Origin of the sequence: Vibrio sp. H11 (assembly GCF_004804295.1) — a bacterium.
In the GTDB taxonomy this organism is placed as follows: domain Bacteria; phylum Pseudomonadota; class Gammaproteobacteria; order Enterobacterales; family Vibrionaceae; genus Vibrio; species Vibrio ostreae.
The window spans coordinates 57,672-115,342 of the sequence record NZ_SSHN01000002.1 but is presented as its reverse complement, the minus strand read 5'-3'; the positions used below and the strand labels follow the sequence as shown (position 1 = coordinate 115,342).

The 57,671-nt window shown below is 48.3% G+C and carries 47 protein-coding genes (2 of these 47 cut by a window edge); 25 read left to right on the top strand and 22 right to left on the bottom strand.

Annotation, left to right across the window (positions count from 1 at the left end):
* Nucleotides 1–1,514 carry the 5' portion of an EAL domain-containing protein gene (locus E6C74_RS03275; RefSeq protein ID WP_136483283.1) on the bottom strand. Its footprint begins 232 nt before the window's first position, so 1,514 of the gene's 1,746 nt are visible here — the first part of the coding sequence; its start codon is at nt 1,512–1,514; the stop codon falls past the left edge of the window.
* Nucleotides 1,515–2,510: 996 nt separating this feature from the next.
* Here E6C74_RS03275 and E6C74_RS03270 point away from each other — a divergent pair.
* On the top strand, nt 2,511–2,774 hold the full coding sequence (locus E6C74_RS03270) for a hypothetical protein (protein ID WP_136483282.1): 264 nt from the start codon (nt 2,511–2,513) through the stop codon (nt 2,772–2,774).
* 27 nt (nt 2,775–2,801) lie between these two features.
* Here E6C74_RS03270 and E6C74_RS03265 read toward each other — a convergent pair whose 3' ends face one another.
* Nucleotides 2,802–3,383 (bottom strand): DUF2913 family protein, encoded by a 582-nt coding sequence (locus E6C74_RS03265; RefSeq protein ID WP_136483281.1) that lies wholly within the window; start codon nt 3,381–3,383, stop codon nt 2,802–2,804.
* A 617-nt stretch (nt 3,384–4,000) separates the two neighbouring features.
* On the opposite strand from E6C74_RS03265, the gene E6C74_RS03260 reads away from it, so the two are divergent.
* Nucleotides 4,001–4,606: a LuxR C-terminal-related transcriptional regulator gene (locus E6C74_RS03260; protein ID WP_346762935.1), complete on the top strand. Its 606-nt coding sequence runs from the start codon at nt 4,001–4,003 to the stop codon at nt 4,604–4,606.
* Between the two features lie 28 nt (nt 4,607–4,634).
* On the opposite strand, the gene E6C74_RS03255 is transcribed toward E6C74_RS03260, so the two are convergent.
* On the bottom strand, nt 4,635–5,708 hold the full coding sequence (locus tag E6C74_RS03255) for a CBS domain-containing protein (protein WP_136483280.1): 1,074 nt from the start codon (nt 5,706–5,708) through the stop codon (nt 4,635–4,637).
* Nucleotides 5,709–6,789: 1,081 nt separating this feature from the next.
* Between E6C74_RS03255 and E6C74_RS03250 the strand changes: the two genes are divergently transcribed.
* The 10 genes from E6C74_RS03250 (at nt 6,790) to E6C74_RS03205 (ending at nt 13,951) form a co-directional block, all read left to right on the top strand.
* On the top strand, nt 6,790–7,032 hold the full coding sequence (locus E6C74_RS03250) for a helix-turn-helix domain-containing protein (RefSeq protein ID WP_233423468.1): 243 nt from the start codon (nt 6,790–6,792) through the stop codon (nt 7,030–7,032).
* Between the two features lies 1 nt (nt 7,033).
* The gene (locus tag E6C74_RS03245; RefSeq protein ID WP_136483279.1) at nt 7,034–7,378 is read left to right on the top strand and encodes a TraK family protein; all 345 of its coding nucleotides are present in this window, start codon (nt 7,034–7,036) and stop codon (nt 7,376–7,378) included.
* Between the two features lie 343 nt (nt 7,379–7,721).
* The gene (gene traJ, locus E6C74_RS03240) at nt 7,722–8,084 is read left to right on the top strand and encodes a conjugal transfer transcriptional regulator TraJ (RefSeq protein WP_136483278.1); all 363 of its coding nucleotides are present in this window, start codon (nt 7,722–7,724) and stop codon (nt 8,082–8,084) included.
* Between the two features lie 5 nt (nt 8,085–8,089).
* The gene (gene traI / locus E6C74_RS03235; protein WP_136483277.1) at nt 8,090–9,862 is read left to right on the top strand and encodes a TraI/MobA(P) family conjugative relaxase; all 1,773 of its coding nucleotides are present in this window, start codon (nt 8,090–8,092) and stop codon (nt 9,860–9,862) included.
* Between the two features lie 28 nt (nt 9,863–9,890).
* Nucleotides 9,891–10,667 carry a P-type conjugative transfer protein TrbJ gene (gene trbJ, locus E6C74_RS03230; RefSeq protein ID WP_136483276.1) on the top strand — a complete coding sequence of 259 codons (777 nt, stop codon included), beginning with the start codon at nt 9,891–9,893 and terminating at the stop codon, nt 10,665–10,667.
* A gap of 2 nt (nt 10,668–10,669) precedes the next feature.
* Nucleotides 10,670–10,858 carry a hypothetical protein gene (locus tag E6C74_RS03225; RefSeq protein WP_136483275.1) on the top strand — a complete coding sequence of 63 codons (189 nt, stop codon included), beginning with the start codon at nt 10,670–10,672 and terminating at the stop codon, nt 10,856–10,858.
* Nucleotides 10,859–10,860: 2 nt separating this feature from the next.
* The gene (gene trbL, locus E6C74_RS03220) at nt 10,861–11,952 is read left to right on the top strand and encodes a P-type conjugative transfer protein TrbL (protein WP_136483274.1); all 1,092 of its coding nucleotides are present in this window, start codon (nt 10,861–10,863) and stop codon (nt 11,950–11,952) included.
* Nucleotides 11,953–12,053: 101 nt separating this feature from the next.
* Nucleotides 12,054–12,299 (top strand): hypothetical protein, encoded by a 246-nt coding sequence (locus tag E6C74_RS03215; RefSeq protein ID WP_136483273.1) that lies wholly within the window; start codon nt 12,054–12,056, stop codon nt 12,297–12,299.
* 167 nt (nt 12,300–12,466) lie between these two features.
* The gene (locus E6C74_RS03210; RefSeq protein WP_136483272.1) at nt 12,467–13,129 is read left to right on the top strand and encodes a hypothetical protein; all 663 of its coding nucleotides are present in this window, start codon (nt 12,467–12,469) and stop codon (nt 13,127–13,129) included.
* Between the two features lie 546 nt (nt 13,130–13,675).
* Entirely contained in the window at nt 13,676–13,951 is a 276-nt protein-coding gene (locus E6C74_RS03205) for a hypothetical protein (RefSeq protein WP_240798123.1), read from the top strand.
* Between the two features lie 204 nt (nt 13,952–14,155).
* On the opposite strand, the gene E6C74_RS03200 is transcribed toward E6C74_RS03205, so the two are convergent.
* Nucleotides 14,156–15,022, bottom strand: a complete 867-nt coding sequence (locus E6C74_RS03200; protein WP_136483271.1) for a DNA adenine methylase — start codon at nt 15,020–15,022, stop codon at nt 14,156–14,158.
* Between the two features lie 172 nt (nt 15,023–15,194).
* Here E6C74_RS03200 and E6C74_RS03195 point away from each other — a divergent pair, with 172 nt between their 5' ends.
* The 3 genes from E6C74_RS03195 to acnA all read left to right on the top strand — a co-directional run bounded on the left by E6C74_RS03195 (nt 15,195) and on the right by acnA (nt 20,559).
* Nucleotides 15,195–16,748, top strand: coding sequence for a hypothetical protein (locus E6C74_RS03195; protein ID WP_136483270.1), 1,554 nt, complete (start codon nt 15,195–15,197; stop codon nt 16,746–16,748).
* Nucleotides 16,749–17,364: 616 nt separating this feature from the next.
* A complete protein-coding gene (locus tag E6C74_RS03190; protein WP_047460531.1) occupies nt 17,365–17,577 on the top strand; it encodes a cold-shock protein in 213 nt (70 codons plus the stop codon).
* 249 nt (nt 17,578–17,826) lie between these two features.
* Complete coding sequence (gene acnA / locus E6C74_RS03185; protein WP_136483269.1) at nt 17,827–20,559, top strand: aconitate hydratase AcnA; 2,733 nt, start codon at nt 17,827–17,829, stop codon at nt 20,557–20,559.
* A gap of 94 nt (nt 20,560–20,653) precedes the next feature.
* Here the strand turns inward: acnA and E6C74_RS03180 are convergent, their stop codons facing one another.
* Both E6C74_RS03180 and E6C74_RS03175 read right to left on the bottom strand, forming a co-directional pair.
* Nucleotides 20,654–21,871 (bottom strand): MFS transporter, encoded by a 1,218-nt coding sequence (locus tag E6C74_RS03180; protein ID WP_136483268.1) that lies wholly within the window; start codon nt 21,869–21,871, stop codon nt 20,654–20,656.
* Between the two features lie 666 nt (nt 21,872–22,537).
* Nucleotides 22,538–23,209 (bottom strand): type 1 glutamine amidotransferase domain-containing protein, encoded by a 672-nt coding sequence (locus E6C74_RS03175; protein WP_136483267.1) that lies wholly within the window; start codon nt 23,207–23,209, stop codon nt 22,538–22,540.
* 110 nt (nt 23,210–23,319) lie between these two features.
* Here E6C74_RS03175 and E6C74_RS03170 point away from each other — a divergent pair, with 110 nt between their 5' ends.
* Together E6C74_RS03170 and E6C74_RS03165 are read left to right on the top strand one after the other, a co-directional pair.
* Entirely contained in the window at nt 23,320–24,210 is an 891-nt protein-coding gene (locus E6C74_RS03170) for a LysR family transcriptional regulator (RefSeq protein WP_136483266.1), read from the top strand.
* 426 nt (nt 24,211–24,636) lie between these two features.
* Entirely contained in the window at nt 24,637–25,779 is a 1,143-nt protein-coding gene (locus E6C74_RS03165) for a GNAT family N-acetyltransferase (protein WP_136483265.1), read from the top strand.
* Between the two features lie 11 nt (nt 25,780–25,790).
* Here the strand turns inward: E6C74_RS03165 and E6C74_RS03160 are convergent, their stop codons facing one another.
* Nucleotides 25,791–26,648, bottom strand: coding sequence for a LysR family transcriptional regulator (locus E6C74_RS03160; protein ID WP_136483264.1), 858 nt, complete (start codon nt 26,646–26,648; stop codon nt 25,791–25,793).
* A 103-nt stretch (nt 26,649–26,751) separates the two neighbouring features.
* On the opposite strand from E6C74_RS03160, the gene E6C74_RS03155 reads away from it, so the two are divergent.
* Nucleotides 26,752–27,399 (top strand): glutathione S-transferase family protein, encoded by a 648-nt coding sequence (locus E6C74_RS03155; protein WP_136483263.1) that lies wholly within the window; start codon nt 26,752–26,754, stop codon nt 27,397–27,399.
* 357 nt (nt 27,400–27,756) lie between these two features.
* Here the strand turns inward: E6C74_RS03155 and E6C74_RS03150 are convergent, their stop codons facing one another.
* The 3 genes from E6C74_RS03150 to E6C74_RS03140 all read right to left on the bottom strand — a co-directional run bounded on the left by E6C74_RS03150 (nt 27,757) and on the right by E6C74_RS03140 (nt 30,296).
* Complete coding sequence (locus E6C74_RS03150; protein WP_136483262.1) at nt 27,757–28,719, bottom strand: transposase; 963 nt, start codon at nt 28,717–28,719, stop codon at nt 27,757–27,759.
* Nucleotides 28,720–28,991: 272 nt separating this feature from the next.
* A complete protein-coding gene (locus tag E6C74_RS03145; protein WP_136483261.1) occupies nt 28,992–29,906 on the bottom strand; it encodes an alpha/beta fold hydrolase in 915 nt (304 codons plus the stop codon).
* An 18-nt stretch (nt 29,907–29,924) separates the two neighbouring features.
* Nucleotides 29,925–30,296 carry a helix-turn-helix domain-containing protein gene (locus E6C74_RS03140; RefSeq protein WP_136483260.1) on the bottom strand — a complete coding sequence of 124 codons (372 nt, stop codon included), beginning with the start codon at nt 30,294–30,296 and terminating at the stop codon, nt 29,925–29,927.
* A gap of 77 nt (nt 30,297–30,373) precedes the next feature.
* On the opposite strand from E6C74_RS03140, the gene E6C74_RS03135 reads away from it, so the two are divergent.
* Nucleotides 30,374–31,126, top strand: a complete 753-nt coding sequence (locus E6C74_RS03135) for an SDR family oxidoreductase (protein ID WP_136483259.1) — start codon at nt 30,374–30,376, stop codon at nt 31,124–31,126.
* A 301-nt stretch (nt 31,127–31,427) separates the two neighbouring features.
* Here the strand turns inward: E6C74_RS03135 and E6C74_RS03130 are convergent, their stop codons facing one another.
* Nucleotides 31,428–31,961, bottom strand: coding sequence for an acyloxyacyl hydrolase (locus E6C74_RS03130; protein WP_240798122.1), 534 nt, complete (start codon nt 31,959–31,961; stop codon nt 31,428–31,430).
* Between the two features lie 209 nt (nt 31,962–32,170).
* Here E6C74_RS03130 and E6C74_RS03125 point away from each other — a divergent pair, with 209 nt between their 5' ends.
* Nucleotides 32,171–32,743, top strand: coding sequence for a YceI family protein (locus tag E6C74_RS03125; protein ID WP_136483258.1), 573 nt, complete (start codon nt 32,171–32,173; stop codon nt 32,741–32,743).
* 239 nt (nt 32,744–32,982) lie between these two features.
* Entirely contained in the window at nt 32,983–34,737 is a 1,755-nt protein-coding gene (locus tag E6C74_RS03120) for a GNAT family N-acyltransferase (protein ID WP_136483257.1), read from the top strand.
* 196 nt (nt 34,738–34,933) lie between these two features.
* On the opposite strand, the gene E6C74_RS03115 is transcribed toward E6C74_RS03120, so the two are convergent.
* The 4 genes from E6C74_RS03115 to E6C74_RS03100 form a co-directional block, all read right to left on the bottom strand.
* Nucleotides 34,934–35,884 carry an FAD:protein FMN transferase gene (locus tag E6C74_RS03115; RefSeq protein WP_136483256.1) on the bottom strand — a complete coding sequence of 317 codons (951 nt, stop codon included), beginning with the start codon at nt 35,882–35,884 and terminating at the stop codon, nt 34,934–34,936.
* 55 nt (nt 35,885–35,939) lie between these two features.
* Nucleotides 35,940–38,957, bottom strand: a complete 3,018-nt coding sequence (locus E6C74_RS03110; protein ID WP_136483255.1) for an NADH-dependent flavin oxidoreductase — start codon at nt 38,955–38,957, stop codon at nt 35,940–35,942.
* 548 nt (nt 38,958–39,505) lie between these two features.
* Nucleotides 39,506–41,239 carry a BCCT family transporter gene (locus E6C74_RS03105; protein ID WP_136483254.1) on the bottom strand — a complete coding sequence of 578 codons (1,734 nt, stop codon included), beginning with the start codon at nt 41,237–41,239 and terminating at the stop codon, nt 39,506–39,508.
* Nucleotides 41,240–41,553: 314 nt separating this feature from the next.
* Nucleotides 41,554–44,067 (bottom strand): CoA transferase, encoded by a 2,514-nt coding sequence (locus tag E6C74_RS03100; protein ID WP_136483253.1) that lies wholly within the window; start codon nt 44,065–44,067, stop codon nt 41,554–41,556.
* A 509-nt stretch (nt 44,068–44,576) separates the two neighbouring features.
* Between E6C74_RS03100 and E6C74_RS03095 the strand changes: the two genes are divergently transcribed.
* The 3 genes from E6C74_RS03095 (at nt 44,577) to gcvA (ending at nt 48,563) form a co-directional block, all read left to right on the top strand.
* Nucleotides 44,577–45,734, top strand: coding sequence for an iron-containing alcohol dehydrogenase (locus E6C74_RS03095; RefSeq protein ID WP_136483252.1), 1,158 nt, complete (start codon nt 44,577–44,579; stop codon nt 45,732–45,734).
* A 140-nt stretch (nt 45,735–45,874) separates the two neighbouring features.
* Nucleotides 45,875–47,365 (top strand): CoA-acylating methylmalonate-semialdehyde dehydrogenase, encoded by a 1,491-nt coding sequence (locus E6C74_RS03090; protein WP_136483251.1) that lies wholly within the window; start codon nt 45,875–45,877, stop codon nt 47,363–47,365.
* A 217-nt stretch (nt 47,366–47,582) separates the two neighbouring features.
* Complete coding sequence (gene gcvA / locus E6C74_RS03085; protein WP_240798121.1) at nt 47,583–48,563, top strand: transcriptional regulator GcvA; 981 nt, start codon at nt 47,583–47,585, stop codon at nt 48,561–48,563.
* Nucleotides 48,564–48,757: 194 nt separating this feature from the next.
* Here gcvA and E6C74_RS03080 read toward each other — a convergent pair whose 3' ends face one another.
* Nucleotides 48,758–49,687, bottom strand: a complete 930-nt coding sequence (locus E6C74_RS03080; RefSeq protein WP_168796945.1) for a LysR family transcriptional regulator — start codon at nt 49,685–49,687, stop codon at nt 48,758–48,760.
* A 295-nt stretch (nt 49,688–49,982) separates the two neighbouring features.
* On the opposite strand from E6C74_RS03080, the gene E6C74_RS03075 reads away from it, so the two are divergent.
* Complete coding sequence (locus E6C74_RS03075; RefSeq protein WP_136483249.1) at nt 49,983–51,482, top strand: UbiD family decarboxylase; 1,500 nt, start codon at nt 49,983–49,985, stop codon at nt 51,480–51,482.
* 116 nt (nt 51,483–51,598) lie between these two features.
* Here E6C74_RS03075 and E6C74_RS03070 read toward each other — a convergent pair whose 3' ends face one another.
* From E6C74_RS03070 to E6C74_RS03045, 6 genes are all read right to left on the bottom strand, one after another.
* Nucleotides 51,599–52,819, bottom strand: coding sequence for a hypothetical protein (locus E6C74_RS03070; RefSeq protein WP_136483248.1), 1,221 nt, complete (start codon nt 52,817–52,819; stop codon nt 51,599–51,601).
* Between the two features lie 267 nt (nt 52,820–53,086).
* Nucleotides 53,087–54,493, bottom strand: coding sequence for a sulfate adenylyltransferase subunit CysN (gene cysN / locus E6C74_RS03065; protein WP_136483247.1), 1,407 nt, complete (start codon nt 54,491–54,493; stop codon nt 53,087–53,089).
* Nucleotides 54,494–54,585: 92 nt separating this feature from the next.
* Entirely contained in the window at nt 54,586–55,548 is a 963-nt protein-coding gene (locus E6C74_RS03060) for a DHH family phosphoesterase (protein WP_136483246.1), read from the bottom strand.
* A gap of 2 nt (nt 55,549–55,550) precedes the next feature.
* Nucleotides 55,551–56,180: an adenylyl-sulfate kinase gene (gene cysC, locus E6C74_RS03055; protein WP_136483245.1), complete on the bottom strand. Its 630-nt coding sequence runs from the start codon at nt 56,178–56,180 to the stop codon at nt 55,551–55,553.
* A gap of 31 nt (nt 56,181–56,211) precedes the next feature.
* Complete coding sequence (cysD, locus tag E6C74_RS03050) at nt 56,212–57,120, bottom strand: sulfate adenylyltransferase subunit CysD (protein ID WP_206208377.1); 909 nt, start codon at nt 57,118–57,120, stop codon at nt 56,212–56,214.
* A gap of 95 nt (nt 57,121–57,215) precedes the next feature.
* A protein-coding gene (locus E6C74_RS03045) for an SLC13 family permease (RefSeq protein WP_136483243.1) crosses the window boundary here: on the bottom strand, nt 57,216–57,671 show its end. Its footprint extends 1,281 nt past the window's final position; the window shows 456 of its 1,737 coding nt (coding positions 1,282–1,737); its start codon lies beyond the right edge, outside the window; its stop codon occupies nt 57,216–57,218.

Here is a 57,671-nt window from a genome sequence, read left to right as displayed (position 1 = left end):
CCCATGGCCGGAGTCAGATGAAGATTGAGCTGAGCTTTGTCCACCAATCCGACACATTCCCCTTTGTTGATAACGGGGATCACATTAATGGCGTCGGGTTTTAAGTATTCGTTAGCCAGGATGAGCGGCTCACCGGGGTCTAAACGAGGCAGGCTTTTGCTGGCTATATGGAGTAAGGTGATGGCTTCTTCATCCGCATCCGAGCTATCCGTCAGGCCATCGGCATGCAGTTGTCGAAGTATCGTCTCAAGCTGTTTCTCTGCCTCCTGTAGGTCGCCATAATCAACCGGCTTAGCAAACAGGTAGCCCTGCATATAGTCCACCCCCAAATAAGACAGCAAACGGGCTTCGTCCGGCGTTTCGATACCTTCAGCAATCACCTCAACGTCCAGGCGGTGGCATAGTCTGACCAACAGCTTAATGACCTGGTAGTATTCCCCCCGCTCATGGCTGCGTTCAATCAGCTCGCGGCTGACTCTGAGGTACTGAAATTGCCCCTGGCTCAATAAGTCAGCCAGTCGGAATCCCTCGGACAAGTCGTCCAGCGCAAACTGTACGCCCCGCTGATGAAACTCCGGGAGTAGCGTTGAGACATCGAGCGCTGCCGCAGGGCTTTTGACTTCATTCATGTCGATGACAATGTGCCGTGGCTCGACCTGCTCCTGCTTCGCAAGCCGCACCATGCATTCCAGGACTTCGGACAAACTCTGTTGGGTATTCGGCGAAAGATTGAGATTCAGGAAACGGCCGGATTTTTTCAGCCACGGCGCGCACTGGGAAAACGCGTTTTGGTAAGTCAGTAAATCCAACTCTGAGATAAGATTTAAATCCTCAGCGAGCCCAATCAGTTCCGTGGTTGTTGCGTTAAGCGCCGCGTCCAGGTTAAAACGGCACAGCGCCTCATAGCCTGCCACCGCCCAGTCCTGACAACGTATAATAGGTTGGTACTGAACGCCTATCGCGCCTTTTTCGATGGCATCTCGTACAAGGTCCTCTAACAGCACGTAGCGCTTAATCGTCAGTTGCAAATCGGTATCGTAGAACTGAATACGGCTTTTGTGTCCGGCTTGCTGAGCCAATGTCGCCTGAGAGGCATGCACGACGGCCCTTTTCATGGAATGGGTGTCCTTTCCCAACACCGACACACCGACTTTCCCGGAAATTAAAAACCGATACATGCGCTCATCGGCCTGCTTCACTTCAGAAAAGAAATGACGAATGCTGAAATGAATCGCGCGGGCCTGGTTCTGGCTAATGCATATCGGTTCGCACACGTAGACCAACAGGAAACTCTGATTCAGATTCCCGACCACCTGCGCACTTTTCACGGTTTGCATGACTTTGTGGAAAACGTCAAACGCTCTGGGATCCAGACTGGCGGGCTTAATGGCAAGCACCAGCGAGATACTCTGATACCGTGCGGTGTGCATTTTGGACTCCGCCGCCGAGATAAAGGCAGCCTGGTCCATGGTGCGTGACGATTCGGATTGAGTTGACGTTGATACGGGGGCCATCAGTGACTCCTTCGTTCTGCTCTCAGCCGCAAACTTCCATCGCGAGCTGGTGACGTAAAATTCGGACTTGTCGCTCTGCCGAGAGTTTCAAACTCCACGCCAGTTCATACACTTCCTGAGAAACCTGACCTTGAAGATAACGGTGCTGCGTATGGTTATAGCTGGCTTAGAGCAGCGCCAGACGTTCGCAGGCAGCATGGTATCGGTCCCAACTGTCAGCATGGCTGTGCATCATGGTTCACCTCTTACATCCATGTCGGTCGTGAGTGGTTATGATTGACTGTAAACGAACGACGTTCTGTTCGTAAATCAATTTTGGAAGAATGGCGAAAGAACTGTGCGCTTAGTCATTGAAAAAGAGCCGCCAAACGGCGGCTGCTTTGAGGGTTTATCAATCGTGATACTTATAGAGGTTGAGTAGGGCCTCTATTCCCTCAATATAGGCAAACGTGCATGACACGATGAACGGAGATGCGGAAATGTGACTCATGTCCTAATGACTCTGGTGAAACAAACCGCGCGGAACATGGGTTCGTCAATTGGTTCAGCGGCGATAGTACCAACTTAAGTTGCAGTCAGGGTCAAATTGGCAGCCTTGCCATACCGCATCATATCTTTGAGTCAGTTCGCGCAACAACCGATTCGCATCGGACAGGCTAACGCTCCCGGACATCCCACAAAGCTGGCATTGTTGGATAAAGTCTCTCGTGCAAAAAGCCGCGGGATACCGAGTGTCAGGCGCAACCAACGCCTGAATAACCAACAGCGCCTCATGGTAGACTCTTTCTTTCATCTCAAATCTCTCACACATTGCATGGGCACTTTTTAAAAATCCGCCGCAACGTTGGCCGTAATACTGAGGTGGGCAATAGAGGCAGGATACCCACTTAAGGGTAGTTCGAGAGGTCCTACTTGTCAGTTTTACAATCATGGCATTGATTATTCTGCCACTTTGTTTTAGTACAGGACATTCACTGAACAACCCCAGAGAAGCGCATGATTGTTAACTTTTATGAAGTCGCGCCCGATGGCACGCTATCTCTCCGAAATCGAATTACGTCTGTCGACAATACCACTCCGCTATTGCCGAAACTGGATGAAACGGTGTTCTTCAAGGCACCCAGCGCTGGGTGTTATCGGGTGGCCAATATCGTCCATATTGTCGAGCAACCCTCAGATGAGCCCACTTTTGCTCGGCTCTCGGAAGTCGATGTTCATTTGGTGAAAATTGAAGACATTTCACCAGACTATGCGATTTAGCCTGAAGACGTTTTTGCGCCTTTCGCGTCAACCTCTCAAAGGATGCAGCAGCAGATGGAGCTGCTGAGTGTCAGCGTTCCATTCCTTGGTTTCTGCAATAAAGCCACCATGCTCATTCACCACAGACTCAAGTCGGAGCGCTTTGTCCGATTGAAGCAACATCGACAGCGGTGCCACTTGCTGCTTGTGGTCGTTGAAGCCGTGTTGGGTTTGCTCTTCCAGCATATAGAGGATGTCCGGACTCGGTTCTTGTCCTTCAAGAAAGACTTCGGACTCTACTCCCTGCCTCGCATTCAGATACAGCAATAAAGCATGCAACTTAGCCATATCGGTCGTATTCGCCATAGTCATGCTGTCATGTAGACCTAAAAGCTTGGCTTCTAAATTGCCGTTAGAACTGCGCCCTAACTGAATCATGGCTTTGATGTCCTTTTTGAACTGATGACCGTGCCGCGCGTTCAACTTGTGCTTGATATAACGAACCAATATGTCGTTTCGCTTTGAGATAGGCACAAACCGAGGTGTCGCGGAGACTTCCATAAAAAGATGAAGCAATGCATGGCACACTAACGCTGCCAGTTGTGAGTAGTAATCGCTATCGTGTTTCATACGCGTTCGTAAGAGCCCAAGAAGCCCTCATTTAACCCCCCTTTTACTCGCAATAACAATGCACCATGCCGCTGGCTTTCAGACCGCGTGACGTGACGGCTGCTCTCACTCTTTGTCCTGAAGCTGATAAGCATAATGTGGCGTATTGCTATTTCTAATACTAAAGTTAAGGTATACAGCGACTATGTGAAGATTCGCGATGAAAACAAACAATCAGTTGGCCCCGACCTTCAGCCTCGATGGTCTTCAGTACCATTTATCTCTGAGGGGTGAAACCATACTCTCCATTGACAGCGACGCGATCAGTTACGAGCAAGCGGAAGACATCTACATTGCTCTTCTTAAAGCCATGGAGATATCGTTAACGCAGTATTGTCCTAATTTGGACCGTGCCTTTCAAAGGGAGTATCAGGAGAGCTTAACGTGCGATTAAAGCCGTGAATGCCATAACCAGGCGATGACAACACGGGCTCCCCCTTTTCCCATGGGTGAGTATTTTATTGCTACGTTGACGGTTATCACAATTCGCCACATCCCTCTTGAGACACAAAATCATCGCGGTAGAGTAATAGACAACGTATTGCCTATATCGAAAGGTACCCAAGAACTATCCAGGCATCCAGAGCGCCCTGCTTTTTTCAGAAGAAAGCCTTACGTCGACCATGCTAAAAGAAACTCTGGGGCGAAACCTTCCTCTGTCGGTTGAATTACAACGTTTCAGCCAGTTGAGCATCGAGAAAAGTACCTGCGCAAAATACATTTTTATTGATTTTGCCCACATTACGGATGAGTTCGAGAACAACTACTACAACATCAAATATCAGATAGGCTTACACGCCAAAGAAATACTGATTAACTGCCCGAGAGACATCAGCGTGGCGTACTTATTCAAGTGGCCCAATTTGTATGGGGTGTTTTATGCCGATGACTATATTGACAAGATTTTTCAAGGCACCCATAAAATCATGCAAGGTGAAATGTGGCTGTCCAGGCAACTCTCTCAGGACTATATCCTACATTTTCGCAGCAATATCCCTGTGCTCTCCAGCCGAATGCTAGGCGCCGTGCTGACCAAACGTGAGCATGAGGTCGTTAAACTATTAGTGAAAGGACAAACGAACCCTGAAATCGCTGAGCATTTTGGCGTAAGTCTGAATACCGTAAAATCCCATCTGCACAACCTCTTCAAAAAATCAACGCCAAGAACTGGGTTCAGGCCATAACTTGCTTGTACACGATGCAACCGCATCGTTATGCCTTGATATTGTAAAGGAATTCAATGAGGTCTGATTGAGTCACCATACCTTTAAGTCGGTTCCTATTATCGACAATAGGTATATGGTGATACCCTGACGTTAGAAGAGGAATCGTTCGCGCGATATGGGTATCCGTACGCATAAACACTGGCGCTGCATTCATAAATTGGCTTACCTCTTTCTTGGCTTTTTTCTTTGCTTGCAGGTAAAGTGCGATAAATGAGTCAAACTTTCTATTCTCAACACTTCTTAGAAAGTCAACCAAGGAAAATATCCCCACAAGCTCATGCTCATCATCAACCACAGGTAAAGCCGTAAATTGATTCTGCTGAAGTAGTTCCAATGCTTTATGGATAGTGTCATTCGGCTTCAATGTTATCAACCGGCTCGTCATTACATGCTCACAAGTCAATTTTTGATGCCGATGTTCCAGCGCAAGTAAATGAGTCTGTTTGAAAATATCGTCTAGCGTTCTCTCATCGATATCGAGCCACTCATTTCTCGTTGCAATGGTTTCATGTAACTCACTAAAAAATATAGAGATTTTGTTGTGAGCGAGTGTTGATGTTGAGCCTGATGACTCTTTTTTAGATGCCCTGTGGTTGAGGTACCAACGGTAAAAATAGCCACAAATGATAAGCGGGATAATATTGAATAATACCGGATCTAGAAGAAATGAGAGTCCCATTGCTGGCTGCGTACTTTGGCTTATTGCTGGCACCAGTGCTGTGGCCACACCTGGCGGATGAACGCACTTGAAAATAACCATCGTAATAATGCTCAGCGTTATCGTCGTTAAGCAAAGTATTGTCGCATCGTCTATCAAAGATGTAAGACATACACCAACTAGTGCTGGCAGCAGATGGCCTGCCAAAACAGGCCAAGTTCGCCCCATTGGACTACTTGGCACAACGAATACGATTGTAATGGAAGCACCTATCGAAGCGATCATCAATGGCGTTGTGGGCAGATGATGCATTAGGGTCGCAAGGTATGAAACGATAGATGCCGTTAACAAAACTGGCAGAATCAATGATAGAACTTGTCTAATTTCGTTTTTTATGAACATAAGGTAATGATTGTATTAGCAAACTTAGCACATCATATAATTATGATTTAAGAAAGTTTACAGATTTGTTGAGCGATAAGTTGGGTATTCTATGAGATGTGTAAATAGAAATGAAGCTAATCTGGAGGCACTCAAGCTGCCACGTATCAAGCCGGTCGCTTTTGGAGAGGTCTGAATTGCATCTCTTACTAATTTAGTACTTATTGGATTACCTAGCATATTGAAAATAACTCTACTGTTGTGGTACGGTGAATTTGGCCACATAGCTAGAGTTTTGTCATAAAGAAAAGTAAGTCAAATACTAAACTGAGTGCAGTTTAGAAAAACCGACGTAAACCACAATGGGGCATTTACGAGTTAACACTGTCATTTCATAAGCTGTCGTTACGACTCTCAAGATCCTCTCATATGTCAATAACACCGCCATCACCATAACAGTGTCTCACAACCTCTCTCAGAAAATCGTACCAATTGACATTTAAGGGACACGACCATGAGAACTCAAGACTTATCTCCTATTTAGTGAAAACATCAGATCTCAATTTCACAAAAAAATAGAATATTTAGGAATAAAAAGGGTTAGTTTAAGATCCTTTAGTAATTTAACTACAACTTTTCTTAGTCTAGTCACTATCTTTATCAATTCACCGTCTAGATCCTGCCCCCTCTATATCTCCTTCTCTTCTAAACACTTAAAAGCCCAACGTAATAAATAAAATAATCCAATGAAAACAATCCATTAAAAAAACAAAACTACTAATAATTCATTTAATTTCGATATACCGAAATGAATATATCCCTCTGACGAATTTTAGCGGCTAAAAAAAACCACTTTTACAATGAAAAACCACAATAAAACCACATAAAGTATATCTAAACTTACCGTCAACTTAGACACATATCACGACAAGTTAATGCAATTTAGAACCACAATTGCGAACAAAACGGCCTTGATGCCCCATAAAATCCATGATTATGATTACTTTGATTATTATCTGAACCAACTCCCTAAAATCATAAGTTTACGGTATTTGGTGGGTAATTATTAAAAGCAATAACGAACGTTACGAAGGAGAGCAAAATGATGACGACTGAAGAATGGCTGTACAACAAATACGGAAATTCTCCGCTGCTTTCGTTTACCCAGGTTGCAGAGATCCTGCATCGCAGTCCTGAAGGGTTGAGAATTACTCTTCGCACTAACTGCGATTTAGCCAACAAGCTGAAACCCAATCGACTCAAAATTGGCAGACGTGTTTATTTCAAAGTCTCCGATATCGCCAACTTAATTGACCAGGCTACCCCGGACAACATGGAGGCTTGAGATGTCTGATTACGTCAAAGAGCTGCAAGCCTGGATTATCCAGCGCCAGCCCAAAACTCGCCCTCCCACCAAACAGGAAGTCCTGGCAACTTTCCTTGGCGTTCAACCCTTCGTCGAGGAAAGCATTGAGGCAGGATATAACCTCAAAACCATTTGGGAGTACCTGACGGAACAGAAATATATCTCGTTCCGCTATGAAACATTTCTGCGCTACGTAAAGCAGTACATCACGACAGTTCCCAAGCCCTGCACAACCGATAAGCCAGCGAAAGAGAAGCAAAACGTTTCTCGTAAAATCAGTGGATTTTCGTTTGATGCAAAGCCAAATAAGCAGGACTTGATATGAATACGCAGACACGCTGTTTACCCGCTGTCAGCTCGCAGTCGCAGCGCTACCAACGCGCAACACCGACACAACTTTGTGTGTTTTTCGCTGGTATTGATGTGGTTTGTTCGTGTTTTTACCTGCTTTTGGGCTGGTTTACGCGCAATTGCGCGACAGCAGCGCAGCATACCTGCGATATCCAAAACACAGTTGCGGGCGATATTGCGGGCAGGATAGGTGAAGTGGTCCCCCCGACAAGTCGGCGGTTACCACTTCACTTCCCTTATTCGCGCCAGGGCGCTCAACGGTAATCCTGCCCTGCGGGGCCGAGTCAGTAACAGACGGTTCGAGACGGAGACAACACATGAATCATTCAGAAAAAGTCACCAGGAAGAATACGACGCCAATCAAAGTCTATTGCCTGCCGGAAGAGCGTGAACGGATTGAAGCCAATGCCAAACAAGCCGGGCTGAGCGTATCCACTTACCTGCGCAGAATTGGTCAGGGACGCCAAGTGAAAAGTGTCGTCGATGCTGAGCAAGTGCGAGAACTGGTTAAGGTCAATGGCGATCTTGGCCGTCTTGGCGGTTTACTCAAACTCTGGCTGACCAACGATGTTAAAGCCGCCCAAATCGGTGTGCCGACCATCAAGGCCGTGCTGAACCGGATTGAGACCACCAAAGATCAAATGAGCACCATCATGGAGTCGGTCCTGCGCCAAAGGTGATAGTCATGATTGTTAAACACATTCCGATGCGTTCCACGCACAAATCTGATTTTGCCGGCTTAATTGATTACCTCACCGATGCTCAAAGCAAAGAGCACCGCTTGGGGCACGTTAAGCTGACGAACTGCCACGCCGATTCCGTCCGGGACGCAATCAGCGAAGTGCTTGCCACTCAGCAGTCGAACACCCGTGCAAAGAACGATAAAACCTATCACCTGATCATCAGCTTCCGAGCCGGTGAACAGCTTGAGCAGGACGTGCTTTCAGAGATTGAAAATCGTGTGTGTGACAGCCTTGGATTTAACGGTCATCAACGTATCAGCGCCGTGCACAATGACACGGACAATCTGCATATCCATGTTGCCATCAATAAGATTCATCCCACGCGCCACACCATGCATGAACCGTATGCCGCCTACCGAACCTTGGCCGAACAATGTGAGCAGTTAGAAAATGCGTTTGGACTCCAGCAGGACAATCACACGCCGCAGCAAACTCACAACGCTGCGCGCGCGGCTGATATGGAGCGGCACTCTGGTATTGAAAGCCTGACCGGTTGGATTAAACGTGAGTGTTTAGACGAGATGAAAGCCGCCCAGACCTGGGCTGAACTACACGATACCTGCCGCACACACGGCCTAACGCTATCAGCCAAAGGGAATGGTTTGGTTTTCTCGGCTGACAATGGCATCACGGTCAAAGCCAGTACCGTTGCTCGCGATCTTTCAAAACCCAAATTAGAAACTCGATTCGGCGCTTTCCAATCGGCTCAGACCGATAGTAATCACTCCGGCCCAGCCGCGCAGCGCAAGTACCAAAAGCAGCCGCTAAAAACACGCATCGATACCAGCGAACTGTATGCACGCTATCAGCGTGAGCAAAAGGCTCTCGCAACTCATAAGGCCACCGCTTTAGAGCAGCTTCGCCACAAGAAAAACCAGCAAATCATCAACGCCAAAAATAACAACAAGGTTCGCCGCGCCGCCATCAAGCTGACCGGCAGCGGTCGATTTACTAAACGTGTGCTGTATTCCCAGGCGAGTCAGGCACTGCAAAGCCGCTTGGACTCTATCCATAAACAATACCGACAAGAACGCCAACAGGTTTATCAAACTCACAGCAAGCGCACCTGGGCGGACTGGCTGAAGCACCAAGCGCAACACGGTGATCCAAAAGCATTAGCCGCGTTGCGAGCGCGAGAAGCAGCTCAAACACTGAATGGCAACACGCTCCAGGGAAACGGACAGACACGCAAAGACCAGCGCAGTGTGATCGATTCAATCACCAAAACCGGCACCGTTCTGTTTCTCTCCAAAAATGGCGCGGTACGTGACGATGGTCATCGCCTCCAGGTTTCGACCCAATCCGATTCCGAAGCGATAACTCAGGCGCTGAAAATAGCCCTGGAGCGTTATGGCAATCAGATCAGCGTCAATGGTTCCCCGGAGTTTAAAGCTCGCGTAATTCGTGCAGCGGCAGACACCGGCCTGCCCCTCACTTTCAGCGATAAAGGTCTGGAACAACGCCGACTCGCACTGCTGTCTGCCAATCATCAGATCACATCGAATAAGGCTCAACGCCGTGGTGTTCCACCGATTGGCAAAGCGCCGCCTGGCATCAGGCGCAACACGCTCAGCACTCTTTCTCAGCTTGACGTCATGCGTTTTGACAAACCACAAGAGCAAAGGCCATCGGCGCTGGAACAACGCAAAATGCAACTGCGCGCTGAAATGGCTCAGAAAAAACAGAAACAAGCCAAGAAGAGCAGAAGTCGATAACCACTTAAACGTCAGTAAGGAATATACGATGAACATCAGCACAAAAATTTTAGCGGCTAAAATTCGTCTTTTAGCACTCGGCGGGATAATGGCGCACGCTAGCCCTGTTTGGTCCGGTATACCGGTGGCCGACGGCGTTAACCTGCAACAAAACATCATTTCGGCGATGGAAGCCGTGACGCAGACCGCCAAACAAATCCAGCAGTATCAGTCCCAATTGCAGCAATATGAAAACATGCTGCAAAACACCATGGCTCCGGCTTCCTACATCTGGGACCAGGCTCAATCCACAATTCATGACCTGACTCAGGCGACCAATACGCTCGCCTACTATCAGAATCAGCTTGGCAGTCTGGACGAGTATCTGGGCAAATTTCAGGATGTGGCGTACTACCGCAGTTCACCTTGTTTTTCCTCTTCAGGGTGCAGTGAAACGGAAAGGACTGCCATGATCCAAAACCGTCGTTTGGCCTCTGAGTCTCAGAAAAAGGCCAACGATGCGTTATTCAACAACCTGGCACTCCAGCAAGACAACTTACAAACCGATGCCCGTCAGCTTCAGCGATTGCAATCAGCCGCTCAGGGAGCTGATGGTCAGATGGCCGCTATCGGTTATGCCAACCAGCTTGCCAGTAACCAGGCCAACCAACTGCTGCAAATCCGCAGTTTATTGATTGCTCAGCAAAACGCAGTGGGCGCTCGAATGCAGGCAGATGCTGATAAAGAGGCACTGCAACAAGCCGCTCACGAAGCACTTTTTGATTTTGGTTCGCCAACCGACCGTTCCCAAAACAGAGGGTTTTAAGCATGAAAATAACTTCATCTATCACTTTGTGCCTGTTCACGTCATTACTTCTGCTTGGCTGTGACCAATCCCAAGAAATCAAAGATATCGATTGCGACTCACCGAACCTGACCAAAGCCGAAAAACAACAAGCCAACTGCTTTTGGAACATGGGTGACCCTACCGACCGCAGCCAGAATAAGGGGTTCTGAACATGAAGGTTCGTCAGGTAATTACCTTGGGCTTGATTATCCCTTCGGCATCCGCCCATGCTGCCATTGATAACAACGGTGTGCTGGATGATGTCGCATTACAATTCATGACGGTCGCCAGTACCTGGAATGGCGTGATAACCAACTATGCCAGTTGGCTGTTCTGGCTGCTTGGTACGATCTCTCTGGTTTGGACCGGAGGAACCCTCCTCCTCCGTCAAGCGGATATCAGGGAATTCTTTGCCGAGTTTATCCGCTTCATAATGACGTTCGGCTTCTTTCTGTGGCTGCTACGTAATGGCCCTGAGTTTGCCACGTCCATCATCGATTCATTGAGAATCATTGGTGCAGAAGCTGCGGGGTTACCCCGTGAACTGACACCATCTGAGCCGATCAGTATTGCTCTGGATATTGTGGCTAAATCAAGCAGTGCCTACAGCTTTTCCAGCCCCTTCGATAGCCTGGCGATCTTTATCATCACCCTGCTGATTGTCGTTTGTATGACGATCGTTTCTGCCAACGTGTTAGTTGCCTTGGTGTCGGCCTGGGTACTTTGTTATGCAGGAATCTTTGTCCTCGGCTTTGGCGGCTCGCGCTGGACTTCCGATATCGCCATTAACTATTTCCGTAACGTCCTTGGCCTGGCGTTAAAACTCATGACGATGACTCTCATGATCGGCATTGCGATGTCCATCATGGATTCATTCCTGGTCAACCTTTCTGACGACGCTCCCATGCGAGAGCTACTGGTTATTTTCATTGTCGCGTTGGTCCTGGTGCTACTGATCCACTCCGTTCCCAATATCGTTGCCGGTCTCATCCCCGGCGCAGGGGCCGCCGCCAGTTCGGGCAACATCAGTGCCGGAGCAATGGCCGGGGCCGCAATGACCACAGGGGGAATGGCCGCTGGTGCAGTCATGAGTACTGCCGGTGGCGCATCCGCCCTTCAAGCCGCGTTTAAATCGGCGACCAACTCAGAGATGGCTGAAATGATGACAGGCTCAATTGGCAACGATTCGGCAAAGTCCGAAGAACCAGGTACAGGTGACACACCGTTTGCCAGAGCCGCAGGTATGGGACGTGAGTCGAATTGAGTTTTAGCGGGCCGGTAGACAGTTGGCTAAAGAGTCACACACCGAAGTTCTGAGAGAACATATCTCCAGGATTTCACCATTAGGCATAGAGGAGAACAAGCATGGAACTACATTTCCCACCACAAAACTGGACCGACTTTGGCGCATTTTTCGCGGTCATGTTTCTAGTGATGCTGGCGTTTTATTTTGCTGGTCAGTGGGCACATTCAACCAAATACAGTAAGCAGCTTTATCGCTTAGCGGACGTGCTGGAAGGGATTCAAAACAAAGTGGCCGATAAGGCGTATCGAGGAATGATGTCGTTGAATAAGCAAACCAACAAAACCAAAGGTTGGCCGTTCAAGTAACGCAAATAATCAAGACACACAGGCCGGTGCTCGCAACACCGGCCCGCATTTTCACATTAACCTTCCTGAGAGGTATAACATGACAATAAAACATTATAGTGCACACTTTAAAGATATAAAGTGCTCATTTTTCACCCTGACATGTTCTATCTTCAAAGGGTGATCCCATGACCAACAAAACCAATAGCAGCACCCGACAAAATAAGCACCGTTTTAACAAGTATCGAGGAAAAAGGCTCAAAGCAGTACCAGAAACCACTCGTATAGTCTCAGACCGAGTCGCTAAATTCCCGGTACGTAGCTTTATGCTCAAATCGCTGGATATACGCCGCAAAGACGCCCGACTCCGAATGTATCGAATACTCGAAACCTTAATTGATGCGGTAGATTGGTCTACTTTGCGTATCGGCGTAGCCAAAAAAGAGTTCTTGGATCCGATTACATACAAAGCCTTCATAAAACGCCATGAACGACTGCACAACGAAACGATTCCCCGTTCCACTTGGTACCGGTATATCCAAAAAATCACCAATGCGGGCTACTTAAATAGTATCACTGCAAAAATGAGTACAAGTGAAGGGAAGGTTTTCAACAAACCCGCTTATAAATGGTTCACGAAAAAATTCATGACTGAACTCGGGTTCAAAAAAGATTGGCTTTCTCAGCAACAAGAGCACGCGCTGAAATCTCTCAAAGCTAAAGGGCTAAGTAATCAATGGCGAGTATTTAAAGGCCACAGTGCTCGCATAGCTCGTTCTATGGCGATATCGCTGCAAACAACGCAAGACTATCGTTATTGCGAAGCAGAGCCTTTTAGCAACAAGAGCTGACGGTACCTAAACCAAGCTCAACACTTCAAGACAACACGCCGGTTTACTCCGGTCATATTCGCACGCCTGAAATCTAGAAATGTTCAATTTTGCGCCACTAATGAGCAATTCTGACCCCACCCCAAACTCCAATTTCTACTGATTTACTCATCAATCACTGTGCAGTTGCCCTTAAAACGAAGCAATTTAACTCGTACAAACCATATCGTCGATAAAGTGAGACTCTAAAACGGGACCACGGGAAGCACGAGAAGTGAGAACTGTACAGACTTCCTAACCTATTACTTCATGCATTGATTCATGCCTCGTACCTCCCCATGAATCAATGTCTTCGCGAACTGACGTTCGAATAGAATTTGAAAGTTTACGCTGCGCTATGCCCAAAGGGGCAAGCCCCTCTGGACTCCCATTGGAAGCTTGGTCACTAGGCTGCAAGAGCAGTTCACATATTGAGCACCTGAGCATATGGTGAGATGATAGTTTTACGCCAGGAAGGTAATCGACTCAAACCACCAAAATCTTCTCACCGAGAGAGTCAGACGCAGCATGAAAAGAAAAGCACCCAATACAGAGCCACCACGCCCCCTCACAGAGGCCGAAAAGGACAACTTGAGGAAAGATATGCAGGAGTCGTCAAAATGGGCCAGAGAAGAGCTGAGAAAGAGAAAAGAAGCCAAAGCATCTCGTTCTGAGTATCTAGATCATGATGGGCCAAGACCACTCACGTCTGAAGAGATTGAAGATCTACGCCAGGAAATGAAAGATGCGTCGGTTAAGATGCGAGAAGAGTTGGAGAAAAGAGGATGGACTAAGCGAACATAGTTTGATTGAACACTTCAGGTATCCACATAGATGATTAGTTTCTAATTGTTACTGTATAGAAACTTCCCACTCCAGAAATTCATCAGACTTTAAGCTAATAAGGCAAATGTAGTATTTTTCCTGATTGCTTTATGATTGTAAAAAATAGGAACCCTACATAAATGAAGAGATTAATGCAAGAAACTCTGATGTGTTTTAGAAAAGTTAGGCAATATGTTTACCAAGTTGAAAATCAGGAAGTCTAATATCTTCAGAATATATCATTATTTCAGAACCAACAGATTTTTTTTGAGCAGTATATTGTAGAGAGTATTCTTTCTTAGGAAACTCCCTATAAATATCTCGTATTTCTGGCGCATTATCATATGACACAATCCAGTTATAAAACCCCGAATTAACTAGTTCATCCTTAATTAAAACATGGTCACCATGGTTATAATAATTTCTATATAATCCTTGTCCCTTTACATAATATGGAGGATCCAAATATATAAGTGACTGATGAGGAACTTCTTCGTTTAGCTTTGCAATAAGCTCAACAGCATCAAGCTTATATAAGGATATTTGATTAGTAAACAACGATATCCTTTGTATTCTTCTAATTAAGTCTTCCTTATTAAAACGGACATCTAACTTCCACTTTCCTGACTGGGATTTACCACCAATAACACCCGCCTTCAGAATTCCGGATCTATTTGTTCTGTTTAAAAAGAAAGCAGAAAAACCTAACTTTAATATCGAAACATCATCTTCTTCAATATTTTTAGTCAAGATTTCTCTTTGGTTGTACCACTCATCAATCGTGATTTCTGTTTCACGGATCAGCTCTATAAAATCTTTGGGGTTGTTCAGAACACTAAACCAAAACGAATGAATCGCTGGATCAATATCATTGATATGAATGTGATCAGTGGTTCCACTAAACAGCATATCTAGTGCAACTGCTCCTCCGCCTGTGTAGGGTTCAACGTAATGTCCACCTCTTATGTCATTTACATCATATACAGCTTTAACATAATTGGACAGTTTACCTTTTCCACCAGGGTACCTTAGAGGAGTTGAAAATCGCATATGAGTTGAGTGTATTTACCTAAAATGAATTATCCCTCACTCTATCATACATACTTAGATACTTAAACTTGGAAATCATACGCAACTTAGATAACATAAACTACTATAACAATTAATACTTCAAATAGTTATTAATTTTAGACCAATCTATTCTTTATGACGAGGTGCTGAGTTGAGTATAAGTTATCGAAAAGTTACTAGGGCTGTAAGTTCCATAGATTTAGATCTAACAAACCCTAGACTAGCTGGCATTGTTAAGAGACAAGCTATAACAACTCAGAAAGATGCTGTTGTCGCGCTGACCAATAGTTCTGATGTTCATTCCTTATGCCATTCGATAGTAAGTAATGGCTTCCACCCTGACGAGGTGTTGATCGCTGTAGAAGATGAAACTGGTAAAAAGAACAGAGTCACGGTCATTGAAGGAAACAGACGCTTATCAGCATGTAAAATTCTCTTACAGCCCAACCTTCTCAAAGGCACCCCAGACTTCAATAAGATAAATCGTCTTACAAAGAACTCTAACTATAAAGAAGCTATCGAGTCGATAAAAAGACTATCTGTTGTAATTCTGACTTCTCGCAGTGAAGCTGCTGCATATTTAGCTTCCAAGCACACTTCTGATTCCATTAAAAGATGGAGCCCATATACCCAAGGAGCCTATCTATATGGTTTTCTACGTGAATACAAAACTGTAGAAAATGTTAAAAAAATTCTCAGAGGTTCGATGTTAAAAGCAAAGATCAAAGAGAAATTAATGCACTATCAACTAACAGAAGAAATATTAAATCTTGAATGTTGGAATGAACAAGAGCTCGATTTTCTACTTAGTGGCATAGACAAACTTAATATTGGTGCAATAATAAGATTTATATCTTCATCTGAATTCATGAACAATATCTGTGAAGTAAAAATATCAGAGTCGGGAAAACTATCAGTAACAACAAGACCATCTTCAAAAGTACTAGTAGACTCTTCTATTTTTTGTAAAATCCTAGAAAAACTATCTCGTGATGCTTTAATTACAGAGCGCCTGAATACTCGTCAAGAAGACAAGAAAGCAATGTCTGATTATTTGAAGGAGTTTATCGAAGAGTTCAGAAGTATTAATGGTAGTGAGGATACTAGCTCAAGTAGTTTTACTTTTACAACATATGAAGACACTCCAGATAATGAGAGCCATCATGACGATACTACTACGGAAGATAACGAATCGGGTAGAAACAATTCGGAAAATGACCAAAGTACTCATAGTGGTACGGAAAAGCATCAACATACTCGGAAAAAAGTAGAAAAGTTGCTACCTCAATCACTTACGATTCCTCACGCAAATACAAAGCTTCTAAGTTTATGTACAGAGGCGCAAAAACTACCTTATAAAACTAACCTTTATAGTTCGAGTTTGATGATCCGAGCAATATTAGAAGTAACGTTGAAGCTCTTACTTAAGCGAACTAATAACTACGGTGACTTAAAGAAGCAGTATAAAGATCGATCTTCTGATTTCGCAAACATACTTAACTTTGTTGAAAAGAATACCTCAAAAATTGTCGATTACGAGGACATTAAGGTGGTACGAAATGCTGTTTCAGATCTGCAACAACAGAGCAAGGAGCTCCTAAACCTTACAAACCATGAAGATACTCAGCTCCTAACAGAAAAAGAAGTTGAACATGTTCGAGCTAAAATGCTTGAACTGATTACTTCTGCTTTCAAAAAGCTGTAAGCGCTGAACGTGGTAATTCAGGCTGGCTCCAACGCTTGCTCTATCATTTCGATATAACCTATAAGGAGAAACTCCTGAAAAAGGTACACTAGAGGTACAGTCACTAGTTTTGACACTTTCACCAAAACTACGATAAACTACTGTTTAGTAAATACTTTAAGGTATTTTTAGTTACGCTTAATTTACCTCGGTTTTCCTAGACTTCCTGCGTTAGTGGCTAACTCATAATCGATTGGTCCCCAGTTCAAGCCTGGGAGGGACCACCAAATTCCAGAAGGCACGTAGAGAAAGTAGCGGAATGGATATTGAGCCGGATCACCATTTGGGTCAATTAGGCCATGGTGCTGTTTAACACATGAACTTCGTACTGGTATTTTTAAATCAGAGCCGTACCACTAAATGAAACTAGGATTGAGGACTAAACTAACTATTTTCAATTTAAGGCTTATACTTAAAGTAGCTCTACCAATTTGAGTTACTTTTTCATTATCAACCAAGTTTCCTTTCACAGTTATTCTCGCTCCTTTTCGTTTAACTGCTGCGACAGATATCTTGATTTACTATGGAATAGCTCTATTTTTCAGAGCTTTAACCTATAACATTAGTCGAGGTATGTATGTCTGACAGAGTAACGGGATCAGTAAAATGGTTCAACGAAACTAAGGGCTTTGGTTTTATCACCAAAGATAGTGACGGTAAGGATATTTTTGTTCATTTCCGTTCAATTTCCTCTGATGGGTTTAAGACCCTGTTGGAAGGCCAAAAAGTAAGTTTTGAAGTTGAACCCGGTGAGAAAGGCCCGCAAGCAACCAATGTGACTCTCATCTAAGTACGGTTGAAGGCTGAGCCAACTCAAGCTTTGCCTTCATTTTTTTAGAGTCTAGTTATTTTTTGAGGGCATAAATCCATTCCAACGTCTTCCTTCTTTTAGAATTTCAACTCTGATCCTTCAGGTTATAGATTTTCAGCTGATTAAAGCTATTTGGATATGGGAAATATGAAAATGTCCCAGAAAACATATCTATGACAACGAGGCTGCCTTTTTAAAAGGTCAACCATCATTGAAAGGAAGTTAATCATGAGACCTACCAACGAAAAATCATGGCGTGCAACATACCAAAGGTCGATGAAGGTAAACGGAACCGAATATAAATACTGGTCTCTAAAACAACTGGCCCAAGACTATCAAGCCAACCTGTCGAAGATCCCTTTTACTAAGCGCATACTTATTGAAAATATCGTTCGACAAGCGTCTGATTTTGAAGAAGCAGCTCGAATTATCGAAGCGTTGTTTCTTACAAAATCGACTTTCCCTTCAGAGAGTCACGGGACTTCATCTGAGTTTAATTTCTATCCCAGCAGAGTCTTGATGCAAGACTACACCGGTATTCCAGCCTTAGTTGATCTGGCTGCTATCAGAGATGCGATTGCACAAACTGGCGGGGATCCAAGCCACGTCACACCCATGTGTAAGGTTGATCTTGTCATTGACCATTCGTTGATTGTCGATCAGTCAGGTTCAGAATCCGCGATACATACGAATTATGAACACGAAATGGCTCGAAACAAAGAGCGGTATACATTCTTGAAATGGGCACAAAAGAACTTCCGGAACTTGACCGTTATCCCCCCCGGTAAGGGCATATGCCATCAGGTTAATCTGGAATATCTGGCACAAGTTGTTCATGAAGACGAAAATGGTGTGCTATTCCCAGATACGGTTATCGGAACCGATAGCCACACCACTATGGTCAATGGATTAGGAGTGTTGGGCTGGGGCGTCGGTGGAATTGAAGCTGAAGCCGTAATGCTAGGCCAACCACTCAATATAACGATTCCCAAAGTAGTCGGAGTGAGGCTTGATGGGCAACTGCGTCCCGGTGTTACTGCAACGGATTTGGTCTTATCTATCACTGAGAAGCTAAGATCCCATGGTGTGGTGGGTAAGCTGGTCGAGTACTATGGTTACGGTTTAGCCGCTTTGTCTGTGGCCGACAGGGCTACGATTGCTAACATGGCTCCAGAGTACGGCGCCACATGCGGTTTTTTCCCTATCGATGAAAACACACTTGCCTATTTGACCCTTACTAACCGATCTTCTGCACTGGTTGACAAAGTTCGAGCTTATGCGAAAGAGCAAAGCCTATGGTGGGATACAAAAGAAACCTCACCGGAGTATGATGAAAATATTGTGGTAGATTTATCGACCATTGTGACCTCAGTGGCTGGGCCCAAAAGGCCACAAGATCGACTTAACATCAGTGCAATTAAGCAAGCGACGCTTGAACAATGCGCTATTGAAGGTGTTTCCTCCTCAAGCCCCGGAGCAAAACATTCCGAGTCATCCACGCACCTCCATCATGGTGATGTCGTAATTGCCGCCATCACTTCATGTACGAATACTTCCAACCCAGCGGTTATGTTAACGGCCGGATTGGTTGCGAAGGCCGCCGTGGAAAGAGGGTTGTCCGTTCCTGCTTATGTCAAAACGTCTCTCGCACCAGGGTCATTAGCAGTGGCCAGATATCTCAATGAGACTGGGCTGCAACATTACTTAGACTTGTTGGGATTTCATCGTGTTGGATACGGGTGTACCACATGTATTGGGAATTCAGGTCCACTCAAGAGCAATCTAGAAGAAGAGATTTCGGCAAATAGCTTGCACGTATCCGCTGTGTTATCAGGGAACCGAAATTTCGAGGGGCGAATCCATCCATCAGTCAGCTTAAACTGGCTTGCCTCTCCACCATTGGTTGTCGCGTTTGCGTTAGCGGGTACAACCTGTGTTGACCTAGAAAATGAACCCATTGCCATCAATAGTAAAAATGAGCCTGTCTATCTGCGGGAGCTTTGGCCGAGTCCGCTCATGCTGGAGGAAATGCTGAGTCAGGTTCATGAGAGCCACTTTAGATTGAGTTACAGTGACATTGCTGAAGGGGATGAAGAGTGGGAACAATTATCGATGCAAGATAGTCCCTGTTATCCTTGGGAGCCGACCTCGACCTACATACAACGTCCACCATTTTTGGAACTTCCACCCCCCACATTTCCTATTGAGTCAGCACGTGTATTAGCTATTTTGGGAGATTCGATAACAACAGACCATATTTCTCCGGCGGGGCTTATCTCAGTAAATAGTCCTGCAGGAAAATATTTGCGGTCAGAAAATATCACTCCAGAAGAGTTCAATAGCTACGGTGCGCGCAGAGGGAACCACAACGTCATGGTTCGCGGCACTTTTTCAAACGTGCGACTGGAAAATAAAATAGCATCGCCGACTAAAGGTGGCGTCACAAGATGTTTCGGTGATACCAAGCTGGATGAATGTAACATGTCGACCACGGAGAAAAAGCCTCCAGTCATGCCTATTTTTGAAGCGAGCAGAAACGCCATTGAACTGCAGGTGCCATTGGTCATATTTGCCGGCAAAGACTATGGTTGTGGTTCAAGTCGAGATTGGGCCGCTAAAGGATGCCTGTTATTGAATGTAAAAGCCGTCATCGCGGAATCGTTTGAACGAATTCATCGCAGCAACTTAGTGGGTATGGGCATCTTGCCGCTCCAACTGAAAAGACCAGGCGAACTCGACGCGCTAACTCTGGAAGGCAATGAGACCGTGTTTATTGCCCCTAATGAGCCGATGAAGCCCTTGCTGGAATTAGACATTATTGTCGTAACGGCTCAAGGTACAGAACATTCCGTACCTGTTGTTGCACGTATCGACAATCCAAAAGAGTTAGAGTATTTCAACGCAGGAGGCATTCTTCAGTATGTGCTAAAGCAACTCAAGACGCCTAAAATGCCATTGTGAAATTTAATCTCTCGGGTGACGGGGCATGTGGGAGCTAAAGATATGATTGATAAAGGGAAGGCTCCCAACGAACTGCGCAGGGAGCCTTTAAGAGTTACGCTGCTGCCATGCTCAAACGTGGTACAGGCTTGTCATTGATTGGAAGATGAATCAATGCAGCAATAAACGCGAGTACGGCCGCTGACCACCAAATTGGATCATAGGACCCGTAATAATCGTAGATACGACCACCAACCCATGCCCCCAAAAAGCTGCCGACTTGGTGAGTGAAAAACACCAAACCATATAGCGTCGACAGGTAACGAGCTCCAAACATTTGACGGACTAAACCAGATGTAAGCGGCACCGTTCCTAACCAACAAAAACCGATGGCAGCACCGAAGATAAGCGCCGTTTGCTCGGTAATCGGCAGTGCCAAAAAAGCACCGATCACAACCGTACGCATCACATACAACGCAAACATCATATAACACTTGCTAAAACGATCTGCCATTACCCCCCAGAAATATGAGCCAAGGATGTTAAATATACCCACGTAAGCCAACGCCATGGCCGCGGTTGATGCAGGTAGATTTTTATCCGCCAAATAACTAGGCAGGTGAGTCGCGATAAACATCACATGGAAACCACACACAAAAAAACCAGCATGAATCAACCAGTACCCTTTGTGGGCAAACGCTTCTTTCAAAGCTTCTTTTAGTGTTTGTTTGTCCTCGTGAACATGGTTGTTAGCAGTATTTGCATTTCGCTTTGCCGTATTCATGAATAGTGCAAACAACACCATAAAACTGCACAGTACCGCGAAGATTTGCATTGAACTTTGCCAACCAGAAGCGCTCAACAATGCTTGCGCCCCCGGGATCATAGCAAACATACCGAATGATCCAGCTGCCGTGGTCAAACCGAAGGCTTTCGCCGCATGTTGCGCTGGTACAACTTTAGCGACTGCACCGAGCACGATCACGTAGCTGGTTGCGCTTAAACCAAGACCAACAAGCACACCTAGCGATAAGTACACCATTGTTGGATCAGCGCTGATAGAAGTTAAGTACAGCCCCAGGGCGTAAGAGATAGCACCTAAAATGATGATACGTTTCGCTCCCCAACGGTCGGCGGCCATACCCACAAATGGCTGGAACGCTCCAAACAATAAGTTTTGCAATGCGATTGCAAAGCTGAAGAACTCTCGTCCCGTTTGGAAGTAGTCGGATATCGGTGTCATAAAGATACCAAAGGATTGTCTGATCCCTAGACTGGTAATCAAAATACCGATACCTAGCCAAACAAGCAGTGGAAATCGAAAAATAATCATAAATCGCTCTTATTAATGAGTGTGGTGCTGAAAATGGCCTTCCTGCCACTTATGGATTCGAGATCACCACTGGTAATAGACTTCACTGTCACTATTGCCAATAACCTTGACGAGTTATGGATAAAGATTAATAACAGGCACTAAATGTTACACTCAGGTAACAAATCATTTCGAAGTGTAAAGAGTGTTATGCAGTGACACAAATGATTAAAAGTGAATTAATTCATGCAAATTGTGCATAAATAAATTTAGGCTTATGGCTAAACGCCTAAACATCCAAAGGCAGAGCGTAAACGGCGAAGTTGAGTACTCCACCAAGTGACGCCCCACTCCGCTTTTGTGGCTAGTCGGGTAGTGAGTTAGAGCGGAGCTTGCCCTGTAATGCTGCCGGATTCACTAGGCACCGTAAAGTCGATCGCCAGTTTTTGGTAGTCAATAATCATCGGCCGATATAACCGAACAATCGTAACGATTATACAGTTTCGTGCGCGTTAACTGGTCAGGTGCAAGGGCCGGTATGAGCAGCTAACTCTAAAAACAAAGAGGACACACACCTTACTATGACGGCGTGTGTCCTCTTTAATTAACATCGCTCAGAGACAAAAATAGCCCACGTTCCGTGAGCTATTGGGTAATTAATCGATCTTAAACCTTAGCGGTTGTGGTTTACGACAACGCCGCGACCAATGCTTTACCGACGCCATGAGCACTGGTTGGGTTTTGCCCGGTAATCAGTCGCTCATCAACAATGACGAACTCCTGCCAGGGCTGCACTTTACTGAAACGGGCTGCTTTTCGGGTCAGTGATTCTTCCAGCAAGAACGGAATGTGTTCGATGGTGCCAAAATCAATCTCTTCTTCGCGGGTAAAGCCGGTAACCGATTTAGAGGCCAGTAAGCTTTCACCGCTGCTCAGAGTAATTGGCAGCAGTGCCGCCGGGCCATGACAGACAGCCGCAATCGTGCCGCCACCTTCATAATGTTTGGCCGCCAGTTGTGCAAAGCTGGCATTGCTTGCCAGATCGGACAGCAAGCCGAAGCCGCCCGGGTAGAATAGCGCAACATAGTCATCAATATTGATTTGCGAGACCGGAATGGTGTTATTGATGCGATTTTGAAAATCATCATCCGCCAGTACTCGGCTGTTCACCTCATCACCTTCGATGTCAGTGCCATACAGCGGTGCTTTGCCACCGTTAATCGACGCTATGTCATACTCAAATCCCGCTGTGGTCAGCTCATGAATGACGTGCGTAATCTCTGGTGAGTAAGTGCCGTTCGCCTGGTCGGTATCGCCCAGAGTGGCATGGTTGGTTACCGGAATTAGAATCTTCTTCATTGCTGTCTCCTGCATTATTGAGTACAAAAAAGATACTAATTGAAAATCATTTCAATGATAATACCGCCAATCAACAAAAGATTATTGCTAAATAGCAACAATGGAAGATTATGAACAGTTTCGAGGGCATCATCGAGTTTGTCGCCGTGGCGGAAACTCAGGGCTTTTCGGCGGCCGCTAAACAGCTCAGTTGCAGCACCAGTCACGTCAGCCGCCAAGTATCGCGGCTGGAGGATCGCCTGGGGGTCACCTTATTTGCCCGTTCAACCCGGCAAATCAACTTAACCGATGCCGGTCAGCTGTATTACTCGCAATGCCGAGAGCTGGTGACCGGGCTGGAACAGGCCAATGAAGGCTTAAACTCACAGCAAATTACTCTAAGCGGCACCTTGCGTGTTAGTGCTGCCGGCGGATTCGCGGAAGAACACGTCGCTCCGGCCCTGATGCAGTTTGCCAAGTTGTACCCAGAAGTGACCATCGAGATGGATTTTAACTCCCGGATGGTCAATTTTATTGAAGATGGCATCGACTTCGCGATTCGTTACGGCGCGCTAAAAGATTCGGGTCTGGTTGCCAGAAAGCTGGTTGACCGCCCAATGGCCGCCGTCGCCAGCCGTGACTATTTATATCGCTTTGGTGAGCCAACCCACCCGAATCAACTCAAACAGCATAGCTGCATCATTACCAATAACGATCACTGGCAATTTGCCAGCGAGAGCAAACCTCTCAGCGTGCGAGTGCACGGGCGCTGGAAAAGTAACAATTCCAATGCAGCCATTGCAGCCTGCGAGGAGGGGCTTGGCATCGCCTATATGCCGAAAAGCAGCCTGGCCAGAGGATTGGAATCCGGCACGCTGTTTCCGATCCTGCAAGACTTCTGGGGACCAGGCAACAGCAGCTGGATTGTGTATCAGAACCAACGCTTTCTGCCGTTACGTGCCCGCCTGGCGATCGACTATCTGGTCAGTTATTTCGCTGACTGGGCACAAGCTGGCAAATAACGTCCGCTCTAAGCAGGACACACACCGTATTCGAAAGCCACAGCTAAACAGGACACACACCCGATTAGACAGTGTGTGTCCTGCTTAATGTCTCCCACAAATTGTCAACCTAAGCCAGAGCGATAGAGTCAGATTAATAACGGGATAGTCACCTATGTTCCAAAAGCTCATTAATCTGACCATAAAAAAGCTGCACAACATAACTATATGTATTTTAAGAACAAATAACTCATTTGTAAGAAAATAAATTAAGGAGGGTTACCCATGTTCTAAAAGCTTTTAAAGCTGTACAAAGAGGCAGATCCGCCGTTAAAAATCCTGTCCATATAATGCGTATGTCCCGCTAACGGTTTGCTGATCACGGTTTGTCCTGATAAGGGTTTCTGCTAGGATAAATCACGCCTGTTTACTGCTTGGACGCTCCCCATGGCCCTCATCAAAGTTCACCAACAACTGACCGACATTCCGCAGCCTGAGTGGGACGCGCTGCGCTGCTGTGACTATCCGTTTCTGTCATACGCCTATCTGAGCGCGTTAGAACAGAGCGGCTGTGTCAGTGATGACAGCGGCTGGCATCCACTCCATCTGACCTTAGAAGATGAGCACGGCTCTCTGCTGGCAGCGATGCCGATGTATCTGAAAAGTCACTCCTGGGGCGAATACGTGTTTGACTGGTCATGGCAGGAAGCATTTGAAAAAGCAGGCGAAGAGTATTTTCCCAAGCTGGTGACGGCAATTCCGTTTACGCCGGTCAGCGGCCCGCGCCTGCTCTATCGCGCAGAGGTCATCAGCTATGACGACGCCCTGCAGCCGATGCTGAGCGCAGTGCGTCAGCTGTGTGCCGAGCATCAGTTCTCCGGCTGGCATGGACTGTTTGTCGAAGCGCGGCATATCCAAAAGTTCAAGCCGCTCTCGGTACGGATGGACTGCCAGTATCACTGGTATAACCGTGGCTATCAGCACTTTGATGATTTCCTTGCGACCCTGACTTCACGTAAACGAAAAAACCTGCGTAAAGAGCGCGAGAAAGTACAACAGCAACAGGTGGAACTTCGCGTTATTGAGGGAGAGCTGCTCTCTGCCGACGATGTGGCGGTGTTTTTTGAGTTCTACCAGCTGACTTATCTCAAACGCGGCCGCTATCCTCATCTCAATCAGGCCTTCTTTGAACAGCTACGCCGGCAGATGCCCACCCAGATTGTCCTCATCATGGCGTACCACCAACAGCTGCCCGTCGCCGGAGCCTGGTATTTTAAAGACTCGCAAACCTTATACGGCCGTTACTGGGGCTGCACACAAGAGTTCGACAGCCTGCACTTTGAAGCCTGCTACTATCAGGGGATAGAGTACTGCATCACGCATCAGCTTGCGCACTTTGACCCGGGCGCGCAAGGGGAACATAAGATTCAGCGCGGCTTTGAGCCGCTTGCCACCTGGTCCGTGCACTGGATTGAGTCCGCGACGTTTCGCCCGGCGGTCGCCGATTTCGTCCGCCGGGAGCAGCAGCTGGTACAAGACAGAATGGCGGCTCTCGCCACGTATCTGCCTTACAAGTCAGATCAGCCCTGAGCGCCCGTGCCTCAGACTACCGGTAAAGCTGTTTTAGCGCAGCAAAGCTCACCGATTTGATTGAGAAACTGACGCGGCAGCAGCGGATGGGATTTAGCGGCCACCAGCAACACAATATCGACCGCTGGCAGCGGCGGAAAGTCACTCAGGATGGTGAGATCGTCGGTTACACTGAGCCGCCCCATCGCGCCAACCGCCAGCCCCTGACGGACAATCGCCCGCTGCGCCGATGAGGTATTACAACACGCCACTAAGTGAAACGGCACACCGCGCTTGGTCAGGCTGTCGATGGCAGCCGAATGATAGCGGCAGTCGGTCTGAAACAGCGCCAGCGGCAACGAAGCACTCTGAGTGATCACCGCATCCGGCTGAGCCGTGATCCAAACGCCCTGATCACTGGTAATCCAGTACCCTTCCTCACTGTTGGACGAACGCGTCACAATCGCGGCATCCAGCTTACCTTCGTCCAGCCACTGGCGCAGTACCACACTCGGCTCATTAAACACCTGAATTGAACAGGTCGGTTTCGCCGCCAGTAACGCCTGCATTAATTTCGGCAATACCTGATCGTTATAGTCTTCCGGACAGCCGAGTCGCAGTGGCTGTTTGTGCTGGAACTGTTGCAACTCGACCAGCGCCTTATCGTGCCGATCCAGCAGTTCATGGGCATGATTGACCAGGCGGATACCCGCTTCGCTCAGGGCCAGATTACGCCCCTCTTTGACAAACAGTTCACTACCGATTTCCTGCTCCAGCTTGCGCATCTGCGCACTGAACGCCGATTGGGTCCGGGCAATTTGCTTGGCGGCGCGGGTAAAACTGCCGGTGTCGACAAAGGCCAGAAAACTGCGTAACGAGTCAATATCCATATCAATCCATCGCTTTTATTAATGGTTATTATCCAAACAATCCGTTAGTCAGGCTGCGATTGTTTTTCTATGCTGAGCAACAGACAAGACAAGGAGTTTATGTATGCAACTTTATATCGCCAATCAAAACTACTCAACCTGGTCACTCAGAGCCTGGCTGATTTTCGCCCATTACCATCTGCCGGTCGAGATCCGTAAACTGCAGCTATGCACCCCGGAGTTTTATACCACGCTGCAAGCCATTACGCCGACAGGCAAAGTCCCGGCTCTGCAGGATGGTGACATAGTGGTGTGGGAATCGCTGGCGATTCTTGAGTACGTCAATGACAACTATCTAAATGGCCAAGCCTGGCCTGCGGATAAAGCCGACAAAGCCAAAGCCCGGGCTATCAGCTGCGAAATGCATTCGGGGTTCAATGCGCTGCGTAACGAAATGCCGATGAACTGCCGCGCGCGCCGTCACGTTGAGTTAAGCGATGCCGCGCAACAGGATATCGCCCGCATTGATACGTTATGGAGTGAGCAGATGGCGCGCTATCCAGGCCAATGGTTGTTTGGCAAGTGGTCTATTGCGGATGCAATGTTTGCCCCAGTCGCGCTGCGCTTTAAAACCTACGGTATCGAACTGTCACCCGGCGCCGCCCAATACCGGGATCACGTGCTCGCCAGCCCGACCATCCAGCGCTGGCTCAGCGAAGCCAGCTTAGAAACCGAGATTGTTGATATCGATGAGGCTGGCACGCCAGTCTGATTTTTATTGGGACACACACCGTTATTCTCATACTCTTAACGGGACACACACCGTAAATATTGACGACTGATGAAAGTGTGTGTCCTGCTAATATATCCGAGCAGGACACACACCTTGAATTATGGTGTGTGTCCTTATCCACTCCCTTATCCACTCCCTTCAACACAAATGAATCTGAACAGGACACACACTTTAAGAGCAAAGACTAAACGTATAGTGTCCTTCACTCTCTAAACCAATATCAGAAAACGAAAGTAAATGAGGGTTATGACATCAAGGTGTACCAAAGCGGAAGGAAAGGTGTACCAAAGAGGACGTAAATACAGCAGAAATGAATCTGTACCCGGTTTTAAATAACTAAGAAATGACGATCCCCAGCATACGCTGGCGATTTAACTGCGATTTAGCATGCATGAGATGACGCTGCGAACCAACCCATGCTCTCGGCCTCTTCTCAAGTTCAGAGCAAAGCGTTAAACACTCTTTCTGCACCAGTGATAAACGCTGCAGAATACCCGGTGCGCTCTCATCGAGAACCCCACGTTTACCTTCTCTCATCTGCCGTCCCAGCCAATCCAACAGCTCCAGATAATCCATCAATCGAAACGGGATACCACGCTTTTTTTCCTGGCTGTGGTAACCAATAAAATCCAGCAAAGCACGCGCAGAGGTTTTACCTCTATCCAGGGCAACCAGGCGCGCTTTCACCGAAGTATGGTCAGACTGCTCAGGCGTATCCGCGATTTTCGCCCGTACAGGATTAAGATCAGCGTACGCCATAGCCGCCAGCAGAGCTTTGTCATCGAGCAGGGCCTGAGACTTAAACCGCCCTTCCCAGAACCGACCTGTGCACTGATCCTCTTGATTCGCCTGCCGTGCTATCTGGTAATTTAACTCTTTCATAAACCAGCTCAGTGAGCAAAGACGAGAGCGCCAAACCTCGATAATTTCCCGGCACTTCTGCCATTCGGCGGCAGCTAATTTCTGACCTGATTGATAACGCTGAATCAGTCTAGGCAAACAATGTTCTATCCCCCAGCGTTCAATGACGTCTGAATCGGAAAGTGCAGCCACGCCGTCCATGTCAATAAAGGCCACCAGGTGATAGTGATTACTCATCACTGCATAAGCGCAAATATCAATGCAGTAAATGGTCGCCAGAGTTAAAATGCGCTCTTCCACCCAAGCGCGACGATGTTGATAAGACTGACCGGTATGAGAATCCTCTCCACATAAATACGAACGACGTACGCAGCGAGAAACGCAGTGATAATAGGGTGTGATGTCAGGGCAAATCAACTGAGAGCGTGCTGTCGTCATAGGTCATGTCATTTATGGGTGATATGACGAGTCTGGCGCACAGAGCATAAAGCGCAAACGCACAAGAAAAAACTGCAGTCCAGATATCGTAACAGCTGCAACTGCACTGCTTATAAAGCATTAGAAAGTGGCCGCTCACCCGGGGGAAATGAACAGAAATAAACAGAGAAATAAACAGGACACACACCGTCAGTCACATTGAAATGATGGTGTGTGTCCTCGTCAAGGGCTCCCCGTTAACGGAGTGTGTCCGGCTAACAAACGGGCTAACACTACTCACATGGTGATAAACCGGCGATGAATGGCGCCATGTAATGGTGAGCCTCAAACACACAGGCGAGATGCGTCGCACCTGGCATCTCGTGACTTTGCAACAACTCACTCCCGTGCTGATTTGCAAAATCGCGCATCGCCTCACTATCAAACAGTTCATCGTTCTGAGCAAACAGCAGTAAGGTTGGGACAGGTAACGAAGACAGCTGTTTCGCGGGATGACGTGGCGTCAGCGCGTTAGCCATGTTAACGCTATAGCGCGAGACGAAGTCAGGTGCAGCCTTTAATACTTGCTCCGGGAAATTGAGCTTAACCGCCCAACACTGCCCGAACAGGTAGCCCGCACTGATTGCATTAACAATGAATGGCCACTGCCGTACCTGAGCAAAGCGCTGTTTTTCATCAATTGGACGAGCGATTCCGGCAAACGGACCAAGCTCAGGCGCGAGAAGAGTGAGGCTGTCAGCCGAGCGCCGATCATTGTAGCGGGTAAAATAGTTGATCAGCATACCCGCGCCACTAGAGTGGCCAGCAAGATGCCGCTGCGCATAAGGAAAACATCGTGTTATCTCATCGACTATCGTATCCACATCCCGCCAAATGAGCTCAGGTTGGGCAACGCTGCCCCGTTTTCCATCAGATTTACCATGCCCGCGTATGTCAACCAGGCAGACTGCAATTCGGGGATCGACACACAGCTGATAAGCCAGCACCGGATAACCTGCGTTACGATGAACGCCACCGCCATGGTACAGAATAATCACATCTGAGGGGGTATCACTTTGCTGATATACACAAAAGCTCAAACCCGCTACCTTCCCCTCACGGGTCTTCACCGCAGCATATTGCGCACTATCAAATTGGCCGAGATATTGAGAGTAACGATTAAAGTCAATCAAGTCAGAGAGTTCCATTCAAATAATTTCATCATTTCAACCAGCAGTATGACCCAACAGTGCCTGCCTATGTTCCGTCATCCATAATGCCAGAGAATCCAGCGTGGGTTTTAATGTTTTACCAAGCTCAGTGATCTGGTATTCCACTCTGGGTGGCATCTCCGGATAGACAGTTCTGGTCACAAGCCCTCTCGCCTCGAACAGGCGTAACTGCTTAGTCAGTTCCTTCTGAGTAATAGTCCCAATCGCGCGCTGTAATGCACCGAATCGAATCACCCCATCGGTCACGATGAGACGGTAAAGAATGGGGATCGCCCACTTACCGGAAATGATGTTTACGAAATCCACCATAGGGCAATGGAAGCTATTGGCAGCCAGTTTATTTTTATCAATTCCTTTAGTATCCATTTGGTACCTACTTCCTTATTCATACTATTAACTTAATAATGTTCATTTTTAACCCAAACAACAAGCAGGAAGTGAATATGAATGACCGGTTGAAAAACAAAGTGGCCTTGATTACCGGAGGTACCGCAGGAATCGGTTTGGAAACGGCAAGGCAGTTTCAACTCGCAGGAGCCAAAGTCATCGTGACCGGGCGCAGTCCCAAGGGGATTCGACGCGCACAACAATACTTAGACACCTCTGCCACAGTTATCCCAAACGATGCGGCATGCCCAGGCCAGCAAAAACGATTAGCGCAGCAACTCAGCGCTACAGTCAACAAATTAGACATCGTCTACCTTAACGCTGGTGATGTGACACACCTGCCTTTAGAAGAATGGGATGAAACCAGCTTTGACCGTGTTATCGCAACGAACCTGAAAGGGCCATTTTTCCTGATTCAATCCTTACTGCCACTACTTAATAACGGGGCTTCGATTATTCTGTGCGGTAGTGCCTCGGCCCACATTGGTCTGGCACAAAGCAGCATCTATGCTGCCAGCAAAGCCGGTTTAATTTCTCTGGCCCGGACGCTTTGCGCCGAACTCAAGCACAGAGGAATCCGGGTGAATGTTCTGAGCCCGGGACCGACTCAAACGGATGCATTTGATAAATTTGGTTTACCGGCAGAACAGCAAGCGGTATTGCTGGAACAAGTCAAGCAACTGGTGCCGCTCAACCGCTTAGGTACACCTGTAGAAGTCGCCAAAGCGGCATTGTTTCTCGCTTCTGACGATTCGTCTTATATGCTGGGTTCCGAGCTGCTGGTTGACGGCGGGGTGGTAAATATCTAGTCACTACCAGCACACACCTGACAACGATAAGAAGGTGTGTGTCCCCCTTTAACTTCTTGAACTTAACGCCCCGCTAACCTAACCCCGATTACGGTGTGTGTCCTCGTTACGTTCATAACGCACAAGAAAAAACTGCAGTCCAGATATCGTAACAGCTGCAACTTCACTGCTTATAAAGTAGTAGAAAGTGGCCGCTCACCAGGGGGAAATAAACAGAAATAAACAGGACACACATCGTCAGTCACATTGAAATGATGGTGTGTGTCCTCGTCAAGGGCTGGAAAAATGAACAGGACTGATGTCACCAGGAATAACGCACATTGATCAGTGCGGTGTTGTAGCCGGCGTTCTCATCATACAGCCCGCCGTTCGAGTAGTGAACATACATAAAGGCGAGATAAACCGCGTCATATTTCAGCCCGGCCGCGATTCGGTCTTCAAACTGGAAGTGGCCGCCCATGTCACGATCGTTGACATAACGGTCGCTGATGTAACTCACCCCGATACCGAACTCAACCACAGGGACGCCACCGAGCAGCGGCTGCGTGAACTGGTAATAGAGCACCGGCGTCAGCGCGATGATGCTGAAATCATCATCGTCGCGCAGGAACCAGCGGTTGTAGGAAGCATCCCAGTACACAGCGAGATGGCCGCGGTCACTCTCCAGCCAGCGGTAATCGAGGTCGTGTTGCCCCCCAATGCGCCCCAGCAGGTCGTCTTCAAACGAATAACCGGCCCCGATGCTGACACCGTCAACCAGGCTCTGACTGTAACTGGCAGGAACAAACAGAATAGACATGATGACTATCAATAGATTACGAAATAAAATATTCATAGTTTTGCTTTCTTGTTGTTATTGATAAAGGACATTTTAGTATAGGCACGCCATTAGTGTACTTTCTTGGCGCGGCGTCTGCAGGCAAAGTGACTAAGGCAACGGCCGTTTGCAGGCAGGCCCTTTCACTCTCATACCAACAATGTTTGTCATCCCGTGAATTAACCGACTACGCTTATGACTAATCCCCTCCCGATAAGGTTAGCATAATGAACAAAATCACCACTTCCCTCTGCCTCGCACTCACCGCTTTCTCTGTGCCAACGCTCGCCGCCGGTGACTACCTGCTTGACCCTAACCTCTCTTCGGTCAGTTTCGCCACCATCAAAAAGCAGTACATCGTCGAGCCAGCCAGCATACCTACCCTGAGCGGACAGCTGAGCGAAGATGGTAAATTCTCAGTCAATATCGACCTGACAGGCATCCGTACCGGCGTACCGATCCGGGACAGTCGCCTCAACGAGATCTATTTTGAGAGCATGAAATATCCGCAGGTGACGGTCAGCGGTGCGGTCGACAGTAAACTGCTGTCCGGGGCCGCCAGCAGCAGCATTATCTCAGCAGAGGTCACCCTGTACGGCCACAGCAAGATGGTGGATTTCCCGGTGGTGATCATGCCCGCCGATGGTAAGGTCATGGTCAGCTCCAGCGCTCCGGTCATCATCAACGCCGCTGATTTCTCGATTCCGGCCGCCAACCTGAGCGCCCTGTCAGACACCGTGGGCGGGCTGAGTTTGTCGGACAGCGTGCCGGTCAGCCTGACGCTGCTGTTTCAACAATAAGTTCAGTAATTACTTAAACAGTAACTTCAACAATAACACGCGGCACTTGATCGCTTAATGGAATCAATAGTTTAGTGAAACCAGCACCAGCCGGCGTCACTAATTTGTAGTCAAGTCACTAGTTTGTAATCAAGTCACTAATTTGCAATCAAACCGCCATTAAAGCCTCATGAAAGCGCCGCGAATCTGACACACAGCCTGACTAGCATAACGTCAACACATAGGATTGTGAGGACGTTATGCTATCCACCAGCCCCTTCAAATTACCGCGTAAAACCCCGTTTGGCCTTGGCGAACACCTGGCAGAATGGGCAACCGGATTAAGCCAGCTGGATAAATTCTACGCCCAGCGCCCGGCCGGCTGTGACACCGCGCAGTTCCTGCGCTTTACCCTCGAAATTCTCGGTATCGATTATCAGCTCACGAAAGGATCGTTAGCTCATGTGCCGCAAAGCGGTGCCACTGTAGTGGTTGCCAACCACCCGCTCGGCTGCGTGGAAGGCGTCATTCTGGCCGAAATGCTGCTGACCCGCCGCTCTGACATCAAGATCCTCGCCAACCACTACCTCAAAACCGTACCGGAACTCGATTCACTGTTTATCGGCGTCGATGTGTTTGAAACCGAGAAATCGGCCAAAGCCAATCTGCTCGCGATGCGCCAGGCACATAAACACCTTGAGCAAGGGGGATTGCTGCTGATTTTCCCGGCTGGTGAAGTGTCGCAACTGGTCGATCGCAAACAGCGCCGCCTGGAAGACAAAGAGTGGAGTCACTCAGTCAGCCGCCTGATCAAAAAACACAAAGCTAAAACGGTGCCGGTGTTTATCGACGGCCATAATTCGAAACGCTTTTATATGGCAGGTAAAATCCACCCGCTGCTGCGCACCCTGATGCTCGGACGCGAGCTGCTCAATAAAAAACAGAGCTGCATCTCAATCGCGATTGGCGAAACCATTCACTACAAAGAGATTCACGATCTGTGCGACCAGCAGTTGGTCAATTACCTGCGCCTCAACACCTACCTACTGCACAGCCAGCACACCATCACGCGGAATAAGGCGACCCAGGACAGTTCGCTGCAGCCAATCGACAGCCGACTGCCATCGGAGGATCTGCGCCAGGATTTAGCGCGCCTGCCTTTCTCCGATCATCTGCTGCGCCACAACGAATTTGACGTCTACTGCACCCGGGCCGAAAACATTCCGGCCATCATGCATGAGATTGGCCGGGTAAGAGAAATCAACTTCCGTCAGGTCGGTGAAGGCACCGGGCTGGCGCTCGATATCGATGAGTTTGATCGCGACTACCTGCATCTGTTTATTTGGGATCGCGAGCGTCAGGCACTGGTCGGCGCCTACCGTCTTGGCCTGGTGGATCAAATTCTTACAGAGCGGGGTATCGACGGCCTCTACTCCAGCACCCTGTTCCATTACGATCCGCGCTTTTTGCACAACATGGGCAATGCGATTGAAATGGGTCGCTCGGTGATCGACGCCTATTATCAGAAGAGCATGGCACCGCTGCTGCTGCTGTGGAAAGGCATCGCCACTTACGTCAGCCGCAACCCGCAGTACACTCATCTGTTCGGGCCGGTCAGCATCAGCAGTGATTACAGCGATCAGGCTCGGCGCCTACTGGCCGATACCATGACCCTGCACTACTACGACAAAGCGCAGGCGGATTTGGTCGAAGCCACCAACCCGCTGCCAGTCGGTCAAAATCTGTGGAATGCCAGCCTGCTTACCTCACTGGCCGATCTACAACTGCTGTCGCGGGTGATTGCGCGTATCGATGAAGGCAAAGGGATACCTGTTCTGCTGCGCCAGTATCTCGGCCTGAACGGCAAACTGGTCAGCTTCAACATCGACCCGGACTTTAACGATGCGCTGGACGGCCTGATTGTGGTTGACCTGCGCAACGTACCGCAGCGCACGCTGGCGCGCTATATGGGCAGCGCCGAAGCTGAGCAGTATCTGGACTACCACCAGCAATAATTATCTGCCAGACGAAACTATCTCTTAGGAGGACACACACCGTAATTGACGGTGTGTGTCCTCGTTAGGTTCTCGTTAGGTTTCACTTGTTAGATTTCTAAATTTTAGTTGCGGGCATAGGGAGATTTAGGGTGTGTGTCCCCGTTAGACTTTGTCCCTGTTAGACTTAGGTGCGGCCCGGTTGGAATGGTAGATCTCAGGGACGGCGTAGACGTAACGTCTGTCCATTATCGTCGAGGCCATCCGTGACACAAACATCGCCCTGGTTTGAAATCACGATGGCTTCAATACCGCTTTGCTGATTCAGATAGGCCAATGCCTCACCGACTGAAGACAAAAAGCCTGCAGTGCTCCAGATTTCTCCGTCGACGGAAAGATCCGAAATGATGGTGACACTGGCGATGTCGGTCACGATCGGTTTGCCGCTGTTTGCATCGAGCAGGTGATGATAGCGCACGCCATTATGCTCGAAGTATCGTTCATTGATGCCTGAGGTCACCATCGACTGATCCCTAAGTGGCACCACCCGGCAGACTTGTCCGCGGGAACCGAGCGGGTCCTGGATCCCGACCTGCCATACTTTGGCGGGGTTATCCACCGCATGGCCCAGAGTGAGCACGTTACCACCCAGATTAATGTAACCGGACTGAACATTCTGACTCACCAGGTAATGTTTTATCCGATCGGCAAAGTAGCCTTTGGCGATTGCGCCCAGATCCACCTGCATACCGACTTTGGTCAAGAACACGGTTTGGTAGTCGTCATCCAACACGATTCGGGAAGGATCCACTATCGCAAGCTTCTCGTTCAATTCAGCGTCAGTTGGCAGCTTTGCCTCTTTAAAGCCGATGCGCCAAGTTTTTATAAGCGGCCCAACCGCGATATTAAACGGGTTCGCTCGGTCCAGACTGACCGCCTGGGCCCGTTTCAGTAATTCATACAAATCCGCTTGCACCCGCACAGGACGAATCCCTGCATGATGATTAACGTTCATCAACTCTGAATCGGGCTGATTCACGGTAAAGCGTTGAGCAAAATCCTGCAGTTTAAGGTAGCACTCTTTTAGCAATGACTCGCCTTGGGGATGATGGATCACGAGGTCAATAAACGTGCCCATCATGTGAAAGCGAGCTTTATAGCTTGGCATTGTTTGCTCCCGCTTAGCAATGAAAAGAGGGAAGACTAATGCTTCCCTTTACTCACTAGTTTCTGCTCGAAACGCTGTCACCGGCAATACGGCCGTACGTGAAGATATCAATCAAGGCGTTGCCTCCCAAACGGTTACCGGCGTGAATACCACCGGTTACTTCACCCGCAGCGTACAGCCCCGGAATAGGCAAGCCCTGCGTATCCAGCACACGTGCCTGGGTATCGATTTTCAGCCCCCCCATGGTATGGTGAACCGATGGCTTTCTTGGCGTTGCATAGAACGGGGCCCGCTCGACTTTCAAACCGAGTGCGCCTTTGTGAAACTCGGGATCACGCCCCTGATCAACATAAGAGTTATAGCGGCGAATCGTCTCACACAGCTCAGCTTGCGGCACATTGATCTTACCGGCCAGCTCTTCAAGGGAATCCGCTCTGATAATAATTCCTTCCTCAATTTCACGCTCGATGGTGTCGTGCGTGGTATTCGCCGCGGTTTGACGAATCGCTTCGTCCGCAATCATATAAATGACGCCACCGTTATCGAAGAATGACTTAGACAGCTTATCCCGACTCTCACATTCATTGACAAATCGCTTACCCTGCTGATTAACAAACACAAAGTTTTCCGGTGGCACAATGAGCCCCGTTAACAACGCGCCCGATTTAGGGTCACCAATCGGCATCAGCTGGATAAACTCCATACCGACTAAATCGGCCCCGGCCTTTTGGCCAATCGCAATCCCATCCCCTACCAGAGCAGGTGAGTTGGTGGTCTTGATGTCGTCGGCAATCTCAGTCCAGTAATTGTTGTACTTCTGCAGCATCTTGGTATTAGCACCAAAACCACCAGACGCCAGCACCACACCATGGCGGGCCGTGATCTTGTATCGGGTACCATCGGCGTGGGTCGCATTGATCCCTACCACTTGACCATTTTCAATCATCAGCTCATCAGCGCGTGTATCGGTGATAATGCGGCCACCTTGAGCAATGATGTGTTTCTTCAGCTTTTCAACAAACTCGACACCTTTGGGACGATTGGGTTTGTGAGCGCGGCGCCATAGCGCCCCAACCGCAATATCAACCATGCTTCGGTTAAAGTCGATCCCTTTCTCTGTCAGCCAGTCAATCGACTCCATCGCCCGGCTGGTCAGCGTATGCACAAGATCATACTGACCATAAATCAATTCGCCGTCCAAGTTGGTCCGCTTACCACCCAGATAAGTTTGGATTAAATGCAGCTGTGTTGAATCAAACAGATAATGGTTACCGTTCTCCAAATCAAGAAAGTAATTCGCTAACTGATCTTTCAACGTCCGAAAGTCTGACAGGTATTCTGGCGCAATCTCCGACTCTGGGATCTCGCTAATCGCCTTTAAATAGTCAGCCTCACCCGCTAAAGCCGGGAAGTTTTGCTGCCAGTTCGGCTCTGCCGCATTCACCCACCCGCCGGTACGTACCGTATTACCACCGATAGCAGGGAACTTCTCCAGCACAATCACTGATTTATTGTTATCCAGTGCGGTCAGTGCAGCACTCAAACCGGCACCACCCCCACCAACAACAACAACATCAACCGTTTCTTGCGCGATTTCCGTCGACCACTCTACTGCTGCACGCGCTTTGCAACGTAGGGCCTCTGAATTACCGCCCGCCAAATCAACCGCATTCGAAACGCCATCAATCACCGCCTGGCTACTCACCGTTGCACCGGAAATCACGTCAATATTCAGCGTTTGTCCATACAGAATCTGTTGAGGAATACGCTCGAATGCAGGGTTAGCAATGCCATCAGACTCTTTGGATGAGTCAACCGAGATAGCCAGGATTTTATCTTCAGAGAAACTCACCGTCACAGGCAGTTGACCATTATGGCCATAGCCATAGGCAGTGTATTCGCCCGGTTCAAACTTAATCTCGATGCTTTGAAGCTCTTTGATACGCTGGTGTTTTAACGCTTCAGCGGCACTGTCGATAATCATGTAATCCATGATTTCCCACAGTGGGGTCGGAATCATTAACGCTTCCTGCTGAGCAATATCGGCAAATTCCGCGCAGACTTCATCGTTGATGGCTTTGGTCGCCCAGGTCGGCTCGACAAGGAAGCCTTTACCGATGCTGACCATGTCATAACCCTGCGCGAGAGCCGCATCGGCGTCACGACGCTGGGCAATGCCCCCCACACCAATAACCGGGATCCTGGCAACATTGTCCGACTTCAGCGCATGAAACTTACGAATAAGAGGCTCTTTATCCTCGGGCTCAACAATCGAGTTGCGCGCGTAATTCCCCATCGAGAAATGAAAATAATCAAGACCACTTTCAGCCAGTTTATCCAGCAGATACATGGTTTCTTCAAATCGGATGCCCGGCAGCTCTATTTCTTCTGGCGAGAAACGGTAACCAATGATGAAGTCGTTCACTTGATGCGACGCTACCACTTGCTTGGCCTGCTCTAAAACCGCCAGCGGAAATGCAGTACGTTTGTCAATGTCCCCGCCCCACTTGTCTTTGCGCCGATTCGAGTGAGGAGAAAAGAACTGTTGGATTAGGTAAGTATTGGCGCCATGGATTTCCACACCGTCAAAACCAGCCTCAATCGCACGATTAACCGCATGACCAAAGTGCTCGATCATTTCCTCGATCTGTTCTTCAGTCATTTCTAGTGGCGTTTCTGCATTATCGCGCAGGGCCGCTACAGGGCTGGCCGAGATTGGCTGATGACCACCGTTAAACTCACCATTTGCCATACGACCGGCATGATAAATTTGCAAAATAGCTTTAGAGCCTTTGGCTTTGATCGCCGAGGACAGTTTTTTAAGACCCGCTATCTTGCTGTCACTGTTGATGCCGAGCGCGCCGGGAAAAGCGCGCCCATAATTTTCGACAAACGCACTCTCAACGATAATGGCAGCTGCATCTCCGGAACGAGATGCATAGTAGTCGACCATTTCTTGAGTCACACCACCATCAAAAAACGCAGATTGGATGGTCATTGGAGCCATCACAATACGGTTTTTTAGCGTAGCATGGGATAATCCAAGCGTTATTTCTTCAGTCAATGTTGTCATTAGTTAACATTCCTTACACATATTAATTCTTAGATGAAACATTCCTCAATCAGCCAGATAGCAAAGGGATTTTTCATATAAGAAAACGTCATCAACCGGAATACACATAAAGATACTATGGATATTTTGCACGGATAAATGAAACGTTTGCATCTAATATATGCACAAATTGCATGCAAATATTGCTTGTACATGCAACAGTAGCATCAAAAAAATACTAAACAGGACACACACCTCAACGAGCGATAAACCCAAAGGCGTGTGTCCTCGTTAGAGATAGTGTGTGTCCCGGTTAAAGATTTGCCCTGTCAAGGCTTCAACGATTAAAGGGATTTAAGAGAAGGCGTGTTCAAGTGACCAAAAGTAAAAAGGCACAGCCAGAAATCAATCTGACTGCGCCTGAACAATCGGCAGGACAACCCGGCGTATGCTCCCCCTTATACCGGGTTGTCCCTGTGCTTACTGTGCCCCGGCCAATGGGTGGGCGAGAGACAAGTAACTGATTCACCTAAGGGCGAAGATTATCGGTTAGTGGATCACTCCCTTGCTCAGGAAAGATCGGCGATTTCTCTTTCCACGATTTTTTTCACTTGATCCTCATCGGCAACAAAGCTTTCTCTGTCTTTGCGTAACGATTTCACCAAACCAAACATCATCGCAATAATAACAAGGGTAAAGGGCAAAGCCCCTGCAATCGAGGCCGCTTGCAGTGCTTTTAACGCCTCTTTCCCCCCCATTAACATAATCATCAGCGTGACCACTCCCAGTAACGAGCCCCACAAAATACGTTGCTGGACAGGTGGACGACGCCCGAACGATAGCAGCCGGCCCAATACCAGAGTGCCAGAGTCCGAAGCGGTCACGAAAAAGACCACCACCACAATCAGCGCGCAGACTTTTGCAATGGTCGCTGCGATACCAGGGGTGAGCACATCAAAGGCGGCAAACAAGGTGCCCGCATAATCCCAATGGTTTACCGCGGTGTGGTAAATGGTCATGTTCGAGCCATAAATCGATTGATAGATACCCGCTGAACCGATAACGCTGAACCAGATCAAGGAAACTAACGTCGGGATAAAGATGACGCCCATAACAAACTCGCGGATGGTACGTCCTCGTGAGATGCGCGCGATAAACATGCCGACAAACGCCGACCAGGCAATCCACCATCCCCAATAGAAGATGGTCCAGCCGCCCTGCCAGGTTTGTTCTTCTGTGCTTCGTGCCGTCCACAAAGTCATAAAGAAAGACTGGGAAACGTATTCTCCCAGCGTCGTTAAACTGCTCGCAATCAAGTAGTTACCATTCGATGCCAAAAGAAAATACAGAATAATAGTAATGCAGATGTAGCTGTTGAACTGAGACAGCATATTAATACCTTTGGCGACACCGCTTGTGGCCGACAAGGTCGCAATCAAGGTAATAAAGATGATAGACAGAACGGTGACGGTGGTGGATTTTTCTGCTAAAAAGTTGAGTGAAATGAGTCCGGCGCTGATCTGCTCCACCCCCAGTCCCAGCGTGGTGGCAATACCGAAGATAGTGCCAAAAACGGCCAGTATATCCACCGCATGCCCTATCGGGCCGTAAATCTTATTGCCAATTAATGGATAAAGCGCGGAACGAATTGAAAGCGGCAGCCCCTTCCGAAAAGAAAAATAAGCGAGTGACAAGCCGACGATGGCATACAACCCCCACCCCACAGCTCCCCAATGGAATACGGTTAGGGTCACTCCCCCCACCGCGGCTTCGGCCACCAGATCATTAGGAACCGGAAATCCGGCATCTCCGGGTTGCAAGCCAGCGGCCAGTGCGACCTGTTTGGCTTCAAAAAAACGCCTGACCGCGCTTTTCACCTCGGCGCTCATGAACGGATTGCCGCCGCTCCAGTCGCTGGCAAAGTGTATCATGGGTTCAGACATGGAAAAAAACAGCATACCGGCCCCGGTTCCACAGCCAAACAGCATAGAAAACCAAGCAAAATTGGAAAACTCCGGTTTTTCGTCATCCCTGCCTAACCGAATGCCTCCCACCTTAGAAAGCATTAACGTTGTGCACACCAGGAAAGAAAGCAGCATGATGATAATGTAATACCAGCCCAGCGTTTCTTCTATCCATCTTTTTAGCCCCAGGAACTGCTGACTGGCCACTTCCCCCAGCAAAATGGTATAGAGAATAAACACCACAACCATCACTAAAGCGGTTATTCCCAGGGTTGCATTGAGGCCTTTAAGTACTCCTCGCTGAGCAATAAAGGCATCGATCTGTCTATCTTCAAGCATTGGTAACCTCTTATTTTTTTTATTGTGCCAGTGTTATCCTAAAAATCTAAAAGGGATACAACAAACTAGAAAAACAGGGTCATTCCATAAGTAAATTAATGGATTACCAGCAAAACCCCATCCGTTTAACCCGGTTTATATGCACTAGTGTCGCTTACTCTGGGATAATGCGATCAAGTCATCGCCACAGGGGCAGTGACTTGATCCGATTGCATTATTGAGTCACAAACACTGAATACATGTTCTATTACTTATTACTTATTACTTATTACTTATTACTTAGTGATTACTAATTATTGGCTTTTGGCTACGCGCTAGCCGGGCAAATATTGTTTACTCCAGCCTAAGCTGGCGATATTAAGCTCGATCATGCTTGCTATTTCACACTCGCTATAGCCGATACTGGCTAACACGGCTTGGGTTGAGTGACCAAATTTTTCCGTCGCAGCGATCGCCCGTATTGCCGCCCGGCTTGGCCGAATCGAATAGTGGTCAATTTGGGTAAAACAATGCCCGCTGGGATGATCAGGATAAATAGAAAACGCATAACTCCCTAAATGCGTGCCAACGCTGCCATCGTGCACACGGCTGTATTGCTGGCGTAAAGCCTCGATGGAGTTTGGCTCCGCCACCGCGACATCGGCCTCACGGAGAAGATTGAGCCAATGGGCAGTCGCCGCTTGTTTGAAAGCATTTTTTAAATAGACGTGTACATCCGGCGTATCGCTCAGCTCGGTTAAACCCTCAATGGCGGTGAGTTGGTCCAATTCGCTCGGGTTGGAGTCGAGAAAGATCCAACCGTCCAGGGTTTGATAAAAATGTGACAGCGGATGATTGCCTAATACGGTGCGGCCCGATGCCTCGTTAAATGGCTCTCGTCCTTCATAATCAAACATAAACGGAAGCTGAGCCATATTGGTGACCGCCGAAAGAGACGTTCTGACCCTGCTGACCTGACCGGTCATTAATTGATGGTACATCGCCAACGCCATCCCCATACCCGCCGCAAAACCACAGTTGACGTCTAAAGTACCGACATGAGCGTGTTCTTCCGGCGTTTCACTTCCGCCAAAACGCATCATGATGCCACTGTTGGCCTGAATAATATCATCGTAACCAATGTAGTTGGTTTTAGGTCCTGGCAACGGGCCACCAAAACAGTCTAAGCGACAAAACAGCACCTCCGGATTGACCGCAAGCAGACTCTGAGCGTCCAGGCCCAGAGGTTCAAGCTGGCGTTGCGGGGCATTAATCAGCACCAGATCCACCGACCGGATCAGGCGATGCAGCACTTCACGGCCTTGTTCGGTCATGATGTTAACCAACGCTTTCTTTTTGCCCATATCAGTTTGAAAGCTATAGACACAGCCGATGAGCGGATCATAAAGCGGCGTGACCGGATCCAGCTTAATCACCTCTGCCCCAAATCGGCCTAAAAACGCGCCCGAGTGAGGTCCGGCGATCACATTGGTCAGATCGAGCACTTTTTTACCGTCCAGCCAGCCTTTCTGCTCTTGGCCAGTGGCCCCAACCGCTTGAACTGCATTAGGTGCAAAAGGAGAAACTGTGCTACTTAAGCGCTCTAATGCTGCCTCAAAACTGACAAATTCTCTGCCCCTGGCTTGGATAAACGCCGCCGGATTGTGTTCAAACCAGACTAACGGGCCAGGCTGCTTCATCCAACCATATTCTGGGTCATTCACCTCAATAATTAAACCGGCCTGGTTGGTATGCTCGTCATGCAGCCATTCTTGCGTTGTACGCTGTGACGCGCCAGGGATCCCCGTTTCGCCAAAAATGCGATCCCACTCACTGGCCGTTTTGGTCAGAAACGCCCGCTTCATTTTAGCGGCAACGACCTTGGCCCATTTTTCCGGCAACGGGTAGACTCCGAGTGAGGTCTCCCCGTCCCATTCATCGACCGGTAAGTGCAGATCTTTTACTTCGGGAAAGCCTTCCGCCATCAGCTCATCGTACACGCCAAGAACCTGCAGAGCACGTTTGGCATGATTACGGTGAGACGGACACACACAGTAAAACTTTCGGCCATCGGCACAATCATAGGTGCGGAAAAACGGATCTAAGTACTCTTGCAGCTCGGCATAACTGAGATCCATGTCTATGTTATTGTCGCGACGATAAGCAATTTCATGCTCACGCATGGTCTTGTAGCGCTCGGGCAACTGATCAATCACAAACGAATTATATGAAAGGCCTTCCATTAAGGCCGCCGCGACCGGCACTTCGATGTGATCGCCCTGGCCGCTTTGCGCCCGTTCATACAAGGCCATGACAACGGAACTGGCAGCCAGCGATATGGCATAGGAGGAGCCAAGCGGAACCGGAGAAAAGCTGGGCTCAATCCCCATCAGCACACGGTTAAATCCCATATCGGTAAAAGAGCCTGAGGTGGCCGCGATGATCGCCTCGGTCGCTTTCCATTCTCGTCTTAGCATGTCGTTGCTGGCAAAGCCTGGTATCGACAAGGTGATCAGTTCAGGACGCTCTGCGCGTAATGCATCGAAATCAATGCCAAGTCGACTTAAAACACCCGGCCGAAAGTTCTCGATCACCACGTCTGCCTGCGCAATCAGCTGTTGTGCCTGGCTCAGCCCTGTCGCGGATTTTAAGTCTAAGGTGATGCACTGTTTATTGCGATTTAACACTGCATTGGCAGGGCTAACCCACTGTGGCCCTTGCGGTGGGTCAATATGAATCACTGTTGCGCCAAGGTCGGCTAACGTCATGGCAACAGCTGGAGCAGCGATTTGTTGTCCAAAGTCCACGACCCGGACACCAACAAGAGGCAGTTGATGGTTATTATTCATCTCTATTGATCCTGTGTAAAAAGCGTCTTTTCACTGAATGAAGAAACCCCGTTTGGAGCGGGCTTATTCACTTGTTTTTTATTACCGCGGCAGAGCCACCTCGTAAGTACTGCAAAGTTCAGCACAGGCGGAATACTAGAATTGCACTTCGATAGCCGCTAGCAATAAAAACAAGACCAATGGGTGAATTTTTTTTATGCCTGCGAAAAAATAACAAAGTTGAATATACAAGCGGCTGATAAAAATAAGATATTTAAATAGGCTCACCAGAGCAGATTAACAGCTATAAAAATACTTAACTCTAAGGGTTATTTTTTATTGCTTTAAAGAGCTAAGCTTATTCATAACAATGAAGTTGTTAATCAGTCTTAGGTTGGGTTAATTCCTGCTGAGTCATAACGCAATAATGCTTACCCGTATTTAATTGCCGTATTGAATGCTTAGCCGTATTTGAGGTGTTATTTGCAGATAAGCTAAGGATAAGCTAAATAACAATAAGTGGAGCCGATATGTCTAACCAAATAATTCTGCCTCGTATCCTCCAGGTAGGAGAAAATGCCAGTTTAGAAATTCCGACCATTCTGAACAGTCTAGGGTGCTCTCGCCCCCTCATCATTACAGATAAAATGATGGTTGAACTGGGCTATGCGCAACAAGTTCAGTCTTGCTTAAACGAGCATCAAATCATCTCGGAAGTGTTTGATGATACCGTGCCAGAGCCAACAGTCAGCTCAATTCAGGCGGGAGTCAACGTCGTTCGTCATGGTAACTTTGACAGTATTATTGCTTTAGGCGGCGGCAGTCCAATCGACAGCGCAAAGGCGATCAGTATCCTGGGTAAATTTGGCGGCGAAATGCGCGATTACAAATTCCCAAGAGTCGTCAATGAACAAGGTCTGCCTATCATCGCCGTCCCGACCACAGCCGGTACCGGCTCCGAAGTGACACGCTTTACCATCATCACCGACGAGACCAATGATGAAAAGATGCTGTGTGCAGGGGTGGGTTTTATGCCAATCGCTGCTCTGGTCGATTACACACTGACCCTGAGCCTGCCTGCCCGAATCACCGCCGATACCGGCATCGACGCTTTGACGCATGCCATAGAAGCCTATGTCAGTAAAAAGGCCAGTCCGTACAGTGACAGCCAAGCCATTGCCGCGATGAAGTTAATCGGCCCTCACCTGCGCCGCGCTTATCACGATGGTCGTGATCATCAAGCCCGGGAAGCCATGATGTTAGGTTCTACATTAGCCGGCATTGCCTTTTCTAACGCTTCCGTTGCCTTAGTGCACGGTATGAGCCGACCGATTGGCGCCGCCTTTCATGTTCCTCACGGGCTCTCCAATGCCATGCTGTTACCCGCGGTGACCGAGTTTTCAATTCCAAGCGCAGCGCACAGGTACGCGGACTGTGCGCGGGCAATGGGTGTTGCTACGCAATCCGATAGCGATCAAGAGGCCAACCGTAAACTCATGGCGGAACTGCATGCGCTCAATGACGAACTGATGGTACCGACGCCAGCGCAATTTGGCATCGACCGCCAGCAGTTTTTGGCACTCATGCCTACGATGGCAGAACAAGCTCTGGCATCAGGCTCACCAAATAATAACCCCGTTGTACCAACACCAGAACAAATCATCGAAATTTATCAACAGCTTTGGTGAGTGAGTACAGCATGACGAGCTCGCCCGGACGGCTCGCTCTTAGCGCGATATTTGTACTTAACACCATATTGATAATTAACGTAATACCTTGTACTCAAAGAAAAAACCAGTAACAGGCAAACTATATTCGAGGAAGAACAATGAACACCATCGGACACCTAATTAACGGTCAGTTAGTAACAACAGCTCAACGCTTGCAAGATGTTTACAACCCTGCAACCGGTACAGCCTCAAAGCAGGTTGCCTTAGCACCGAAAGAAACCGTGCAAGAAGCGATTGCCGCTGCGCAGGCAGCATTCCCGGCCTGGCGCGATACGCCAGCGATCAAAAGAGCCAGGGTTATGTTCCGCTTCAAGGAATTACTGGAGCAACATGCAGATAAAATTTGCCAGTTGATCGGCGAAGAGCATGGCAAGATCTGCCATGACGCGGCTGGTGAGCTACAAAGAGGCATCGAGAACGTCGAATTTGCCTGCGGCGTGCCGGAACTGCTCAAAGGCGAGTTCAGTAAAAATGTCGGGCCAAATATTGATTCCTGGAGTGAATTTCAGCCATTAGGTGTAGTGGCCGGAATTACCCCTTTCAACTTCCCGGCCATGGTACCGATGTGGATGTTTCCGCTCGCCATTGCCTGTGGTAACACCTTCGTTCTGAAACCTTCAGAACGCGACCCGAGCTCAACCCTGTATATTGCCCAGCTGTTAAAAGAAGCGGGCCTGCCGGATGGCGTACTCAACGTAGTCAATGGCGATAAAGAAGCCGTTGATGTGCTATTAACGGATGAGCGTATTAAAGCGGTCAGCTTTGTCGGGTCGACCCCGATTGCCGAATACATTTATGCCACAGCGTGTGCCAATGGTAAGCGTTGCCAAGCATTGGGCGGAGCGAAAAACCACGCGATTGTGATGCCGGATGCGGATATGGACAATGCGGTTAACCAACTGCTCGGCGCGGCATTTGGCTCATCAGGTGAACGCTGCATGGCGTTGTCGGTTGCGGTTGCGGTCGGCAAAGAAGCGGCCAATGCCTTGGTCGACAAAATGCAAACCGCGATGCAGCACCTTGCAGTTGGTGAGTACAGTGACAAAAACAATGATTTTGGCCCGGTGATCACGCGCGAGCATCAGCAAAAGATTATCGGTTACATTAACAGTGCGGAAGCTGATGGTGCGAGCGTAGTGGTCGATGGTCGCCATCCCAACGTAGCGGGCTATGAGAGCGGCTTCTTTGTCGGCGCAACATTGATAGATGGCGTCACCCCGTCAATGCAAAGCTACCAGGAAGAAATTTTCGGTCCCGTCCTGCAGGTGGTTCGTGTCGAGACCATGGAACAAGCAATGCAGCTGATTAATGATCATGAATACGGAAACGGTACTTGCATCTTCACGCGTGATGGCGAAGCTGCGCGCTATTTCTCTGATCACATTCAAGTGGGCATGGTCGGGATCAACGTACCGCTTCCTGTCCCCGTCGCTTATCATAGCTTTGGCGGTTGGAAACGCTCGCTGTTTGGTGATCTGCATGCCTATGGCCCTGATGGGGTGCGCTTCTACACCAAGCGTAAAACCATCACACAGCGTTGGCCGTCAAGCGGCGTGCGCGAAGGTGTGACCTTTGCTTTCCCGAGCTAAGCCTCCCATCGTCATCATAGCCAGTCCAGCCTAGCGCTGGCCTGGCTTTTTTATCCGGTGTAAAAGTCGCTGTTTACGATATTCAGCGAATCGCTTCTTCATATTCATCACCTCCGTCATTGGATAAACATTAGTCAGTGCAGACCAGAGCAGATTAAAGGGAACTGGTCACAAAATAGCAAATGCAGCCGTTCACGCCCAACTTGTTAAGGTTAGAATGACGGTAAAAAAACGTTTTAAACGCACACAGCCTAGTGAACATAAGAAGCAAAAAATGAAAAAAAAACTGCCCCCCCTCAATTGGCTTAGATCATTTGAAGTTTCCGCACGCTGCCTGAACTTCACCCAGGCAGCTCAGGAACTTAACATGACTCAAGCCGCCGTCAGCCAGCAAATCAAAGGATTAGAAGCGCAATTAGGTACTGAGCTGTTTAAACGCTTACCCAGAGGCTTAGAACTGACCAAATCCGGCCGTGCATATATTCCCATCGTGCATGAATCTATCAAACGGCTGGCCGACGTCACCAATGAATTGTTTGGACAAGGGCAGACCCGGCCGTTAACCATTCGCTCTAGTCTGGTTTTTTTTAGCACGTGGTTAGCGCCGCGATTAGGGCGTTTCAGAAAACTGCATCCAGAGGTCAACCTGCGCCTGCCGGCCAATATCTGGGTAGAAAATCTCGATAAAGAATCGGACATGGAGATTCGTTACGGAATGGGGGAGTGGTTTGGTATGCATTGCCACAGACTCACCTGGGACTACCTGATCCCGGTATGTAGCCCTGCACTTCTCAATACTACTATCCCGCTAACCACGCCCAATCAACTGCTCAATCACACCCTGCTGCATGTTGACGGGTATAACGAAGGATGGGCTTACTGGCTGAACAAAACCGGCTTTGCGCACATTGACTCTTCGCAGGGGATTCATTTTGATACCTTAATTTCAGCCCTCGAACTGGCCAAAGCTGGCGAAGGGGTTGCATTAGGAAGAAGCTCTTTGATTCAAGGCATGCTCACCGCCGGGCAATTGGTGGCGCCATTTGAACAAAAACTCCCAACCAGTGAGGCATTTTATCTGGTGAGCCCTAACCAAGCTATCGAGCATCCCCACGCTCGCCTGTTTCGGTCTTGGCTGTTAAACGAAGTGGAACAAGGAAAAAGCCACTGGTCTTTGCCGGCCTGCGGGACGGCCTAGTGCTGATTATATGGGGTCTGTAGACACAAACGAAGCCCCCTTAAAACTCACTCCTCTCAGCCCTCTTTTAGCAGGACACACACCATCTCTTACCAGGACACACACCGTAAATCAAGCAGCAACTAAAGGTGTGTGTCCCCGTAACAAAGAGGCATCGTAACGGCGTGTGTCCTGCTTATTCTTTCTCTGCAGACTTAAGCGCTACGATGGCGCGGGTGGGTGACAATCTCACTGATGATGTGCTCGCGAAACCAGCGGTGTGCGCTGTCATTGTTGAATTTTTCGTGCCAATAGACGGAATGCTGAGACTGCGCGACCCGAAACGGTAGCACCCGAACCACCAGGCCGAAGTCCTGCGCCATGTATGTCGCCAGATGCTGCGGCACCACAGAGATCATCTCGCTGCTGCGAATGGCACTAAAAGTCGGGATATAGCCCTGAGTGGTGAGTTTGATATTGCGTTTCAGACGGCGTTGGCTGAAATAGCGGTCAATCTGTTTCGAGCTGCCGCCACCAGTCACGGTCTGCACAAACGGCTGGGCAAGAAACTGATCCATGCTGATCTCAACCTGATTAGCCAGCGGATGATCCGCGCTCATCACCATCACCCAGTGATCTTTATCGATCACCTTACGGATGAAATTGGGCGCAAAGTCTTCATCTATGGTGATCACAAAGTCGATCAATCCTTCCAGCAGCAGGCTGCGCGCCTGAATATCCCAGTTGATAACATGAAACGACACCTGCGACTCATCAGCCAGATAGGGCCGGATCACATCCGGCAGAATGTAGGCACTGACATAATCCGGGCAGGCAATAATAAACTCGCGCTTATCCTTATCCGGATCATAACTGGCGGCGAAAATATCATTCAGCCCGTCCAGCACCAGCGCCAGACTCGACTGGATCTCAAGCGCAGTTGGCGTGAGCTGCATATGTGACCCGACCCTCACCAACAGTTGGTCATTGAGTAAGCGGCGTAACTGGGCGAGATGCTTACTCATGGTCGGCTGGGCGATACCCAGCGACTCTGCTGCCGCGGTAACACTCTTGTACTCCAGTAAGGCATTGAGCGGGATCAGCAGATTCATATTGATCTGATTAAGCGGTTTAACCTGCTTCATAAACATTCCAAAACATAATATTTCACATTCATTTTAGGTTATGGATAACTTGTACTCAATCTCTATACTGGACCGCAGATAACAGGTTGCTCTCTGCGACCCGTTCACAGCACCACCCCGCGTACCAACGGCGTATCGCCCGCTTTGACAGATCCGACAAATCACGCCCGTCAGACACAGCCTTAATGCTGGGCCGACGCACGCCCGTGATGGCCTTGTGTATTCCTCAAAGCCGCTGCCCACCGTTGTGCGTTAAACCTGAAGTAGCAGCACACCACAGCTGCGAGGATCTAACATGCAAAAATACCGCCCTGAAGATTACCAACGCGCCCGGGAAGAGATCACCGACCTGCGCTCCGCGATTCAATTTCTCTCCGAATATGAAGGCCAGCTGCTGGAAACCGATATCGAAGTCGATCCGGTCGGTGAACTGTCCGGTGTCTATCGCCATATCGGCGCGGCCGGCACCACCATGCGCCCGACCAAACAAGGTCCGATGATGCTGTTTAACAACATCAAAGGCTTTGAGAAATCACCGGTTGCGATTGGCGTACTGGCCAGTCGCGCACGTACCGCCCTGCTGCTCGGCCATGAGCCGGAACACCTCGGTCATGCCATGATGCAGGCCGCCAATAGCCCGATCAAACCGATCCTGGTCGATCAGGCGCCGTGCCAGGAAGTGGTGCACTACGCCGACGATCCGGACTTCGATATCCGCAAACTGATCCCGGCCCCCACCAACACAGTGGAAGATGCCGGCCCGTACGTCACCCTCGGCCTGGTATATGCCGAAGATCCGGAAAACGGCGATACCAACGTCACCATTCACCGCCAGTGCTTTCAGTCGCGGGATGAAGTATCGATCTTCTTCGCGCCGGGCCGTCATATTGATGTGTTCCGTAAAAAAGCCGAAGCGATGGGCAAACCTCTTCCTATCACGGTCAATATCGGTCTCGATCCGGCAGTGTACGTTTCCGCCTGCTTTGAGCCACCAGTGACCCCGCTGGGCTTTAACGAACTGGAAATTGCCGGCGCGTTCCGTAACCGCCCGGTTGAACTGGTTCAAGCCAAAACCGTCGATACCAAAGCCATCGCCCATGCTGAAATCGTGATTGAAGGTGAGATCATGCCGGACTACCGCGTGGTGGAAGATCAAAACAGCCACACAGGTAAAGCCATGCCGGAGTTTCCGGGCTACACCGGCGAAGCCAACCCGAGCCTGCCGGTGATCAAAGTAAAATCGGTGACAACGCGCACCAACCCAATCACCCAAACCTGTATCGGCTGCAGTGAAGAGCACGTCAGCCTGGCCGGGATCTGTACCGAAGCCAGTATTTTGTCGATGACCGAGCGCGCTATGCCGGGCCGCGTCCTGAACGTCTACGCCCACTCTTCCGGTGGCGGCAAACTGATGGCGGTGATGCAGTTCAAGAAACTCAGTGCCAAAGATGAAGGTCGTCAGCGCCAGGCCGCACTGGTCGCCTTCGGTGCCTTCCCGGAACTGAAGAACATCATTCTGGTGGAAGATGACGTGGATATTTTTGACTCTAACGACGTGCTGTGGGCGCTCAATACCCGCCACCAGGCCGATGTCGATACCATAGTGATCCCGGGCGTCACCACCCACGTACTCGACCCGTCACAAATGCCGGACATGAGCCCGTCGATCAAGGCGCGCGGTATGTCATGTAAAACCATCTACGACTGCACCGTCCCTCTGGAACTGAAAGAGACCCGCTTCCAGCGCTCGCAGTTTATGGAAGTCGATTACCAGCGCTTCCTGCCACAAGACTGATCATCGAGCAGAGCTTCATCAGGATGCGCTAAGCAGGACACACACCGTAGTGAAGGCGTGTGTCCTCGTTAAAAAGCGATGTATATTTTTAATGTAACAGTTTTCGAAAAAATCTATTAGTTTACTTTGCTTTTCCCATTTAATGCTTTTTCATACTCGGCCAATTTTGTCTTTATAACTGGACCATCAGGTCTAGCTAAATTAGCTAACAGCATTAAATCTCTAGCTATTTTCAAATCCTCCACCTCTAAAGACAGAGCAAGTTCTCTTAACTTATTTACAGACTTAGGTGATATTTTAGGAAAACTAGGTTCTCTATTACCTATAGCCACAAACTTATTAGATAAAGATATAAATTGACTAATGTCTATATTATAAGATTTACGAATTGCAGAGTTAAATTCCATATTTCTCTCTGTATCAAAAAATAAAAAATCGACAATATAGAAATATGTAAATAAACCTTTAGATATTCCTCTTCCCATCATATTTCTTACTTCATGATATCCACTTAAAGGTGAAATAGTGAAGTCACCGCAGACAGTTTGCTCTACGGTCTCAAGAAAATATCCGCCGCCACTAACTCCACTTTGTTCATCGTTCAACTCAAATCCAGAACGACCATTCATTGTTTTGTCTAAAAGCAAACCTAACGCAATAAGCTTATGTCCTTTTGGAACATGGACTGTAATCTCATGTTCAAGCTTTAAATACTCAACGCAGATAAGACTGTTTTTAAATGTACAACTTTTATTTCTATTATTTGGTATCTTACTAGCACTTAAAGAGTAGAATGGGAAGTCAGATACAGTACCAAAATCTACATTGTCAAAATCAACTTTTGACAAACCTTTATTTAGAGACAAACCAAGTGCGTAAGATACATCATGAGTCAAATGAATAAGATCACTATAAAACTCTTTCGGTATATTAAATTTATTTAAATCTAATACAGAAATAGAGTGTTGTTCACAAAGTGATTTAGTTTGATGGTAAAGATCTATAGATTCTCGCTGTTCAAGATCCTGAATAGGAAACATCAGATTTAAAATATTCACATTCAAAGCAGACAAGTAACTGTAAAATAATTTTAAATGTTCTTTATACGGTTCTCCGAGAAGAGAGCCATAGAAATTAACATCGTTTATATAGTGGTCGATGATTAATAAGTCTGAACTTTCAATCTCATCTTTATGATTAACAATTGTTTTCATACATGAGTAAAAAGGGGTTCTACCTGATGAAAGTTGAACAACGTCATGCTCTAACCTCAATGCTTCAATATACCCTTTATTCCCCATAACAGAGTTAGATGTACCCACTACAAATATCTTCATAAAATCCTACAGTCAGTATAATTCCAAAGGTGAGGGCTTCATAAGGTACTTGTTATGCCCACTATTGTTGAGCGGGTGAGTTAACTAACAAAAATGCACCTCAGAAACCCTCAATCGCTGATTGGATAATCACGATAAACATATCATCAACCTCAACGACAGTATGAACTCTCTGGAATATTAAATCTATCCAATGGTACGAAATACCGCGCATAAAAAAGGTGGCCTTGGCCACCTTTTGCTTTTCTGATAGTGAGTGCTTACAGATTAGAACTCTGTACAGCCCCATTCAGGGTAGTGCTTACGCACGTAGGCGTTCAGCTCTTTTTCAGCCTGGGTGTAATGACGCACGTTATCCTGGCCATCGTTCAGCGCGTGAACCATACCCGCACCAACAGTCACGTTGGTGTAACGGTCGATGATGATGAATGCACCGGTTTGAAGCAGCGCACTGTAAGTATCAACGGCAACTTTGTCGGTCAGTGACACTGACGCCAGCGCGATTTCATTCAGGTTCAGAGATTCACTGTTCTCTTCATGCTGTTCCAGCGTGTTCACATCGACTTTGTGGTCAATGTTGCTGATACGGCCGGTACAGGTCTTGGTTGCGAACTTGAATGAGTACTCTTTCTGAGTACGCAGCGGGTTCTCATCCATCCATACCACGTGAGCAGACAGCTTGTTCGTCACCACTGGCTCATGACCAGAGTGAACCAGCATATCGCCGCGTGACACATCAATCTCGTTTTCCAGAGTCAGCGTGATGGCCTGACCTGGGTACGCCGTTTCTAGCTCGCCATCGTGAGTGTAGATGGTTTTGATGCGTGAGGTTTTGCCTGATGGCAGCGCCGTCACTTCATCACCGACACGGACCACACCGGATGCCAGCGTGCCGCAGAAGCCGCGGAAGTTCAGGTTAGGACGGTTAACGTACTGAACCGGGAAACGCATATGCTCAAGATCTTTATCCTGATCAATTTTAACCGTTTCCAGCAGCTTCATCAGAGTCGCACCCGGGTACCAGTCCATGTTCTCGCTTGGCGTGACGACGTTATCACCTTTCAGTGCAGAGATTGGCACGAAACGAATATCGTCGATGTTAAAGTTTTTCGCCATTTCACGGTAATCAGCTTTAATCTTCTGATACACGTCCTGGCTGTACTCCATCAGGTCCATTTTGTTAATGGCAACGATGATGTGCTTAATACCCAGCAGAGAACAGATGTAGCTGTGACGGCGGGTCTGAGTCTGGATGCCGTAACGGGCATCAACCATCACGATCGCCAGGTCACAAGTCGAAGCGCCGGTCACCATGTTACGCGTGTACTGCTCGTGTCCCGGAGTATCAGCGATGATGAACTTACGCTTGTCGGTTGAGAAGTAACGGTACGCCACATCGATAGTGATGCCCTGTTCACGTTCTGACTGCAGGCCATCCACCAGCAGAGCCAGGTCGAACGCTTCATCTGTGGTATTGAACTTTTGTGAATCTTTTTCAATCGCAGCCATCTGATCTTCATAAATCAGCTTGCTGTCGAACAGCAGGCGGCCGATCAGGGTCGATTTACCATCATCCACGTTACCACAGGTAAGGAAACGAAGAAGGTCCTTGTTTTCATGCACTTTCAGATACGCTTCGATATCTTCTGCAATTAGATCTGATGCGTGTGACATTTTAATTCCTTGATTTTCTTTACCACACCGGATGCTTGACACCCGGTGAGTGATGTTATTCAAAACAGTTCAATTCGGGTCGGTTCACCGGCTCAGCGATAAAACTCAGTCAGTACCGAAATAAATTCTTGCTTGGCGGTAAGCGGTAGCTGGTTGATACCGGCTGCCGCTTTACGGCCGCCACCTGTATCAAACTGACAGCAGACTTCATCAGCACCCGTGCGGTTTTCCAGCGGCGCACGGACGCTCACGGTGTAATCCTGCAGATTCTGGTTCAGCGTCAATACTGCATGGGCTTTCGCCGGAGACTGATTAGCAAGCGCATTACCAAACACACCGCTGATACGGCGTGCCCAGGCTTCGCATGGCAGTTCATACACTTCCGCTACCTCATTACTCTCAACCGGAGACAGGGCTTCAATATGAGCATAATCTTCGGCATAACCGTTTTTCAGCAGGTAATAAGGTGAGTCCGGATCGTTTTTCAGATCAAACGGAGAAGCGTATGGCATCAGCATCGCCAGTAAATCGGCTGGCGGGATATGCAGATCGTCAATGGTCGCGCCATAACCGTTGTAGTTGATCAGCGTGCCGAGTTCTTTCAAAAACTCACGCTGCTCCGAAGTTAAACCGATTTGGTCGGCCAGCACTTCCGCGGTACTAAACAGGTTATCGCCATAGATACCGGCTACCGCCCACTCGGCATAACGATGGTTCAAATGCTGGCTGATGAGCAAACTGGTACACACCTGGGCATCCAGGTTAACCAAAGCCGTGAAGTTACTCGCCTGAGGCACTTCACCGGTCCGGTGATGGTCACAATAGAACACCGGAATATCGCGCTCGATCAGCTCATAGAGAGCATCGATGTTTTTTTCCATCGAAATATCAAGCACAGTCACTCCGCACACATCCGTTTGTGCAGCCACCTGTTGCAGCAGTTTAATATCACGCTTAACGCCGGTCACCAGAGTTGAGCGTTTTGGCTCAGCTTTACGCAGCTGAAGTAACGCGATGATGCCATCAGCATCGCCATTAAAAACATCGTAATGCATGATTAAATATACCCAAGCTTAATTAGCTGTTCGACCACAGCCTCAGCGCATTCTTCCACGCTTTTATCCGCGGTTTTCACATGAATCTCTGCGTTCAGCGGCGCTTCATAGGCAGAATCAATGCCGGTGAAGTTTTTGATTTCGCCGGCACGGGCTTTCTTATATAAGCCTTTAGGATCACGCTGTTCGCACACCTCCAGCGGTGTATCGATATACACTTCCAGGAACTGGCCATCATCTAGCAAGGCACGCGCCTGCTCACGATCAGAAATAAACGGCGAGATAAACGCAGTCAGAACGATCGTGCCCGCATCAACAAACAGCTTAGCCACTTCACTGATACGGCGGATATTCTCGATGCGGTCTGCATCACTAAAGCCTAAATCCTTATTCAAGCCATGACGGACGTTGTCGCCATCTAATAAGTAACTATGTTTACCCAGGCTGAGCAGCTTGCTTTCAACGGCGTTCGCCACCGTTGACTTACCCGAGCCACTTAATCCGGTAAACCAAAGCACAACCGGCTTTTGCTTCTTGAGTTCAACGCGATCAGCATGAGTCACGGTTGTGTTATGCCACACCACATCATCACTGACCGATTGATTTTCTTTTTTAATGTATGGAGAAGTCATAGTTATTTGCTTCTGATTGGGTCATCCGAAATCAGAAGTAGCCCTCACGTTTTTTCTTTTCCATTGAACCTGAGCTGTCGTGGTCAATCGCACGGCCCTGGCGCTCGGAAGTCGTGGTCAGCAGCATTTCCTGGATGATTTCAGGCAGAGTCGTTGCTTCAGATTCCACCGCGCCGGTCAGCGGGTAGCAACCCAGAGTACGGAAGCGAACCATCTTCTCTTCAACCACTTCACCTTCTTTCAGTTCCATACGCTCATCATCAACCATGATCAGCATGCCGTCACGCTCAACCACAGGGCGCTTGGCAGACAGGTACAGACCCGGGATTTCGATGTTTTCCAGGTAGATGTATTGCCAGATATCCAGCTCAGTCCAGTTTGACAGCGGGAACACACGAATGCTTTCGCCCTTGTTCACTTTACCGTTGTAGATGTTCCACAGCTCAGGACGCTGGTTTTTCGGGTCCCAACGGTGGTGTTCATCACGGAATGAGTAAACACGCTCTTTCGCACGTGATTTCTCTTCGTCACGACGTGCGCCGCCAAAAGCCGCGTCAAAACCATGCTTGTCCAGTGCCTGTTTCAGGCCCTGAGTTTTCATGATATCGGTGTGCATGGAGCTGCCATGAACGAACGGGCTGATGCCCATCGCCAGACCTTCCGGGTTCTGGTGCACAATCAGTTCCATACCCAGTTTTTTCGCCATGTAATCACGAAACGCGATCATCTCTTTGAATTTCCACGTGGTGTCCACGTGCATCAGCGGAAACGGCGGGATACCCGGCGCAAACGCTTTTTTAGCCAGGTGCAGCATCACGGAGGAGTCTTTGCCCACCGAGTAAAGCATTACCGGGTTATCAAACTCAGCTGCGACTTCGCGCATGATATGAATTGACTCAGCTTCCAGCTGTTTAAGGTGAGTCATACGTTCAGGAGAAATATTCATTCCAATCTTTTCCATTTGTTGAATTGGTGAAAATGTAACACACAATGGTTCAAACATCCCGTTGAGGAGCTTATTCTAACGCGCAGTTTTTATAGTCCAAACAGTACGCTGATACTGCTGACAGTGATCAGACCATAAACCAGGCTGACCGGCAGGCCCACTTTGAGAAAATCTTTAATATGATACTGTCCGGCGTTAAACACCATCAGGTTGGTCTGATAGCCGTACGGGCTGACAAAACTGGCACTGGCACCAAAAGCAACCGCGAGAATATAGCCGGTCGGTTCCACGCCGAGGGTGTTCGCCAGGCCAACGGCCAGCGGAAACACCAGGGCTGCCGCGGCGTTATTGGTCACCAGCTCGGTCAGCCACCAGGTCATGATATAGACCACACATAAGCCGACGAACGGGGTAAAGGATTGCTGATTATCCAAAATCAACATGTCCAGCAACTCTGTCGCCTTGGTGTTATTAAGGGCGTGGGACAGCAGCAGCGCGGCCGAGATGATCAGCCAGATCTGAGTCGGCAGACGCTGCAGAATTTC

Excerpts from the sequence above, each read along its gene's own strand:
- E6C74_RS03270 (WP_136483282.1), top strand. The coding sequence starts at position 2,511 with ATGATTGTTAACTTTTATGAAGTCGCGCCCGATGGCACGCTATCTCTC.
- E6C74_RS03265 (WP_136483281.1), bottom strand. The coding sequence starts at position 3,383 with ATGAAACACGATAGCGATTACTACTCACAACTGGCAGCGTTAGTGTGC.
- E6C74_RS03255 (WP_136483280.1), bottom strand. The coding sequence starts at position 5,708 with ATGTTCATAAAAAACGAAATTAGACAAGTTCTATCATTGATTCTGCCA.
- E6C74_RS03250 (WP_233423468.1), top strand. The coding sequence starts at position 6,790 with ATGATGACGACTGAAGAATGGCTGTACAACAAATACGGAAATTCTCCG.
- E6C74_RS03245 (WP_136483279.1), top strand. The coding sequence starts at position 7,034 with ATGTCTGATTACGTCAAAGAGCTGCAAGCCTGGATTATCCAGCGCCAG.
- traJ (WP_136483278.1), top strand. The coding sequence starts at position 7,722 with ATGAATCATTCAGAAAAAGTCACCAGGAAGAATACGACGCCAATCAAA.
- traI (WP_136483277.1), top strand. The coding sequence starts at position 8,090 with ATGATTGTTAAACACATTCCGATGCGTTCCACGCACAAATCTGATTTT.
- trbJ (WP_136483276.1), top strand. The coding sequence starts at position 9,891 with ATGAACATCAGCACAAAAATTTTAGCGGCTAAAATTCGTCTTTTAGCA.
- E6C74_RS03225 (WP_136483275.1), top strand. The coding sequence starts at position 10,670 with ATGAAAATAACTTCATCTATCACTTTGTGCCTGTTCACGTCATTACTT.
- trbL (WP_136483274.1), top strand. The coding sequence starts at position 10,861 with ATGAAGGTTCGTCAGGTAATTACCTTGGGCTTGATTATCCCTTCGGCA.
- E6C74_RS03215 (WP_136483273.1), top strand. The coding sequence starts at position 12,054 with ATGGAACTACATTTCCCACCACAAAACTGGACCGACTTTGGCGCATTT.
- E6C74_RS03210 (WP_136483272.1), top strand. The coding sequence starts at position 12,467 with ATGACCAACAAAACCAATAGCAGCACCCGACAAAATAAGCACCGTTTT.
- E6C74_RS03205 (WP_240798123.1), top strand. The coding sequence starts at position 13,676 with ATGAAAAGAAAAGCACCCAATACAGAGCCACCACGCCCCCTCACAGAG.
- E6C74_RS03200 (WP_136483271.1), bottom strand. The coding sequence starts at position 15,022 with ATGCGATTTTCAACTCCTCTAAGGTACCCTGGTGGAAAAGGTAAACTG.
- E6C74_RS03190 (WP_047460531.1), top strand. The coding sequence starts at position 17,365 with ATGTCTGACAGAGTAACGGGATCAGTAAAATGGTTCAACGAAACTAAG.
- acnA (WP_136483269.1), top strand. The coding sequence starts at position 17,827 with ATGAGACCTACCAACGAAAAATCATGGCGTGCAACATACCAAAGGTCG.
- E6C74_RS03180 (WP_136483268.1), bottom strand. The coding sequence starts at position 21,871 with ATGATTATTTTTCGATTTCCACTGCTTGTTTGGCTAGGTATCGGTATT.
- E6C74_RS03175 (WP_136483267.1), bottom strand. The coding sequence starts at position 23,209 with ATGAAGAAGATTCTAATTCCGGTAACCAACCATGCCACTCTGGGCGAT.
- E6C74_RS03170 (WP_136483266.1), top strand. The coding sequence starts at position 23,320 with ATGAACAGTTTCGAGGGCATCATCGAGTTTGTCGCCGTGGCGGAAACT.
- E6C74_RS03165 (WP_136483265.1), top strand. The coding sequence starts at position 24,637 with ATGGCCCTCATCAAAGTTCACCAACAACTGACCGACATTCCGCAGCCT.
- E6C74_RS03160 (WP_136483264.1), bottom strand. The coding sequence starts at position 26,648 with ATGGATATTGACTCGTTACGCAGTTTTCTGGCCTTTGTCGACACCGGC.
- E6C74_RS03155 (WP_136483263.1), top strand. The coding sequence starts at position 26,752 with ATGCAACTTTATATCGCCAATCAAAACTACTCAACCTGGTCACTCAGA.
- E6C74_RS03150 (WP_136483262.1), bottom strand. The coding sequence starts at position 28,719 with ATGACGACAGCACGCTCTCAGTTGATTTGCCCTGACATCACACCCTAT.
- E6C74_RS03145 (WP_136483261.1), bottom strand. The coding sequence starts at position 29,906 with ATGGAACTCTCTGACTTGATTGACTTTAATCGTTACTCTCAATATCTC.
- E6C74_RS03140 (WP_136483260.1), bottom strand. The coding sequence starts at position 30,296 with ATGGATACTAAAGGAATTGATAAAAATAAACTGGCTGCCAATAGCTTC.
- E6C74_RS03135 (WP_136483259.1), top strand. The coding sequence starts at position 30,374 with ATGAATGACCGGTTGAAAAACAAAGTGGCCTTGATTACCGGAGGTACC.
- E6C74_RS03130 (WP_240798122.1), bottom strand. The coding sequence starts at position 31,961 with ATGAATATTTTATTTCGTAATCTATTGATAGTCATCATGTCTATTCTG.
- E6C74_RS03125 (WP_136483258.1), top strand. The coding sequence starts at position 32,171 with ATGAACAAAATCACCACTTCCCTCTGCCTCGCACTCACCGCTTTCTCT.
- E6C74_RS03120 (WP_136483257.1), top strand. The coding sequence starts at position 32,983 with ATGCTATCCACCAGCCCCTTCAAATTACCGCGTAAAACCCCGTTTGGC.
- E6C74_RS03115 (WP_136483256.1), bottom strand. The coding sequence starts at position 35,884 with ATGCCAAGCTATAAAGCTCGCTTTCACATGATGGGCACGTTTATTGAC.
- E6C74_RS03110 (WP_136483255.1), bottom strand. The coding sequence starts at position 38,957 with ATGACAACATTGACTGAAGAAATAACGCTTGGATTATCCCATGCTACG.
- E6C74_RS03105 (WP_136483254.1), bottom strand. The coding sequence starts at position 41,239 with ATGCTTGAAGATAGACAGATCGATGCCTTTATTGCTCAGCGAGGAGTA.
- E6C74_RS03100 (WP_136483253.1), bottom strand. The coding sequence starts at position 44,067 with ATGAATAATAACCATCAACTGCCTCTTGTTGGTGTCCGGGTCGTGGAC.
- E6C74_RS03095 (WP_136483252.1), top strand. The coding sequence starts at position 44,577 with ATGTCTAACCAAATAATTCTGCCTCGTATCCTCCAGGTAGGAGAAAAT.
- E6C74_RS03090 (WP_136483251.1), top strand. The coding sequence starts at position 45,875 with ATGAACACCATCGGACACCTAATTAACGGTCAGTTAGTAACAACAGCT.
- gcvA (WP_240798121.1), top strand. The coding sequence starts at position 47,583 with ATGACGGTAAAAAAACGTTTTAAACGCACACAGCCTAGTGAACATAAG.
- E6C74_RS03080 (WP_168796945.1), bottom strand. The coding sequence starts at position 49,687 with ATGAAGCAGGTTAAACCGCTTAATCAGATCAATATGAATCTGCTGATC.
- E6C74_RS03075 (WP_136483249.1), top strand. The coding sequence starts at position 49,983 with ATGCAAAAATACCGCCCTGAAGATTACCAACGCGCCCGGGAAGAGATC.
- E6C74_RS03070 (WP_136483248.1), bottom strand. The coding sequence starts at position 52,819 with ATGAAGATATTTGTAGTGGGTACATCTAACTCTGTTATGGGGAATAAA.
- cysN (WP_136483247.1), bottom strand. The coding sequence starts at position 54,493 with ATGTCACACGCATCAGATCTAATTGCAGAAGATATCGAAGCGTATCTG.
- E6C74_RS03060 (WP_136483246.1), bottom strand. The coding sequence starts at position 55,548 with ATGCATTACGATGTTTTTAATGGCGATGCTGATGGCATCATCGCGTTA.
- cysC (WP_136483245.1), bottom strand. The coding sequence starts at position 56,180 with ATGACTTCTCCATACATTAAAAAAGAAAATCAATCGGTCAGTGATGAT.